Genomic DNA, 40,544 nt, shown 5'->3' on the forward strand with positions numbered 1-40,544 from the left:
CTCCGGTCCGTCGGGACGGCCGGCCGAAGCGCCGCTGGTCCTCGGACGGGTCCTGCCGCAGGCGGCCCCGACCGGTGCGCCGGCCCCGGTCGGGGCGGCGGGCGCCGGGTCCGCGACGCCGGCGCCCGCGTTCACCCCCGCGCCCGGTGTCGCCCTGCTGCGGCGGAACCGGCTGCGGGCCGCGCTGGCCCTGGCCGAGGGTTCGGCCGAGCGGACGGGCGGCCTGCTGGAGGCCGCCGCCGCACCGCGCGACCGCTACCACCTGGCCGCCGTCGCCCTGCTGACGGGCCGCCCGGTCCAGACGATCGCCCTGCTCGCGCCGCTCGAACCCGACCCGGCCGGCGACCCGGGCGTCGCCCGGCTCCGGGCGCTGCTCGCCGAACGGGCCGGCAACTGGTCCGGTGCGCTGGAGTGGCACCGGCACTTCCTCTCGGCGCCGGCCGCCCCCGGCGCCCGGTCCGAGCCGGACACCCGGTCCGGCCCCGCCGTCCCCGCGGCCCGGTCCGCTGCCGTCTCCGGGACCGTACCCGGCCTCCGGTCCGCGTCCGCCACGGATCCCGACCCCGCGGGCCCGCCGTCCGGCACCTGCACCACCTGCGAAGCCCCCGCGACCGCGACCTGCGGCGGCTGCGGCCGGGAGGGCTGCGCCGCACACCTGCACCGGCCCGGCTCCGCCGCCTCGCCGCGGTGCGTCCACTGCGCGGCCCCCGCGCTGCGCGCGGTGCTGGACTGCGCCCGCCGGGCCGGACTCCCCGAACAGGCCGAGGACGTGCTCGCGGACTGGGCCGAGGCGCTCGGCGACAGCCCCGCCGCCGCACCCGTCCGGTTCGACCTCGCGTTGCTGCGCGCCGAACTCGGCCTGCTGGACGCCGCCCTGGCCCAGCTCCCGGACACGGCCGGCCGGGAGCGCGCGGCCGTGCTGGTCCGCCGGGCGGCGGCCGCGCTGGAGGCGGGGGAGGCGGGCCGGGCCGCCGCGGACCTGCGCCGGGCGCTGGAGCCGGTACCGGACCACCCGCAGGCCGCCGCCGCCCTCGGCCTGCTGGCCGAGCACGAGGCCCGGCAGCACGCGGTGGACGGCCGGCACCGGGAGGCCTGGGAGGGCTACCGGGCGCTGCTGCTCAAGGATCCCGCCCACCCCCGGCTGCTCCACGCGCTGGGCCTGGCCGGCTACCGGCTCGCCGCGCCCGGCGCCGTGTCCGCGTCGGTGTTCGCGTCCGGGGCCGGGTCCACCGCCGAGGGGGCGGGGAGCTCGGCCCCCGGCGGCGCCGCCCCGCTCGCCGACGAGCAGCTCTGGGCCTGGACCGTCGGCTGCCTGACCGCGGCCCTGCACCTGCCCGACCTCTGGGCGGAGGCCGCCCGGGTCACCGGCCGCCCGGCCGAGGAGCAGCGCGTCGCCGCCGCCCGGACCGCACTCCTCGACCGGCTCCGTACGGACCTGCGCGAGCTGGACGTGACCCGCGGCCGAAGCGGCGACGAGCTGGACGCCTGGACCGTGCGCCTCGGTATGGAGACGCACTGCGCCGCCGCCTTCGCGGGGGAGGACGCGCGGATCACCCTGCCGGACCGCCCGCTCCGGCGCCTCGTGATCGGCCCCCTGCTCCACCGGGAACTCTGCGACGAGCCCGGGATCCCCTTGTGGGAGCGGCAGTTCAACCGCGCGGTGCGGGCCTGGCGGGGTGAGGAGAACCACCCGCTCGGCCAGTCGCTCGGCCTGTTCGACGAGCTCGGCCCGCAGCGCTACCTGCTGCTCCAGGGACGCCAGTCCGCCGCCGTCAGCGCCCTGGACGCGATAGCCGGCGGCGATCGCGGCGAAGCCTGGCGCGACCTGCTGACCGAGGCACTGGTCGGCCAGGCCCGGGAGCACCACCGGCACCAGGAGTGGCGCGAGGCGCTGGACTGCCTGGCCCGGGTCCGGACCGTCCCGGGCGTCGAACTCCCCTCGGACGTCGCCGACATCGCCGCCGAGTCCGGCGTGCGCGCGGCCCGCGCCCTGCTCAAGGCCAGCGACGACGACCAGGAAGGGGCGGCGAAGCTGCTGGAACAGGCGCTGGAGCTGGCTCCGGACCACCCCGAGGTGCGCGGCGACCTCGGCGCGACCTACGCCCAGTGGGCCCGCAAGATCAACAACGAGAACAAGGACTACTTCCGCGCCCTGGCACTGCTCCGCAAGGGCATGGCCCTCGCCCCCGAGGACCCGACGGCCCGGCACTTCCTGGAGGCCGTGCTCGGCAACCGGGCCGGCGCCCTGACCGAGGCCGACGCCCCGGAGGCCGACCTGCTGGAGGCGGCCGAGCTCTGGAAGGAGCTGCACGCGCTCAACCCGGACGCCGACCACCTGCTCGGCTACGTCTTCGTGATGCGCCACCTGGCCCGTCACGCCGCGATGGCCGACAGGGCCGCCCTCGCCGTCAGCCGGATGACCGCGGCCCTGGAGGCGGATCCGGAGTGGACGGGTGAGACCGGGCACGAGTCGCGCCGCAGGGTCTCGGTGATGCTGGCCAACCACATGCTCGACGACATGACCGGCCGCCCGTTCTCCGAGCGCGCCGCGATCCTCCGCAAGGCGCGGTCGTTCGACGACTCCGTCGACATCCGCCAGCTGATGGTCGGGGTCTGGCGCAGCGAGGCGGCCGACCTGTTCGAGGCCACGCGCTACCTGGAGTCCACCAGACTGCTGGAGCAGGCGCTGGAGTTCTCCCCCTCGCAGGAGGAGACGGCGAAGCTCCACCGGGAGCTCGGCGTCGTGTACGGCAGCTACGCCGTCGCCCGGGCCAACCTGCGGGAGTTCCGGCAGGCCCGGGAGCTGGTCAAGACGGCCGTCCAGTACTGCCCCGACGACCGGGAGCTGAAGAAGCTCCAGAAGAAGATCAGCTCGCTCTACTGAGGCCACCACCCCCGCCGTCCGGTGGCCGGGGCCGCCCGGTCACCCGGGGCCCCGGCCGCCGGGGCGACCGGTCGGCGCGGCCCGGCCGTCAGACGCGGCCCGGCCGTCCGCCCGGAGGAGAGAAGGAGAGACGACCCTCGCCATGCCACTGCACGAACCGTCACCGTACGAGGTCCTGGGCGTCCCGCTCTCGGCCGGCGTGCGCGAGATCAACCTCGCCGTAGGGCCCGCCATGCGGGCCGGCCGCTTCAGCCGTCAGCAGATCCAGGAGGCCGCGGCGCAGCTCCGCAACCCGGACCGGCGGCTGGAACTCGACCTCCAACAACCGCTGCCGCCCGAGCCGGTGGACCAGGCGGCCGGCCTGCTGGCACCCGCGCTGAACGAACCCCTGCTGGTGATCGACCGGCCGCCGCTGCCGCCCGTCTCCTCGCTGCTCGTGCTGCACGGGGCCGAGCTGGCCGCGGACTTCGCCGAGCCCGCCCCGGCCGGGGTCGACCCCGAGCCCGCCGTCCCCGCCCGCTTCGCCGCCGACCTGTCGGTGCTGCCGCAGATCGAGATCCCGGAGTGAACCACGTGACGACGCCCGAGCCGCGCAAGCCGCTGGAGGTCCCGCAGCGGGCCCTGGAGGTCGACCTGCCCCAGGCCTTCGGCCAACTGCTCTTCCGGGCCTCGATGCTGCAGCGCCGCCGGGCCGAGGAGGCCCAGGCGGCCAAGGCCGCCCAGCGGGAGCTGATCGCAGCCCTGGTCGAGGTGGACGACGCGCTGGCGTCGCTGGGGCTGGACCGTGAACTGGTGCTCCTGGGCCGGGGCGGCGGCATCGAGGCCACCCGCCGCCGGCTGCTGGGCAAGCTCGCCAAGGCCGGGGTGCGGCCGATGCGGCTGGACGGGCTCGCGGCGGACCCGGCGCTGACCGAGATCGTGGGCAGCGAGCCGAGGCGCGGTGTGGAGCCGGAGACGGTGGTGGAGACCGTCGTCACCGGCTTCTTCTGGGGGGACGAGGTGCTGCGCCGGGCCCAGGTCGTGGTGGCCGCGCACGTGCCCGCGCCGGCGGAGCACGTGCCGTGGGAGCCGGGGCCGGGCTCCGGGCAGGGGCCCGCGGCCGGTACCGGGGCCGGTACCGGCGTCGATGCGGACGACGACACCGTGTACGTGCCGCAGCCTGCCGCCGGGACCGCCGGTGCCGACCCGCTCGCCGACCCGCGCGTCGCCGGACCCGCCGGACCCGCCGCCGCAACCGGCGCCGCCGCGGTCGAACCGCCGGCCGCCGAACGGACGTCTCCCGAACCGCCGGCCGCCCCCGAGCAGGCGAGGCGGACCAGGACCGGGAGCACCAGAGGCGGTCCGGCGGCCAACCGGCGCAAGCGGAAGAAGCGTTAGGAACACGAGGGGCAAGAGGGGAACGACATGTACCGCACACTCGGTATCGACTTGGGCACCACCAACTCCGTGGTGGCCCACCTGCGCCGCGGCGAGCCGGAGATCGTCTTCAACCGGCAGAACCAGGAGGCCACACCCTCCGTCGTCGGCCGCGGCCGCAAGGGGGAACTGCTGGTCGGTTCCACCGCCCGCAGCCGCCTCGCCCTCGACGGCGAGAACGTGATCCGTTCGGTCAAGCGCTTCATGGGGCGGAAGTTCAAGGACCCCCAGGTCCAGGCCGCCCTCGGCGAGCTGGACTACCGGGTCACCGCGGGCGCCGACGGCGACGTCAACGTCTGGTTCGACGGCCGTTCCTACACCCCGATCGAGATCTCCGCGATCATCCTGCACCGGCTCAAGGAGGACGCCGAGCAGCGGTTCGGCGAGCCCTTCCACCGGGCCGTCATCACCGTCCCCGCCTACTTCGGCGAGCGCCAGGTCGCGGCCACCCAGGAGGCGGGCCGGATGGCCGGCCTGCACGTGCTGCGGGTCATCAACGAACCCACGGCCGCCGCCCTCGCCTACGGGATCACGGCCGAGGCCGGGGTCGACGGCCGGACCGTCCTCGTCTACGACCTCGGCGGCGGCACCTTCGACATCTCGATCCTGCTGCTGGTGCCCGGCTCGGTGTCGGTCCTCGGCATCGAGGGCGACAACCTGCTCGGCGGCGACGACTTCGACCGCGCCATAACCACCGCGCTGCTGGAGGACATCAGGGCCGAGTACGGCTCCGACTACCAGCCCGACCTGCGGGACCGGCCCAAGATCGCGTCCACGGCGGAGACCGTCAAGATCGAACTGTCCCACCAGGAAGCCTCGGAGGTCATCCTGCCGGGCCTCGGCGCCGGTCAGCTGGTGCTGGAGACGGAGTTCGAACGGGCCCGCTTCGAGGAGCTGATCGAAGCCCAGATCGAGCGCACCATCGAACTGACCCACAAGGCCATCATGCAGGCCAACCTCACCGTCGGGGACATCGACGAGGTGCTGCTGGTCGGCGGCTCCACCTCGATCCCGCTGGTGGCGCGCCGGCTGGGCGAGGTGTTCGGGCCCCGACGGGTCCGCCGCGGCGTCAACCCGATGCAGTGCGTGGCGCTCGGCGCGGCCGTACAGTCCGCGCTGGTCGGCGAGGTGGAGTGCCCGGAGTGCCGGGCCCCCGCGGACCTGGCCGCCTCGGCCTGCTCCAACTGCGCGACCTCGCTGCTGGGCGGCGACCGGGTCTCCTGCCCCGGCTGCCACGTCCCGGTGGACACCGCGGCCTCCGAGTGCCCCAAGTGCGGTCAGGCAATGGCGGGTTCGGCCGGCGGTGCGGCCCCGCAGCCGTCCCGGGCCGCCACCGTCGTCCGGAGCGACAACTGCCCCCGCTGCGGCACCCCGGCGGCCCCCGGCGTCACCTCCTGCGAACTCTGCGGGGAGGCGCTGAACTCCGCCGCCCCGGGGAACACCCGGGTGGGCCCGTCCGTCGCCGAGGACATGGGCCTGCGCTGCGCCTCCTGCGGCATCGTCAACCCGCCAGGCGTCGAGGTGTGTACGGGCTGCGGCGAGCTGATGCAGGTCACCAACCCCTTCGACATCACCCCGAAGAACCTCGGCATCGAGCTCAACGACGGCCGTCTCGCCGTCATCATCCCCAAGAACACCAGCTACCCGACGAGTTCGCCGGTCAGCCGGCAGTTCGTGGTCTCCGGCAGCGGGCGCCAGCGGCTGGAGGTCGCCGTCTACGAGGGCGAGCACGAGACCGCCCAGCGGAACGAGCTGATCGGGCACCTGACCCTGCGCCTGCCGGCCGGACTCGGTGGCCGTACCCCGATCGACGTCTCCTTCGGCCTCGACCGGGACCGCACCATCACCCTCTCGGTACGCATCCAGGGCGGCGGCGAGAAGACGGTCAAGCTGGAACGCGTCACCCTCGACCCGGAGTTGAAGGTCCAGGTGGAGGAGCAGCAGCGGCAGATCGAGAGCTTCACCGACCGCTGGGGCACCGAGCTCACCGAGGCCGAGATGCGCGACGCGCAGCGGCTGATGGACACCCTCGACGACCTGGCCGCCGGCCAGAGCCGTGGCCAGTCGGTGGACGAGGCCCTGGAGCGGGCCCAGCGCCAGCTCAAGGCCCAGCGCTGGGTGCGCGGTTCGGAGGCGTACCTGAGCCTGTTCCTGCACTACTGCGAGAAGCACCTCGATCCGAGCGACCTGGACCGGCTCCGTTCGGTGGCCGCGGAGCTGCGGTTGCGCCGTGAGGCGGCCGACTGGGAGGGCGCGATGGCCGCCGCCGCCCGCGCGGACGAGCTGTGCGACTCGCTCGGGCACACCTTCCGGATGCTCACCATGTGCAACGTCTACGTCAACCAGAACCTGGTCTCGCCGGCCCTGGCCCAGCGGATCATGGCGGAGCTGCGCGGCCTGGACTCGGCGGTCGAGTCGGCCAACATGGAGGCGGCGAACCGGCACACCTCGGCCCTGCTGCAGCTGTACGCGGAGGCGCAGCGCGAGATGGGCAGCGAGCCGACGGCCGAGTCGCTCGGCCCGGTCCGCCCGGAGGAGGCGGGGCCGCGATGAGCGAGGCATCCGTGGACGGGGAGCGTGCGGGCGGGGAGCGCGCGGGCGAGGAGCGTGCGGGCGGGGAGCCGGTGGGTGACGCGTGGCCGGGTGAGGGCCCGCCCGGCGACGGGCCGGCGGACACGGTCGCGCCGATCGAGGTGCCCTGCCCGCAGTGCGCCGTCCCCGCCGATCCGGAGACCCTGCGCTGCCCCTCCTGCCGGGAGGACCTGGCGGCCCTGGTGAGGCTGCGCTACGCCGGGCGGATCGACTACAACGAGGCGCTGGAGCTGGCCCGGTCCGGCGACGGCCCCTCCGCGCTGGTGCTGCTGCGGCGGGCGCTGGCGGTGGAGCCGGACCTGCACCCGGCCCGCGAGTTGTTCACGGCCGTCTCGGCCCGGCTCGCGGCGGCCCGCCGTCCGGCGGACTGACGCTCCGGCAGCCCGCTTCCGAGTCCGTCCGGCCCGTGGCCCACCCCCTCGCGGAGGGGGTGGGCCACGGGCATTTCGGCCGCCGTCCCGGTCCTGTTGCGGGTTCGCGGGAATTCGGGAATCAATTCCGAGTGGCGCCGGGGCGTTGTTTTCCGTGTTTCGTGAATTCCCTTTCGGGGCGGCCGCAAGTGTGGTTAACCTGCTTGCAGGTCGAGTTTCTCGCAACGAATTCGGCGTTGCGCATGACAGAAACCGTTCGAGGGGGTTCCGTGACCGCGAATATCTCCGTCCCGTCGTCGATCATCAAGCGACTGCTCAACACCGGCGTGGGCGAGGCCGTGTCCGCCTACTGCGACAACAAGGCCTGCCGGCAGGTGACCGACCAGGTCAGGATCAGCAACGCCAGGGCCTTCGGGGCCAAGCCCGGCACCTTCAGCGAGGTCGTCAACCGGATCGGCGCCGACTGGAATCCCATTTTCAACCTCATCGCCGGCCAGCCGACGATCTGCCGGAAGTGCGGTTCGGTGAACTGGGACTGACCCGTGAAAAGAAGCCGCGGCGGTCCGCCCCTCCGGGACCGGAGGAGGGGCGGACCGCCGCGGCGTTCGGCGGGGCGCGGCCGCGTCACCGAGGTGGTGTCACCGGGGTTCGCGCCACCGGGGCCGGGCCGCCGGGGTGGTGCTACCGCGCACGGGCCGCGGAGGCCGCCTTGCGCTGGTGGATCAGCAGGCCGACGAAGCCGGCCATGAACCCGCTGATCAGGCCGGACACGGCGTGGTTGACGGCGTTCGCCGTCTCGTCGTCCGGGGTGCCGACGATCAGGTAGTTGGCGGCCGCGCTCATCACCGCTCCGATCACGCCGCCGATGACACCGCTGACCAGGGAGGTCCGCACGACACCCGGTGTTCCGGCGTCGCGAATGTCGGTGTTGGTGGTGCTGGGCGCGGTCATGTCGGCCTCCTGGCACGGTCGCTGGGTACGGGCCCGTGGTGTCGGGCGCATGTGGGCCACAGTCTGTCAGGAACCTCCGTGAGCGGAACCCCCTGTTCCACCCGGTGAGAACGGAGGTGCCCGGCCGTGATCAGGCCGGCCGGGCCGGCGTGGCGTCGGCCGGAGCGGTCGCGCCGGCGGCGGTTCCGGTCCCGGCGGCCCGCCCGGCCGCGGTCCGGTCCCGGCGCGGCGGCAGCAGGTGACGGGCCAGGGCGAGGGCCGCGAGTACCGCGACGAGCGTGCACACGCCCGGCCAGCCCGCCCGGTCGTGCGCACGCAGCCCGAGCCAGGACCCGGCGCTGCCGCCCAGGTAGGCGCAGCTCATGTAGGCGGTGTTGAGCCTGCCCCGGGCGTCGGGATCGAGCGCGTACACCCGGGTCTTGTTGGCCACCATGCCCGACTGCATCGCCACGTCCAGCACCAGCGTGCCGACCACCAGGGCCGTCATGCCCGCCGCGCCGCCCCACCCGCCCGCGGCGAGCACCCCGGCGGAGGCGAGGGTCCCGACCAGGCAGACCAGGTTCACCGGGTCCGGCCCCCGACGGTCCGCCAGACGCCCGGCGAGCGGGGTGCAGACCATGGTCGCCGCACCGACCAGGGCGAGCAGGCCCACCGCCTGGGCGCCGAGCCCGTACGCCGGGCCGGTGAGCAGCAGCGGCAGGCACGTCCAGGCGGCCGAGAACCCCGCGAAGACCGTGGCCTGGTAGAAGCACGAGCGGCGCAGCTCCGGTTCGGTGCGCAGCAGGCGCAGCGGTTCGGCCAGCAGCGCGGGGTACGGCCGGTGCGAGGCCGGTGGGGCGGCTCCGGCCGGCAGGACGCGGGCCAGGACGGCGGCGAGGAGCAGGACCACGGTGCCGGCCGCCAAGTACGGGGCGCGCCAGCCCAGCCACTCGCCGAGCGTCCCGCCGAAGGTGCGGGCCAGCAGCATGCCGCCGATCGACCCGCTCATCAGGGTGCCGACGACCGACCCGCGCCGGTCGGCGGGCACCAGTCCGGCCGCCATCGGCGAGATGATCTGCGCGGCCACCGTGGTGACGCCGATGACGCCGCTCAGGGCGACGAGTGCGGGGAGGACCGGGGCGCAGCCGGCGGCGAGCAGGGCGATGCCGGTGAGGCCGAGCAGGGTGACGAGGAGCGACCGGTTCGGGAGCCGGTCGCCGAGCGGGACCAGCAGGAAGATCCCGGCCGTGTAGCCGATCTGGGTGGCGGTCACCACGAGGGCGGCGGCGTCGGTCGGCTCGCCCAGGCCGTCGGCGACCAACGGGGTGATCGCCTGCGGGAAGTAGAGGGTGCCCACGCCGACGGCGCAGGTCAGCGACAGGAGCAGGAGAAGCCGGCGGCTCACCTCAAACCACCGCCCCGAGCGGGGCGTTGAGGCGCTGCGTCCGGGTTGCCAGGTGTGTCATACCCGAAGTGCACGGCATCCCCGGGCCGCCGCCAACCGATGTAGCGTGGGGCTTAATGATCAGCTTCGGATTGGGCGTCGAGGATCTCGCGGACACCCGTTTCGCGCTCTCGCCCCTGCACGAGACCGTGCTCAGCCTCCGGGTCCTGCGCGAGCCGGGGCTCTCCGCGCTGCACCTGCCGTGGCGGCGGGCCGTCCTCGGCCGCCTCGGCGCGCTCGACACCCGTCTGCTGCTCTCCCTGGTCGCCGTGCGGCGCACCGTGCCGGACTTCCTGACGCCGCGCCCGGTGGTCTTCGCCCCGGCCTTCGAGGACGAGCTGGCCGCCGTCCGCCGGACCGCCCCCGAGGTGGTCCGCCGCGACCTGCTGGCCACCCACGCCCCGGACCCGCTGCCCGCGGCCCTGCTCGCGGCCGCCGGTGACGCCGCCGACGAGCCGGTCGTCCGCCTCCGCGACGACATCTGCGAACTCCTCGGCCGGTACTGGGAGATCGCCGTCCGGCCGGTGTGGCCGCAGATGCGGCTGGTGCTGGAGGCCGACATGACCTACCGCGCGCGCAGGCTCGCCCTCGGCGGGGCCAGGCTGCTCTTCGCCGACATGCACCCGAACCTGCGGTGGCACGAAGGGGTCCTGCACATCGCCGACATGATCAGCCACCACCACGTCGCCGCGTCCGGCCGTGGTCTGCTCCTCGTGCCGTCCGTCTTCGCCCACAAGCCGGCGCCCCCGGTCGGTCCGGACGAGGCGCCGACGCTCGCCTACCCGAGCCGGGGCGTGGCGACGCTCTGGCTCCGGCCGCCGGCCCCGGACTCCGCCGCGCTGGTGGCGCTCCTCGGCGCGCCCAAGGCCCGGCTGCTCGGCCTCCTGGACGAGCCCCTGCCCACCGTCGAGATCGCGCGCCGCCTCCGGGTCACCCCGAGCGCCGTCTCCCAGCACCTTCGCGTCCTGCACGCCACTGGCCTGCTGACCCGTGCCCGCGACGGCCGCCAGGTGCTCTACCGCCGCAGCGTGCTGGGCGACGGGTTGACCGGCGCGGCAGGCGAGGCGGATGTGGTGGATGAGGCGCGGACGGGTGCGGCGGGTGCGGCGGGGGTGGCCGAGTCGTGGAACGGGAAGACGGGGCCGGAAGCGTGAGGCGTTCTTGCCGCGGTCTGGCAGGATCACGGCATCGTGCGAGTACGAAGGTGGGAAGACATGATCGGTCTGGTGCTGCTGGGGGTTCTGGTGGTGGTCGTCGGCGGGTGCGCGTGCGTGGTGTGGGCGGAGCGCGGCGGGCCTCGCTGGGCGCGCCGGGTGGCCGCCGTGACGCTCGGCGCCGGCGAGTTGGTGCGCCGGTCCGGGCGGAACCGGCGGCGGGGCGGGAGGGGGATCACGGCCGACCGGGGCGGTGACGGGGGCGACGGGGAGTGACCCGGCCGCCGGGCCGGGCGCAGGCGTCGGGCCCGGAGCGGCCCCTCGCCCCGCGCGAGGCTCACGGCGAGGCTACGGCCCGCTCCAGCAGGCCCCGGAGGGGCGCCCTGTTCCTGCGGCCGGGGGGTGCCCGCCGCAGGCAGGCACCCCCCGGCCCGTGCCTCAGGGGCGGTGGAACACGACCTCCGGGTCGGCCGCGGTCGGGCCGTCCAGCCGGGGCGACGCGAGGCCGCGCAGGTGCAGGTCGAAGAACGCGCCGACGTAGCCCCGGGTGATCTGGTGCGAGCGGGTGCCCGAGAGCGGGGTCTCCGGGTGCGGGTAGCCGGCCGAGTCGCCGAGCACCGGCCAGTCGGTGAAGGCGGGATGGCCCGCCCCGGTGACGGTCAGCCAGCGCTTCCAGCCGTCCAGCCGGGGCCAGGTGTCCTCCCAGGACGTGTCGGGGAAGTCCGGCGGCAGCAGGGCGGGGTCACCGGCGAGCATCAGGAAGGGGCGACCGCCGAGGCCCGCCTCGGGGACCGGGGTGAAGAACGTCCCGTCCATGTTCACGCCCGCGTCCACCCGCGGGTCCGTGGCCATGGTGGCCGAGGCCGCCGCGCCGCCGATGGAGTGACCGGCCATGCCGATGTGCCGGGCGTCGATCAGCCGGGAGTACCGCCACGCCGGGTGCGGGCCGGTCAGCCGGTCCAGGACGAAGGAGGCGTCGCGGGCCCGGCCGTCGGACACCCGGTGCAGCGAGCCGTCGGGGAACACCTGCTCGCACGCCTTGCAGGTGAGTACCCGTCCGCCCGGGAAGACGGTGCCGTCCGACTCGTACGCGTGGTCGACCGCGGCCACCACGTAGCCGCGGCTCGCGAGGTCCTCGGCCAGGCTGGTCAGCGCGGCGCGGGGCATGGTGAAACCGGGGGAGAGCACGACCAGCGGGTAGCGGTGGGCGGAGATCCGGGGCACCGCGTCGGTGCGGGCGTGGGTGCGGGTCGCGGCCACGCGCTCGGGGGTGGTGTACTCGCCGAGCTGTCCCCGGTCGGTGAGCAGGGCCCTGGCCTCGGCGACGGCCATGTAGGGGGCGGGGGATCCGGTGCGGGCGACCGCCGGGTAGTAGAGCGACAGCATCAGCTCCCGGTCCTCGGTGGGCACCCAGGGGTCCTTGCGGCTCCGGTCGACCAGGTGGAGGGTGTCCCGTCCGACGGCGAGGTCGCCGGTGGGGCGCGGGAGTTCGAGCCGGGCCGGGCTTCCGGCCGGGCTCTCCGACGGGCCGGTGGCGGCGGTGGCCGGGGCCGCGACGACACGGGGGGCGGCCAGGATCAGGCCGACGGTGACGGCCGCTAACGTGCGGATGATCTTCTTCATGGATCGCATCCTAGAGAACATAGGCAAGGCTTACCTAAATTTTCCGGAAGGCGACACGGGGGAGGGGTGCGCACCCGCCCCGTCCGGGCGCACACCCCTCGGCCCTGCGTGCCGATCCGACGTGAACTGCCGGACGGGCGTGGCTACTTGACCGGACCGTCGGTCCCGTCCCGCTCGTCGTCGGTGAGGGTGCGGAGGTCGGTGTTGGCGCCGCAGAGGATGACGCAGACCTTCTCGCCGTCCTCGGGCCGGTAGGCGGCGGTGCCGGTGCCGGCGGCCGGGTCGGAGGCGGCGGGCAGGGCCGCGAGCGCGGTGGCGGCGGCGTGCTCGACCGCGAGGCGGTGGTCGTCCCACAGGGCCCGGCGGGCCCGGACGATCCCGCGGTCCGGCACGAGCACCGGGCGGACGTCGCCCCGGCGGGCGGCCCGCACGGCCAGGGAGGTGGCGCGGCGGGCGCCGAGCGAGTCGGAGGCGACCGAGTCGACGGTGACGTCCACCGGCCCGCCGGCCGCGATCGCGGCGTCCAGCGCGCGGCAGTTCTCCGGCTCGACCGCCACGGTGCGGACGCCGTGCTGCCGGGCGGCGGTCGCCACCCCGGCGAACAGCCCGCCGCCGCCGACCGCGACCACCACCGTGTCCAGGTCCGGGATCCGCTGCTTGATCTCCTCCATCAGCGTGCCCGCCCCGGCAGCGATCAGCGGGTGGTCGTAGGCGTGGCTGGCGAGCGCACCCGAGGCGGCGGCGAACTCCTCGCAGGCCGCCAGCGCCTCGGCGTACTCCGTACCGACGAGCCGGACGTCGGCCTCGTACGAGCGGAGCCGGGTGACCTTCACGCGCGGCGCGTTGGCGGGCAGGAAGACGGTGGCCCGCACGCCCTGGCGGAGGGCGGACCAGGCGCAGGCCAGGCCGGCGTTGCCGCCGGAGGCGATGGTGACCCCCGCGTCGGGGAGGGTGCCGGCCTCGCGGTGGGCCCGGAGGAAGTTCTGCGCGCCCCGCGCCTTGAACGAGCCGGTGTGCTGGAGGTGCTCCAGCGCCAGCCACACCCCGTCCGGCCCCGGGGCTATCGCGACCGGGCGCACGTGCCCCGCGATCCGGTCGGCGGCGGACTTGATGTCGTCGTACGAAAGGTCGTGCACGTCGCTGCTCCTGTGGGGAAACGGTCGGCCGGTGGCGGGGGGATCGGGTCCAGCCTCGCAGCCGCCGCGGCGTCGGGGAAATCCTTTGCCGGTGCCGGTGCCGGTGCCGGTGTCCTGTCCCGCCGGGCCCTGTCGTCCCCCGGGGGCTACCGCGCGGCGGTGGCCGTGTCCGCGAGGCGCTGGAGGCGGAGGGTGGCCGCGCCCCAGATCCACGCGGCGGAGAGCGGGACCGTCAGGACCGTGAGGCCGACCGCCCCGCGGATGCGCCCGTCGATGACGCGGGCGCAGCGCTCGCGGGAGTAGGTGCGCGGGGAGTCGTCGACGAGCGCCGGCGACCCGCAGCCGGTCGAGCTGCTACTGCCCGCCGCGACCGGAAGGAAGGCGAGGCCGATCGCCCAGATCCACCCGACGACCGCCAGTACCCCGAGGAGGTTCACGCCCCAGCGGTGGCGGCGGTGGGCGTTTCGCCACGCCCGCTCGTCGTGGTCCTGGAGAAGCTCCGCTACCGCCATGGCCTCCCCTGTCCCCGGTGTGGTGGAAGGGAAGAGCATTCCACAGGCCGTGATCGCGGCGGCAGTCGGGCGGGCCCTGAAGGGCCGCGCCCCCGGGCGGTTCGGCCGGTGGCCCGGCCGGTGTCGTGCCGGACGACCTCACCGAGCTCCGCCGCGCCGATGACCACGTCGCCCGGGTCGACCCGCTGCACCGGTTCGCCCGCGGGGGCCGCGTCGGCGGACGGGCGTGGCAGCGGTGGTGGGGCGGCCGGGGGTCAGACGGTCACGGCACTGCCGCGGCTGCCGCCGCCGCTTCGGCGGGTGTCGGCGCGGAGGAGGGCGGCGGAGCGGGCCAGCCGGATCACGGCGATGCCGGGCAGGCAGGCGCCGGCCAGGCAGGCGGCGAGGACGGCGAGCGGGCCCAGGCCGATCGGAGACATCGAGAGGGCGCCTGCGACCAGGGGCGTGACGAGGACCGGTGAGAGCAGCAGCAGGGTCGCCTGCCTCTTCTCCCGGCGGTCCCACTGGGGGGACCGCCAGATCCTGACCAGGGCGGTGACGGCGGCGGCCGTCGCGAGGACGGGCCCGACGGCCGGGACGACCAGCAGCGGCAGCGAGAGGAGGACGAGGCCCAGCGTGAGGTGGGTGCGGCCGGCGCTCTCCGGCTCGGGCCGCCCCTGACCCTCCTCGGCGAGGGCGGCGCCGGCCACCTCCTGCGGGCGGCCCAGCCGGTCGAGGACCTGCCGCACCGCACCGTCGTCGACGGGGCCGCGGCCGTGGCCGTGCTCGGCGAGCGCGACCTCGACGTGCTCGCGCAGGTCGGCCAGGAGTTCGCGGCGGCGCTCGGCGGGCAACGCGGTGGTGCGGCGGGTGATCTCGTCGAGGTAGGCCAGGACCAGCGGGTGCTCCATCGGGGTGTTCATGACTGCTCTCCCGGGGTGAGGACGTGGTCGACGGCCGTGCGGAAGTCGGGCCACAGGGTGGCGAACTCCTCCAGCGCGCTCCGGCCGGCGGGGGTGAGGGTGTAGTAGCGGCGCGACGGGCCGGTGGCCGAGTCGCGGAGGAAGGTGTCGGCCAGGCCGGTGCGGCGCAGCCGGGACAGCAGGGGGTAGATCGTGCCCTGGCTGGTCGCCAGCATCGGGAACCGGCCGAGCTCCTGGAGCAGCTCGACGCCGTAGCGCGGGCCGTCCCGGAGCAGGGCCAGCACGCAGTACTCCAGCACTCCCTTGCGCAGCTGGGTGGCCACCGACCCGTCGGCTGCGCCGGCCCCGTCAGGGTCTGTCATACCAGGTACCATGCACAGCAAGATAGCAGGCGAAACAAGGAACAGCAGGTGGGTGACGCGGTCCCGGGGGATGGAGGGGCCCGGCGGAGGGGCCGGGGCGGGTTCGGTCCGGGGCCGGGGGAGACGTGCGACGGCCCCGGACCCGCCCGTGGCGGGCGTGGTCCGGGGCCGTCGGGGGAGGGTCCGCCCGCCGGGTCAGAAGGCGAAGACGGCGCCGGTGGTGTGGGCCAGGGTGCAACGGTTGCCGTAGGTGCGCCGGAAGGAGAGCGGCCGGCCCCGGTACGTGCCGGAGGCGGTGACGGTGTACGGGTCGTACTCGGCGGTGCAGATGCGGGGGGCGACGTCGAGGCGGTCGAGATCGCCGTCGACCGCGTCGACGAGGCGGCACGCCGTGACCGGGTCCGGGTGGGTGGTGGCGCTGCCGGGCGGGCACTCCAGGGTGGCGAGGCGCGGGGTGCCGGCGACGGGGGTCGCGCCGTGGGTGACGGTCAGGCGGAGGCTGGTGACGGCTTCGACATCGGCTGCGGCGGTGGCTCCGGTGTCGGCTTCGGCGGCGGTCGCGGTCGTCGTCGCGGTCACGGCGGCAGCGGTGAGGCCTACGGACAGCAGGACGGCCGCGACGGCGGCGGAGGCGGAGGCTCGGGTCTTCACACCCCGGGAAACGAGCGTGTGCGGACGTTGGTAACCCCTGGCCCGGCGTGCGTGGTCCGCGATCCGGCGCGCAGTCCCGTGCGCAGCCCCGGGGTGCGCCCTCGGCGTGGGGCCCGTGGCAGGACCGGCCGCAGGGGCGGGAGTTCAGGGTCGGCCGGGTGGACCCCGGCGCAGGACCGGGGGCCGGATCGGATCAGGTCCGGACCGGGTCAGCGGCGGACCATCCGGACGCCGGAGACCTCCAGCAGGCCGTCCAGTTCGACCTTCCCGACGGTCTGGTCGGGGCTCACCACGAGCCCGTCGCGACGGACGATGTCGAGGAGGCGTTCCGCCAGCGGCAGCACCATGTGCCGCCCCCAGCAGCGCTCGTTGGCGTGCCCGAACGGGAGGTACCCGGGGTGGCTCTCGGGGTCGAGCTCGGCCCACCGCTGCGGGCGGAACTCGTCGGGGGCGTCCCAGAGTCGGGGGTCGCGGTGACTCAGCAGCGGGAGCATCAGGATGTCGTCCCGCACCCCGATCCGGTCGTCCAGGGCGTGGAACTCGGGGGAGGCCACCCGGAGAATGTTCCAGGAGGGGGGCAGCAGCCGCAGCGTCTCCCACAGGATGTCCCGGTTCGGTACGTCGTCGTCGAACGGGGAACCCAGCCAGACCGCGTTCGTGACGAGTGCCGCCACGGTGAAACAGATCGGAGCGGCGACCCGCCGGTACAAATACATGGCGTAGCGCCGGTCGGCGTACGAATCGGCCTCCATCACCCGGGCCGCCAGATGGGAGAGCGGGATTTCCGTCCCGGGCCTTCCGAGCATGGCGGTGCCCGCCGCGACGGCCATCCAGGTCAGTTTGGGCGTGAGTTCCAGCTTTCGGTCCACGAGGATTCTGAAACGCAGGCTCTCCCGACCGAAGACGAGGTCCCGGAGGTGGACGTGGGGGGCGTGCGGCCACCTCCCCGTGAGGTCGTCCGTCTCGTCCAGGGGCTTCTTCAGCGCGGCCCGGACGTCGGACGACACGGCCTGCATGAGGGCCGACGCGTCCGTCCGGCCGATCTGCCTCCCCAGGACGGGCTTGAAGGTGGGCCGCTCCTCGGGGTTGGCCGGCCTGGCGCGGAGCAGGCCGTCCAACAGGTCGGCGCCGGCGACCCCGACGGTGTCGCGCTCCAGGCGGAAGAGGTCCGCCCCGCGGTGCGTGCGGAGGAGTTCTTCGATCCGCGGTGCGAAGACGGTGACCCGGGCGTTTCTTCCCGTGCTGGACAGGGACATCGGTTGCACTCCAGGGGTGAGCGGCCGGCTCGTGAACGGATCGTGCCCGGCGGGTTCGAGTCCGCCGGGCACGAATCAGGAAGGGGAGCCGGACGGTCAGATCCAGCGGTACCAGGCGTAGGCCTTCAGGCTCTTCTCCGGCATGGCCTTCCTCACGAAATGCACGAGCTTCATGGAAAATCCCTTCGACAGCCGGCGAACCGGGCGATTCATGGAACGGCGCTCGACGGGTCGCGGTGGAAAGCCCTGCGGATCCCGTGGAATCCGAGGTCCGCTTCCCGTCGCCCAGAAGTGAATCTTCGTCGGGATTTAGCGTCAAGTGGTCGGTTCCATCTGCCGATTACCGCGAGGCTGCATGTTTGAAGTCCGCCGGGATCTGGTTGGTGGTGGAAAAGGGGGAGATGGTCCGATTCGGGCGGATTCTGCCGATGGGGGTGGTTGTTGCGACGTGAGGTGCACGCGACAGCGCTGGTCGGAGACGCTGCGCCCGCGGCCCGCGGAAACGTGAACGGGGCATTGCGGCAGCATGTCGCCGACCCGGCGCCAGGATGGCCCGCTGCCCGACCGAACGTTAGGTATGCCCCTTTGGGCAGTACGCGATCAAGTGGCGCGGGCCGGTGCGGCGGGGAGATCGCGTCGTCGGCCGGGGCGGCCCGTGTCGTTGGCCGGGCGGGGCCGGGACACCCGGTTTCATGGTCGGAACGCCGAAGCCTCCCTGGGTGCGCCGTGACACGGTGGCTCAGGCCCGATGTCCCGGAGAACCCCATGAGGATCCACCTGACCAGCGTCTTCGTCGACGACCAGGACAAGGCCCTGCGCTTCTACACGGACGCGCTGGGCTTCGTGAAGAAGACCGAGGTCCCCGTGGGTGCGGACCGCTGGCTGACCGTCGTCTCGCCGGAGGACCCGGACGGGACCGAACTGCTGCTGGAGCCCGACGGCCACCCCGCCGTGAAGCCGTACAAGACCGCGCTGGTGAGGGACGGCATCCCGGCCGCCTCGTTCGCGGTCGAGGACGTGCCCGCGGAGTTCGAGCGCCTGCGCGCGCTCGGGGTGCGGTTCACCCAGGAGCCGCAGGAGATGGGGCCGGTCACCGTCGCGGTCCTCGACGACACCTGCGGCAACCTGATCCAGATCACCCAGCACGCGTAGGGACTCGGCCGGCACGGGAGGTCGGCGGGTCCGACTTCCCGTGCGCACGGGAGCGCGTGGCGCGTTCCGGGGGTTCCCGCCGGGTGCGCGTCGGTCCGGACTATGCTGCGGACGGACGTGTACGGAGGGGGAGTTGATGCGGTCCGAGGGCGGGGAGGATCCGGGGCTTCTGCCCGATCCGGAGGGGCTCGACGAGGAGGGGGCCTGGTCGGAGTCCGCGGAGGACGTGCCCCGTCCGGCCTCCGGGCGGGTGGGGCCGCTGTCGTGCCTGGCGTTCGTGGTGGCCGTCGTCGCGATGGTGGCGGGAGGCGTCGTCTGGGCGCTCCAGGACCAGTTGTTTCACCCGTTCGGGGACACCCGGGCGTGCAAGGGCAGTGACACCATGCTGCCGCCGGTCATCTCGGCCGGGGGAACGGCGCTCCCCGCCGCCCCGGCCCGCGTCGTCGCCTCCTTCGGCGTCGGTTGAGTCGGCGCGGGTTGGGTCGCGGCAGGTTGGGTCGGGGCAGGGGCCGGTGCCGCCGGAGGCCCTGCCGGGGTGGGCAGGGCCTCCGGCCGTCGGTCAGGCGGTGAAGTCGGGGGAGCCGCTCGTGATGGCCTTGGCGAAGGCGGCCCACTCGGCCTGGTCGAAGGCGAGGTGGGGGCGGTCGGGGTTCTTGTCGTCGCCGAGCCAGACATCGCCGTTGGGGAAACGGGCGATGATCACGCAGGAGCCGTTGTCGTCGCCGGAGAACGGGGACTTTGTCCAAACGGCGTCGGCGGGGTTGTGGTCGTACGGGTCGTGCTTCTCGCTCACGTGATCTCTTCCAGCCTGCGCTCAAGTGCGGCGATGGTCTCCTCCGGTGACAGCGCACACGCCTTGACGCGGGCAAAGGCCCGTTCGGCACGGCGTACGTCGCGTCCCGTTCTACGCGGGAGCGTACCGCCGACGGCTTCGATGAATACGAAGCCGTTTTCGAGGTCGTCGGGGAATCTCATGAGTACGAGTCCCGAAGTCAGGATCCCCTGGCGTCCGGCGCTCAGAGGGACCATCCGGATCGTGACGTTCGGACGCTGCGCAACCTCGACGGTGTGGCGGATCTGCGCGATGAGCGTGTCTCGGTCGCCTGCGACCAGGAGCGTGACCTCCCCGAAGTAGGTCTCCAGATCGAGCGGATTCTCGTCGGCCAGGCGGCGTTGCCGCATCATTCGCACTTCGGCCGCGGTCTCGATCTGCTCGTCATTGGGTGCGCTGAGGCCGGCGGCGATCATCTCCCGCGCGTAGCTTTCAGTCTGGACAAGCCCTGGAAAGGCGGACGGGAAGTACTCCAGCATGTGCGAGGCGTCGGCTTCGAGTGCCAGGTACTCGGCGAAGGCTGCCGTGATGGAGTTCGCGAAGTCGAGGTTGCGCCACCACTGTTTGGGCGGGCCGCTGCCGAGGAGGTTCTCGTAGTACTCGCGGTCCGCTCCACCGACTCCGTAGTAGTCAAGGAGTGTGGCGAGGTCCTGGGGACCGACAGGCTGGTCGGCTCGCTCCATCTTGCTGAGCCTGGCGGCGCTCCAGCCCTTCAGTCCGCGCGTCACCTCCAGGAGCTTCTTGTTCTGATCCAGTCGTAGGGCTCGCAGTTCGTCGCCGAGTCTGATCTGCCGGATCGCGGAGAGGTCGGTGGTCAAGTGGGTCCCTCCCTTCGGATGTTGATGAACAGTCTTGCTCTGTTCCGCGGCGGCACTCAAGCGCCCTCAAGATCCACCTATTTTCTTCGGCTTTCTGTTGTGTTTTCTAATCAAGGAGACCCGCACTCAACGTGACTGTAGGAGAATGCTTCTGACCGAGCGTCCGGCGATCGAAGGTCCGTCGGCTCGCCGTCGACTTCGGTGTCGTGATCAGGCGGGGGGTCGGCAAGCGGGTGCGGGTGCGGGTCCTGCTCGACGAGGGAGTCAATCCTCTTCCCGAGATCAGGAGTTGACCCCATGTCCAGAAGCGGCGACCGGCCTGCCCCGGTCGAGGTCGCCGCCGCGGGGCTCGGGTCCCTCGCCCTCTCCCTCGTCGATCCGCCCTCCGCCGGCCTCATCCGGTGGATGACGTTCGCCACTGCCGTGAACCGGGAGACCCGTTGGTCCGACGACTTCCTCGACACCCGCCGCCACGACAGGGAGTGACACCCGCCCCATGCACCCCGCTGCCATCGCTTTCCAGGACCCCGGCCGCCTCCACGCGCGCTGCGAGATCGCCGGCGTCCGGCGCCTCACCTTCCAGCCCGGGTACGAGAGCTCCGTCGTCCTCCCCGACGGCGCCTGGGAACCGCTTCCGGCCGGCTACCCCGAGCGGTTCGCGCCCGGCCTCCTCACCCGGGACGGCGGGCTGGTCGAACTCTTCCGACTCCCCGACTCGGTCGTCGACATCCGCACCCTCGCCACCCTGGTGTACGGGCTGGGCGACCCCTTCCCCGTCACCCTCGGTGAGACCTGCGACGCCCCCGGCCTGCCCGTCACCCACGTCAGCCCCGACTCCGGCCTCCGTCCCGGCCTCCACGTCGACAACCACCAGAGCCTCGCGTACGCCGACCGCGAGACCGCCCGTCGACGCCTCTGCGTCAACCTCGGCCCCGGCAGCCGGTACGTCCTCCTCGCCGACACCGACATCAAGTCCGTCTGCCGCACCGTCCACGACCGCTACGAGAGCCACCGCCCCGCCACCTCCGACCTGGGCCTCTACGTCACCCTCCGCCGCCCCCTGCGGGTCCTGCGCCTGCGCATCGACCCGGGTGAGGGCTGGTTCGCGCCCACCGCCGTCCTCCCGTACGACGAGTCGACCGAGGGCCAGACGCAGCACTCCGTGACCGCGTCCTGGCTCGGTCACTGGGAACGAGGGGTCTTCGGTCCGCTGATCTGACCGGTTCGACCGGGTGTGTCACGCTGGGGGGTGGGGCGGGGCTGGAGCACGACCGAGGTCGGGAGGCTCGCGATGGCCGAGATCAGGGTGAACGGGGTGTCGCTGTACTACGAGACCCGGGGAGCCGGGCCCGGCCTGGTCCTGGTCCACGGGTCGTGGACCGACGCCGACAGCTGGGCGCGCGTCCTGCCCGGTCTCGCCGAGCAGACGACCGTCGTCGCCTACGACCGGCGCGGGCACAGCCGCAGCGAGGACCTCCTCACCCAGGGCTCCGTCTACGAGGACGCCGCCGACCTGGCCGGCCTGATCCGGGGCCTCGGGCTCGCGCCCGCGTACGTCTGCGGCGACTCCTACGGTTCGCTCGTCGCCCTCCGCCTGGCCGCCGCCCGGCCGGACCTGTTGCGCGGCGTGGCCGTACACGAACCGCCCGCCACCGGGGTGCTGCTCGCCGACCCCGAGCTTCGTCCGATCGGGGTGGCCTTCGCGGAGCGGATCAGCGCCGTCCGGGAGCTGCTGGAGCAGGCGGAGTCGGCCGCGGCGGCCGAGCTGTACGTGGACACCATCGCCCTCGGCCCGGGGGCGTGGGAGCAGCTGCCCGCGCCGGTCCGGCACACGTACATCCGCAACGCGCCCACGTACCTGGACGAGCTTCGCGACCCCGACGCGCTCGACCTCGACCTCACGGCGCTGAACCGCTTCACCGAACCCGTGCTGCTCACCCAGAGCGACGACAGCCAGCCGATGTACGGCGAGGTGCTGGACCTGATCGATCTCTCGCTGCCCAAGCCGGAACGCCACCTCTACCACGGCGCCGGTCACGCTCCGCATCTGTCGCAACCCGAGGAATGGGTGCGGGTCATGCTGCCGCGCGTCTTGGGGTGAGGCGCACGGTGGGGGCGTGCGGGGCGGGGTTCACGCCCCAGGGGCGTCGTTGGCAGGTCGTGGGGCGTCGGCTCACGCGGGCGGGGAGCGCCGGGCGGCGCGGTCGGCATCCTCGGTCGCGAAGCGTTCCTGCGCCGCGAGGACGGCGTCGCCGTGGACGGCGGACCAGGCGCCCAGCGCCCGGATCGGCTCGATCAGGGCCGCACCGGCCGCCGTCAGGGTGTAGTCGACCCGGGGCGGGCTCTCGGCGTAGCGCCGGCGCTCGACCAGCCCGTTGTACTCCAGCCGCCGCAACGCGTCGTTCAGCACCTTCGGGCTGATCCCGCCGATCCGGGCGAGCATCGCGCGCGGGCGCATCGGACCCTGCTCGCCGAGGACGTAGACCACCACGCTGTCCCAGCGGTTGGCGATCACCTCGAAGGCGATCCGGGCCCGGCAGTCGGCCGCGAACACGTCTCCACCGAGGTCGTCCGGTCCGTCAGGCCCGGCCGCCCCGGCCACTCCGACGGTCCCGACCGGTCCGTGCGGGCTGCGCAGGTTCTCGGCATCTCCCATACGCACATCCTGCCGGTCCATTGCCTACCGGATGGTGCGTATCGGCCCGCCTAGGGTCCGGGGTGCGGCAGTCGGCCGCCATCGGGACAGTGGTGGGGAGCACGGTATGCGGATCGGCATTCTCGGAACGGGCGCCATGGCGGCGGGCCTCGGCGGAGCCTGGGTGCGGGCCGGACACGAGGTCGTGGTGGGCGGGCGCAACCCCGGCGCGGCAGCGAGGACGGCCGCCCGAATCCGGGCCGTCGGCAGCGGCGGCCCGGCGGACGCGGCACGGTTCGGCGAGGCGGTGCTGGTCGCCCTGCCCGCCGAGGTCGCGGCCGGGGTGGTGGCGGGGCTTGCGGGGGACCTGGCCGGCCGGACCGTCCTCGACTGCACCGTGCCCATGGCCCCCGGCCCGGGCGGCCCGGTCCTGACCACGGCCGGCGGTGGCGACTCCATGGCGGTCCGGCTCGCGGCTGCGGCGCCCGGCGCCCGGGTGGCCAAGGTGTTCGGCATCTGCCACGAGAGCATCTGGACCATGCCGCGCCCGGCCTTCGAGGGCGTGTCGCTCACCGTGCCCTTCTGCGCGGACGCGCCGGCCGCGGCCGAACTGGTCACCGAGCTCGTCGCGTCGATGGGCTGTACGGCCGTCCGCTGCGGGGGACTGGAGCGGGCGGCACTGCTGGAGGCGGCGGCGGTGTTCGCGATCGGCGTGTGGTGGGACGGCGGCGAGGCCCGACACGCCTTCCCGGCACCGCCGTTGGCGCCCGGCGCGGTGGACGACGAGCAGGTCTGATCCGGGACGTCGGGGACGGGGCCGGCCCGTGCAGGGCTCACCGCTTCGGGGAGGTGAGCCCTGCACGGGCAGCTCGATCCGGCCCGTCTGCCCGGCCGGCCGCCGACACGGCACCGCCGACGGCACGGCACCGCCGACGGCACGGCACCGCCGACGGCACGGCACCGCCGACGGCACGGCACCGCCGGCTCCACGACCTGGGGCAGGGCCCGGAGCACGGTCTACAGCACGACCTCCGCGAGCTTGCCGGTGGCCACGTCGAAGACGAAGCCGCGCACCGCGTCCGTCTTCGGGACGAACGGGCTGCTCGTGATCCGCGCGATCGACTGCCGCACGTCGGTCTCCAGGTCGGCGAAGGCCTCCGCGGCCCACGGCGGCTTGACGCCCGTCTCCTCGCGGATCGACTCCCGGAAGGCGTCGTCCCCGAAGGTCAGCATGCCGCAGTCGGTGTGGTGGATGAGGATGATCTCCTCGGTGCCGAGGAGTCGTTGGCTGATGGCCAGCGAGCGGATCGCGTCGTCGGTCGCGACGCCTCCGGCGTTGCGGATCACGTGCGAGTCGCCCTCGTTCAGGCCGAGGACGCCGTAGACGTTCAGCCGGGCGTCCATGCAGGCGAGCACGGCGGTCCGGCGGGCCGGGGGCAGCGGCAGCGGGCCCTCGAAGCCGGAGGCGTAGGCGCTGTTGTTGTGGAGGTATTGCTCGGTGGCGGAGTTGAACGCGGTCATGGGTGTCCCTTGAGGGAAGGATGCGAACGGGGAAGGGGAGGGCACCACGGGGCGGAGGCGTACGGGCCTCGACGCCCGGACCGTGCGGCCGGAGGAGGCGGGCGCGGTCAGCGGCCGGCGGGACAGCCCGCGCCGGCGATGTAGCCGTAGTCCACATGACGACGGCGGACAAGCTCGGTCATACGGCGACGGTAGTGCGCCGCACGGGCGCGGCGCCACGGCAATGCCCAAACCCCACCCGAACGAGGGGAGTTCGCGGCCCGGCCGCGGATCGCCGACCGGCGTGGGCGCCGTGACCGCGTCGACGTTCGGTGACCGTCCGTCAGTTCCGCCCGTGGTCTCACGCGGACTCGTGCTGCGTTCACGCGGCCTCACGGGGCCCTGCGGGGCCGCACGGGGCCGCGCCGTGCCCCTCCCTCACCGACCCTGACACGGCACGGTCGGTGAGGGAGGGGCCCCGGAGCGGAGAGAGCCCGGCGTGGCCGGCCGCGTCCGCACAACCCGGGCGACACGGGAGGGCGGAACCGGCAGGATGAACGGATGAACGAGGTCATCATCAGCGACGAGGACCGTCGCCTTCTCGGGCTCTGGACCGCCGACTGCGCCGAACGGGCGTTGGCGCTGTTCGAGGCCAAGGCCCCGGCCGACACCCGTCCGCGCGAGGCGATCGAGGGCGCCCGCACCTTCGCCCGCGAAGGGAAGCGGACGGCGCTCCTGCGCGCCCAGGCCCACGCGGCGCTCGCTGCCGCACGCGAGGTCGACGACCCCGCCGCCGCGGCCGCCGCCCGGGCCGCGGGCTACGCGGCGGCGTCCCCCTACATCCACCCGCTGGCGACCCCGCACCAGGTGAAGCACGCCTTGGAGCCCGCCACGCACGCGGCCCTCGCGTGCGAACTCGCGGCGGCCGACGGCGGCGTCACCACGGACGCCGCCACCGACGTCGGTGACGCGGAGATCCGTTGGGCGATCGAACACGCCCCGCCGGCCGTCCGCGAGCTGGTGGGCCGGTTCCCGGAGTGCACCCCCGGCCGTACCCGCCCGGCCGTACTCCGCCGCCGCCTCGACGAGGCCCTGCGCACCTGACCGCGAGGTGCGGTGCCGCCGCCGGGCCGCCCGGACTCCCCGTCGGGAGCTTCGTCCAGGACCCCGGTCCGGCGATCGGCCGGGGGGACCGGCCGGGAGGTGTTGCGGTCCGGGTGGCGCCGTGGCAGCGTGCGGCGGATGGACGACGAACAGCACGGGACGGCCCTGGCACAGGCGGTGCGGCTGCGCGAGGAGGGGACCCGGCAGGCGTGCGAGCAACTGATCGCCCTGTCGGACCACCACCCGGAGGACGCCGCGATCGCGTACCAGGCGGCATGGGCGCACGACGCCCTCGGCCTGGAGGCGGAGGCCGTCCCCTGCTACGAACGGGCGTTGGGCGCTGCGGGTCTGTCGGAGAGCGAGCGTCACGGGGCACTGCTGGGGCTCGGCAGTACCTACCGGGTGCTGGGCCGCTACGAGTCGTCGCTTCGGACGCTCCGCCGCGGTCTGGAGGAGTTCCCCGGGGACGCCGCGCTCCGGACCTTCCTGGCGATGGCGCTGTACAACGTCGGCGAATCGCGGGAGGCGGTGCGGACCCTGCTCCAGGTGACGGGGGAGACCAGCGCGGACCCGGGCGTACGGAAGTACCGTCGGGCGGTCGGGTACTACGCCGACCACCTGGACGAGACCCAGTAGGAGCGGCGGGGCCCCGGACGGCACTGGCCGGCATCACCAGCATCGGCCTCGGCGCGATCCTCGCGGCGCGCACCGGTCGTGACACGTTCAGCGACGGCGACGGCGTCTACCGGCCGAGCACGCTGCTCAAGATCACCGAGAGCGGGGACGGCTACCTCGGCGTCATCGGCCTCGCGGTCGACCCCGACCACGACGGCACGTCGGCCCCGGCGATCGTCGGCGTTGCCGGCCCGCTGCCGCTGCCGCCGTCGCTGCCGCCGTCGCCGTGGCTCCGGCCTTCCGGCCGCAGACCGGGGGGGCCGGGTGCCGGGGGCCGTCAGGCGGTGCCGAGGGAGGTGCGGACGGCGTCGACGAGGTGGCCGGCGCGGGCGTCGCCGTAGCCGATCATGCGGTTGGAGAGGTACGCGAAGCCGATGCCGAACTCGTCGTCGCCGAAGGCGAACTGGCCGCCCGACCCCTCGTTGCCGAAGCTGCGGGCGCCGAGCATCGGGCGGGACGCGGACGAGTCGAGGACCACGCCGGAGCCCCAGCGGGAGCCCGTGTCGAAGCCCAGGAAACTCTCCCCGGAGGAGAGTTCGCGCAGGGCGTCGCTCACCGTGTCGGGGGAGAGGAGACGGCCCGCCCGGCCGTCGATCCCGGTGACGGCCCCCGCGTACAGGCCCGCCAGCCCGGTGGCAGAGGCGACGGCCCCGGCCCCGGGCAGTTCGAGCCGGTGCACGGCAGGGTCGTTCCAGCCGTGCGGCTCGTCCAGACCGGGGAAGACCAGCGCGCCGTTCATCGTCACGATGCGGGTCAGCAGGTGCTCCGGTCCGGGCATCGGCGGACGGCCCTCGGCCTCGGCCAGCCGGGCCAGGCGCGGCAGCCCGTCCTCCGGCAGACCGAGCCAGGCGTCCAGCCCGCCGAGCGGTTCGGCGACCGCCTCGCGGAAGAACCGGCTCGGGGCGAGGCCGGTGATCCGGCGGATCACCTCGCCGACCGCGAAGCCGAACACGTGGCCGTGGTACTCGTAGGTGGTGCCGGGCTCCCAGAGCGGCCGCTGGTCCTCGATCGCACGGACGACGGGCGTCCAGGCCGCGATCTCGTCGAACGAGAGCACCGCGTCCAGCACCGGGATCCCGGCCCGGTGGCTCAGCACCGCGCGGGTGGTGATCGCCTCCTTGCCGTGGCGCGCGAACTCGGGCCAGTAGCGGGCGATCGGTGCGTCGAGGTCGAGCAGTCCCCGCTGGGCGAGCAGGTGGGCACCGACCGAGACCAGGCCCTTGGCACAGGAGAAGACCGGGACGACGGTGTCCGCCTGCCAGGCCCGCCCGGTGCGTTCGTCCGCCACACCGCCCCAGAGCTCGACCACCTTCCGGCCGTCCGCGTAGACGGTGACGGCGGATCCGAGCTCGGGGAAGTCGGCGTAGTTGCGGGCGAAGGCGTCGGCGACGGCGCCGAACCGCTCGTCGGCCCAGCCGTGGTGACGCTGCACGGTGTCGGTCCTGTTCGTGAGTGGGCGCGGAGACGGGGGCGCGGAGGGCGGGGCGGAGGGTCTGCGGTGATCAGGATCCTCGACACGTCACCGTACGCGGCAGTGGTCGCGGGCGGAAACGATTTGACGACGCGGACCCGGGGAGGAGCTTCGGTGCCGCTAGGGTGACCTCCGTGACAGGGGTGAACGGGGCACTGGTCGGGGGTCGCTACCAGCTGCGGGAGTTGATCGGCCAGGGCGGCATGGGGCGGGTCTGGCGCGGCTGGGACACCACCCTGGGACGTGACGTCGCCGTGAAGGAGGTGCTGCTCCCGCAGGGCGTCACCGAGGCCGAACGCGAGCAACTGGTCCAGCGCGTGCTGCGCGAGGCGCGGGCCGCCGCGCGGCTCAACCACCCCGGGATCATCACCGTGCACGACGTCGTCGAGCACGAGGGCGCACCGGTGATCGTGATGGAGTTCGTCACCGGTGTCTCGCTGGCCGCCGCGATCTCGCGGGACGGCGCGCTGCCGTTGTCGCGGGTCGCGCTGATCGGCGTGGCGATGGTCAAGGCGCTCCAGCAGGCCCACGCGGCCGGCATCGTCCACCGAGACCTCAAGCCGGACAACGTCCTGCTGATGGGCGACCGCGTCATCCTCACCGACTTCGGCATCGCGCACATGGCGGACGCCACCACGGCGCTCACCCGTACCGGCGCGGTGATCGGCACGCCGGCCTACATGGCCCCCGAGCAGTTGGAGGGGAGGCCGCCGGCGCCCGCCAACGACCTGTGGTCGCTCGGCACGACGCTGTACGCGGCGGTCGAGGGCGAGACGCCGTTCAGCGGGGACACGTTCGGGGCGCTGTGCGTGGCCGTGGTGACCAAGGAGCCGCGCCCGCCGCTGCGGGCGGGCGGGCTGACGCCGTTGCTGGGCGCGCTGCTCGCCAAGGACCCGGCGCAGCGGCCGACGGCGGAGCAGGCGCTCGCCGCGCTGGAGTCGGTCGTACGGGCCGGTGCGGGGCTGGTGACGGGGCCGGTCCGGCCGGTGGAGCCGACGCCGACGGCCCTGGGCGGGTCGCCGTCGCCGCCGTCGTCCGGCGCGTCGTCAGGGGCGCCGGCGGGCGGGTGGCAGGCCCGGGCGGCGGGCGGGGCGTGGGTCCCGGCGCAGCCGTCCGCCGTACCGGCGGTGACGGCGGGCCCGCCGGCGCAGCCGTTCGACGGTGCCGTCGGCGCGCCGACCGGAGCGTTCGGTGGTTACGGAGGCGGCTACGGGGGTGGCTACGGGGGTGGCTACGGCGGCGGTGCGGGTGGTTCCGGCGGTGGTCACGGCGGCGGGCCGGGTGGTTACGGTGGCTACGGCGTGCCCGGTGGCTACGGCGGCCCGAACCAGGGCTACGGGACGCCCGTCCCGGGCTACGGCGCGCCCGCCGAGGGCTACTCCGCGCCGGCCCCGGGCCACGGCACACCTGTTCCCGTCACCGCCCCCACCGCGACCCCGGCGCCCGCCGCCGCCGACCGTCCGGTGCCGCATCCGGCGTCGGCGATGCTGGTGCGCTTCATCGGCTGCATGGCGCTGATCTGGATCGTCGGGTCGACCCTGCCGTGGAACTACCTGGACCTGGTGGACCGGGACTTCATGCCGGTCGCCCTCGGCGTCACGGCCGCGCTGGCCCTCGTGCACGCGGTCCCGCGTCCGCGCTGGCACCCGATGGCCGTCTGGGCGGTGGCCGTCGTCGCCGACGTGGGGCTCTGGTGGCTGACCGGGTCGCTGCTGGAGTACTGGTTCGGCTACTGGGAGACCGGTTTCGGTTCCCTCCCGTGGCAGATCGCCGTCAACATGCTGATCCTCGGCACCGGTGCCTGGCTGCTCTGGCTGGTGGTCCCGGGAAGCCGTCAGCAGGCCGCCCGCAGCCGGAGCTGACGCCCTGCCGGCCCGCACCCTGCCCGCCCGCACCCTGCCGGAGCTGACGCCCCGGCAGGGTGCGGGCGGGCCGCTGCGCGCGGCTACTCCTCCGGTGGTGCGAGGACGGCCGTGATCACCCGGTTCAGCGCCCGGTCGAAGGTTGCGTCCAGGTCGCTCGCGGGCGGCCCGGTGGTGGCGAACGCGGCGGCCAGGTGCGGGTATTCGCCGCTCCCGGCGGCGCGGGCGAGGTAGCCGACGAGGTCGGTCTGCCACTGGGCGCCGGCCGCTGCCGTCCGCTCGTACTGCGCGTACTGGCAGATGAACCCGTTGAGCAGCGCCAGGGCCTCCATGCGTGTGCCGCCGTCCAGGCCGCTGGGCTCGGTGACGGCGAGGAAGTGGTCGGTGTAGCGCAGTGCGTTCGGGCCCAGGCCCGGGCGGGCGATCACCAGGGCGGGAAGCCAGGGGTGCCGGCGCAGCGCGGCGAGCTGCTCGTGCCCGAGCCTGTGGAGGTCGGCGCGGCAGTCGCCGGTCGGGGTGAGGGTGCTGTAGTCGTACTCGCCGACGGCGGCGTCGAGCATCAGGTCCAGCAGGTGTTCCTTCTTCGGCACGTAGTTGTAGAGCGACATCGTGCCCGCTCCGAGCGCGGCGGCCACCCGGCGCATGGAGACGGCGTCCAGGCCCTCGGCGTCCGCGACGACGATCGCGGCGGCGGCGATCGACGCGCGGCTGTGGGCGGGCCGGGGGCCGCGTCCGGTGCGCTCGGGGCGCAGCCAGATCAGCTCGGGTGCCTCGGCGGGCAGGGGGGCGGGTGTTCTGCCGCCGGGGCTCTCGGGTCGGCTCGCGGGTCGTTCGCCGGTCCGGTGTCCGGACGGCGGATTGCTGGTCGGCACTGATTGATCACCTCGGTTCCCCATTCTAGATACGTACGGCGTACGTAGTACGATGCGCTCACGCTCGCTTCTGCGTACGCTGTACCTAGTGAGAGGGAAGAGCCATGTCCGACACCAGTCGGTCCACCACCGCCGTCGAGATGATCGGCGTCGAGAAACGGTTCGGCGCCACCCGCGCCCTGCGCGGCCTCGACCTGGTCGTCCCCGCGGGCACGGTCTGCGGCCTGCTCGGCCCCAACGGCGCCGGCAAGACCACCGCCGTCCGCGTCCTCGCCACCCTCGTCGCCCCGGACCGGGGCGCCGCCCTCGTCGCCGGCCACGACGTGGTCCGCGAGCCCGAGGCCGTCCGCCGCAGCATCGGCCTGGCCGGCCAGCACGCGGCCGTCGACGAGGGCATCACCGGCCGCGACAACCTGCGCCTCCTCGGCCGGCTGCACCACCTCGGTGCCCGCGCCGCCCGGGCCCGCGCCGACCGGCTGCTCGACGACTTCGGCCTCACCGGGGCCGCCGACCGGCTCGTCCGCACCTACTCCGGCGGCATGCGGCGCCGGCTCGACCTCGTCGCCAGCCTGGTCACGGCGCCGCCCCTGCTCTTCCTCGACGAACCCACCACCGGCCTCGATCCGCGCAGCCGGCAGCAGATCTGGTCCTTCGTGCGGGAGTTGGCGGACGGCGGGACCACCGTGCTGCTCACCACCCAGTACCTGGAGGAGGCCGACCGGCTCGCCGACACCGTCGTGGTCGTCGACCACGGCGCCGCCATCGCCACCGGGCCGCCCCGGCGGCTCAAGGCGGCGATCGGCAGCCGGATCTCGGTCACCCTCGCCGACCCCGACCGGCTCGGCCGGGCCGCCGTGGTCCTGGCGGCGCTCGCCGAGACGGGTGACGTGCGGGTCGACCACGTCGAACGGACGGTCGAGGCCGTCTCGCGGCCGGGTGTGGAGGTGCTGCTGCCCGGGCTCGTACGGGAGCTGGACGCGGCGGGGGTGGTGGCGCTGGACGTCGCGCTGCGCCCGCCGTCGCTCGACGACGTGTTCCTCGCGCTCACCGGGGGCTCCGGAGGCGCCGCCGGTGCCTCCGGAGCGGCGGTCGAGGGCGCCGCCGGGGCCGAGGGGAGGGCCGCCTGATGGCCGCCGCGACGACGCCCCCCGCCCGGCCCGCCGCACCCGCGCCGGTGATCCCGCCCGCCGCGGTCCGGCTGGTGTCCGACACCTGGTCGTCGATGCTCCGCGTCCTGCTCAACTACCGCCACTCGCCCGGACTGCTGGCCGTCTCGCTCGCCGTTCCGGTGGTCATGGTGGTGGTGTTCGGCTACGTGTTCGGCAGCGCCGTCCGGCTCCCGGACTCCTCGTCCGGCGGCGGCGGCAGTGGCGCCGGCGCCGGGAGCTACCGGGAGTTCCTGATACCCGGCCTGTTCGCCCTGGTGGCGGTCAACGGCATCATGCCCACCATGATCGGCGCCGCCCGTGACGTCGGCCGCGGCGTGACCGACCGGCTCCGCTCGATGCCGGTCTCGCGCACCGGCCTGCTGCTCGGCCAGGCCCTCGCCGACCTGCTGATCAGCGCGCTCGTCCTCGCGCTCCTGGCCGCCGTCGGACTCGCCGTCGGCTGGCGGATGCGCGGCGGACCGGCCGACGCCGCAACGGCGTTCGGGCTGCTGCTGCTCTTCCGCTTCACGATGACCTGGCTCGGCCAGCTGCTCGGCCTGGCCGTGGGGAAGGAGGAGGCGGCCGGACAACTCGCGGTCGCGGTCTTCCCGTTGGCGATGGTGACCAACGCCTTCGTGCCGACCGGCGGGATGCCCGGCTGGCTGCGGACCGTCGCCGACTGGAACCCGATGAGCGCGGTGGTCCAGGCCGGCCGCGAGCTCTTCGGCAACCCGTCCGCGCCGGGCTCCGCCTGGCCGATGCAGCACGCCGGTCTCGCCGCCGTGCTCTGGTGCGGTGCCCTGCTGGCGCTCTGCGGTCCGCTCGCCGTAAGGAAGTTCGCCAACCACGGCCGGTGATCGACCGGGTGTGCGAAACCTGCGGTACCCGGGTGTCACGATACGGAATGTGCTGGACACCACAGCCGGTGCGTCGGAGGGTTGGGCCCCATGGAGTACACCCACCTCGGCCGCACCGGCCTGACCGTCTCGCGACTCTGCCTGGGCACCATGAACTTCGGCCCGCACACCGAGGAGCCCGACGCCCATCTGATCATGGACAACGCCCACGAGCGGGGCATCAACTTCTTCGACACCGCCAACGGCTACGGCCGTGACGCCGAAGGCAACCACAAGGGCCGCACCGAGGAGATCATCGGTCGCTGGTTCGCCCAGGGGGGCGGGCGACGGGAACGGACCGTGCTCGCCACCAAGGCCTATGCCCCGATGGGTGACTGGCCGAACGAGGGCAGACTCTCCGCCCTGGCGATCCGCCGCGCCGTCGAGGCCAGCCTGCGCCGGCTCAACACGGACCACATCGACCTCTTCCAGATGCACCACATCGACCGGGACACCCCGTGGGAGGAGATCTGGCAGGCGATGGAGGTCCTGGTCGCCCAGGGCAAGATCATCTACGTCGGTTCCAGCAACTTCGGCGGCTGGCACATCGCCCAGGCCCAGGAGGCCGCCCGCGCCCGGCACTTCCTCGGCCTGGTCAGCGAGCAGTCCCTCTACAACCTGCTCGACCGCACCATCGAGCTGGAGGTCGTCCCCGCCCTCCAGCACTACGGCCTCGGGCTCCTCCCCTGGTCCCCGCTCCGCAGCGGCGTCCTCAGCGGCGCCCTGCGCAAGGAGCGCGAGGGCGGCCTGGTCCGCGGTGCCCTCCAGCACGCCGGCGAGATCCTCGACGCCAACCGCGACCGCATCCAGGCCTACGAGGACCTCGCGGACGAGATCGGGGAGCACCCCGCCGACCTCGCCCTCGCCTGGCTCCTCAGCCGCCCCGCCGTCACCGCCCCCATCGTCGGCCCCCGCACCCTGACCCACCTCGACGCCGCCGTCCACGCCCTCGACGTCAAGCTCGACGACGACCTCCTCGCCCGGCTCGACGACCTCTTCCCCGGCCACAAGCCGGCCCCGGAGGACTACGCCTGGTAGGCCCGTCGGCTGCGTCCGGCTGCCGCGTCCGTCGGCTGCGTCCGTCGGTCGTCGGTCGTCGGTCGTGAGTCGTCGGCCGTTCGGGCGCGCGCAGCGGACCGCACGGTGCCACCCCGCAGGCCGCAGGTGCCCGCGGGGTGGCCCGGTCGCGCCCAGGAGGGCCGGCGGCACGGCCGGTGCGCCGTGGCGCGGCGCGGGTGCCTCAGGTGCGGACCTCGGGCGCGTGGCCGGTCCGCCAGGTGTATTCCATCTGGCGGGCGGTCCGAAGGGCGAGCTGCCGGCCGAAGAGCCGGCCCACGATGTGCAGGGCGGCGTCGATGCCCGCGCTGATCCCCGCGGAGGTGACGATGTCGCCGTCGTCGACCCACCGGACGTCGGTGCGCACGTCGATGCGCGGCCGGCGCCGGGCCAGCTCCTCCTGGTCCTCCCAGTGGGTCGCGGCCGGTCGGCCGTCCAGTGCCCCGGTGGCGGCCAGCAGGAAGGCCCCGGTGCAGATGCTGAACGTCAGCGCGGACGTCCGCCGGCGCCGGTCCAGCCAGTCGACGACGTCCGGGTCCGCCTCGACGGCCGTGGTGACGCCGCCGGGGATCACCAGGACGTCGAAGGGCGGATCGTCCCGGAGAGTGTGGTCCGCCACGATCGTCAGCCCGCCGCGGGCGCGGACCCGGCGGTCGGCCGCCGCGACCGTCACCACGCGCAGCAGCGGTTCGTCGTCGGCCGTCCGGGCCAGCCGGCCGGCGGTGCTGAAGACCTCGAAGGGGCCTCCCGCGTCGAGGACCTCGACCTCGTCGAACACGAGCATGCCGAAGGTGAGCGGAGCAGGGGCGTCAGGTTGCATGCCCCAAGGCTCGGGCCCCGTGGAGGCGCCCGACGAGTGCCGGAAACGGCACGCACCGCTAGGATCCCGTCGTGCGCCACCACCGGATCGCCTGCCTCGCCTTCGACGGGATGGCACCGTTCGAGCTCGCCACGGTCGCCGAGGTGTTCGCGGTCTCCAGGCCGGAGCTGGACGTGGACCGGTGGTACCGGTTCGAGGTCTGCGCCGAGGTGCCCGGGCCGCACCGCGTCGTGGGCGGCTTCGACATCGTGGTGCACCACGGCCTGGACCGCCTCCGCCACGCCGACACCGTCATCGTCCCCGGGGTCCCGGACGTGCGGCGCGACGTCTCCCCGGTGGTCCTGGAGGCGCTGCGGGGCGCGCACGCGCGCGGCGCGCGCATGGTCTCCATCTGCGGCGGCGCGTTCGCCCTGGCCGCCGCGGGCCTGCTGGACGGCGGTAAGGCGACCACGCACTGGCGGCACGCCGCCCTGCTCCAGGAACGCCATCCGGAGGTGACGGTCGACGCGTCGGTGCTCTACATCGACAACGGATCGGTGGTCACCGCCGCCGGCACCGCCGCGGGCATCGACGCCTGTCTTCACCTCGTCCGCAGGGACCACGGCCCCGACATCGCCGCACGCGTTGCCCGCCGCATGGTCGTGGCCTCGCACCGCGAGGGCGGGCAGGCGCAGTTCGCGGAGCGTCCGGTGAGCCCGGCGCCGTCCGACGACCCGATCGGCAGCGCCATGCGGTACGTGCTGGACAACCTCCACCGGCGTCTCACCGCCGGTGAACTGGCCGGTGTCGCGCACCTGTCGGTACGGCAGTTCGAACGGCGCTTCGCCGCCGTGGCCGGCCTGCCCCCGGGGCGCTGGATCACCCAGCAGCGGGTCCGGGCCGGTGCGGAGCTGCTGGAGTCCACGGACCGCCCGATCGACGCGGTGGCCGGCCGCGTGGGCCTGACCGTCGCGGGCTTCCGCCACCACTTCCGGGAGACGATGAGCGTCAGCCCCTCGACCTACCGGCGCCAGTTCCGGCGCTGAGCGGTGTCCGCTCCGTCTCCGGTGGCCGGTTGGACCTCCTGGTGGGTAGCTGGTAGCACTGCGGACATGACGGAGAGGCCCGCGGGGCGGGGGACTTACCACCACGGGGCGCTGCCCGAGACGCTGGTCGGGGTGGCGTTCGACCTGCTGGACGAGCAGGGGCAGGACAAGATCAGCATGCGGGAGGTGGCGCGCCGGGCCGGGGTGTCGGCGGGGGCGCCGTTCCGTCACTTCGCCGACCGGCAGGCGCTGTTGACGGCGGTCGCGGACCGGGTGCTGGCGGACTTCGAACGGTGGCAGTGGGCGGAGGTGGAGGGCAGCGAGGGGGCGGCGCTGCGGGCGGTCGGGCTGGGCTTCGTCCGGTACGCGATCCGGTACCCGCACCGGTTCGAGCTGGTGCGGTCGCGGGTGTTCGCGGCGTCCAGGCACCCGGAGCTGCGGGAGCGGCTGTCCGGGATCGACCAGGCGTACACCGAGGTCATCGTCGCGGACCAGGAGGCCGGGCGGCTGCGGCCGGGTGATCCGGCCCTGGTGGGGCTGGCGGGGCAGGCGCTCGTCTACGGGCTGGCGCAGATGATCGCGGACGGGTACCTGCCGGCGGAGAAGGCCGAGGAGCTGGCCGCGCAGGTGCTGGACACCTTCGGCCAGGGAGTCGCCAACCTGCCCTGAACGCAGGGTTGTTGTGCTTGCGCGGAGGGTTGACCGGGTTGGTGCGCGCTGATGTAATCACTGCTCACATGAGGGCCGACGACTGCGCCGACGGCGCGGGGAACCGGGGGCAGACGTGTTCGCGAAGCCGACGCCGGGCTACACCACCTCCGCTGCGACCGGGGACACCGTGGTCCTCCTCATCGGCATGCGGATCAACCGGTTCTGGGCCGTCCACCACTGGGGCCCCGTGATGCTGGCGATGTTCCGGATGCTCTACGAACTCGCCGGGGACCCGGGCCGCGGGCTGCGCGGCCGCATCCTGCTGACCGCCTCGCCGCGCACGTACTACGTCGTCCAGTACTGGGAGTCGAAGGAGAGCCTGTACCGGTACGCGGCCGCGCCGGACGCCTTCCACCACCGGGCCTGGGGGATCGTCAACCGCAAGCTGAAGGCGGGCCGGGTGCGGGGGCACGTCGGGCTCTGGCACGAGACGTACGTCGTGCCGGAGGGGTCGTACGAGTCGATCTACTTCGACATGCCGCCCTTCGGGCTGGCGGGTGCCACCGGGGTGCTGCCGCTGGAGAACCGGGGTCGGCGGGCCAAGGACAGGTTCGCCTTCCGCTCGGCGCCCGAGGGGGCGCGGACGGCGCCCGGGGGCGCGGCGGGGGCGGAACCGGCGGCGGGCTGCCCGGTGGCGGAGACGCCTGTGGGGGCGTCGGTCCCGGCGGTGGCGTCGGCCCCGGCGGGTTCGGAGGCGTCGATGGTGGCGAGCCCGGTGGCGGAGGCGCCTGTGGGGGCCGGTGCGGCGGAGAAGGCGGCTCCGGGCGACGGAACCCCGCGGTAGCGGCAGTCCGTCCGGTGGCCGCCGCGGCGCCCACCGGACGGACCCGGGGGTCAGGCGGTGGCGGCCGGGAGCCCGATCGGGTTGATCGGGGGCAGTGCGGTGCGACAGAGCGTCGAGATCGGCTTGAGCGCCGCGACGAGCCGGTCGAGTTCGGCGCGCGGGTTGTTCTCCCACACCCGGGCGGCGGCCAGGTCGGTGGCCGCCTCCAGCGCCTGGTGCCGGATCCGGCCGCACTCGGTGATGGTGCCGCGTTCGGTGATCCAGCCCCGTTCGATCAGCCGGGCGGAGGCCGCGTCCCACTCCTCGTCCGTCCAGCCGCGCAGTGGCTGGAGCACCTCGCGCCGCACGTCCAGGGCGCAGCGCACCACCAGGGCCTCGCAGCCGTCCAGTCCGGCGGAGACCAGCGCGGCGACGTGCCCGTCGCCCCGGTGCTCGCGCATCACCGTGGCCGCCTGCCAGAGCCGCCCGTACAGACCGGCCGGGCGGGGGAGGGCGGCGTTGGCGGCGGCCAGGACGCGCCCGGCGCAGTCGAGCCGGGAGACGGCGGTCTCCAGCAGGTCGGCCACCAGCTCCACCTGGGCCGGCTTCACGTGCTCCAGCAGCCGGGCCAGGGCCGCCGAGGCGCCCTCGGCGCGGGCGGCGAGGGCGGTGTCCGGATCGGCCAGCTTCCAGATCGCGGGGAGGGCGCGCTCGATCGGCGCGGGCGCGAAGTTGAAGAACGCGGCGATCACCGGCGGCGCGTCGACCTCGCCCAGCGGGGCGGCACGGCCGCCGAAGTAGCCGCGCGCGACGCCGTGGAGCCCGGCCGCCTCGAACGCGGCGCGGCCCTCCGGCGTGAAGTAGGTGACGGCGTGTACGGGCTCGAAGAGCCACCACAGGGCACGGGCGGGGTGGACCAGATCGGCCAACGGAAGACCTTCCTCGGAGGGCGCGCAGGGAGCGCGGGGGAAACGGGGAGGTACAGGGAGGTGCGGGCGGTACTGGTGGTGCCGGCGTGACCGGTGGTTCTGGCGCTACCGGGCGGTGCGGGGTGGAGCAGGTGGTACACGGAGGGGTCGGCGGGGACGCGGCGGGGTGGTACCGGTGCAGGTGTCGCACCGTACGGGGGTTGTCGTACAAGGCTGATGACCACGGCGGCGGTCACGATAACCCCCTCGGGGGTGTGATGAGGGTCACGGGGAGGTCTCGTTGGTGACGCCCCTGCGACGGAGCGCGAGATGATGGGGCGAGGCACCCGGTCCGGGTGCCCGAACCCTCGCAGGACGACCCTCGCACGACGGCCCTCGCACGAAGGCAAGAAGAGGTAGGTACCAGCCCCCATGGCGCAGATCAACCCCAGCATCCTGTCAGCGGACTTCGCCCGGCTCGCCGAGGAGGCCGAGGCCGTCAGGGGCTCGGACTGGCTGCACGTCGACGTGATGGACAACCACTTCGTGCCCAACCTGACGCTGGGCGTGCCGATCGTCGAGTCGCTCGCCCGGGCCACCGACATCTCGCTCGACTGCCACCTGATGATCGAGGACCCGGACCGCTGGGCCCCGCAGTACGTCGAGGCCGGCGCCGGTTCGGTCACCTTCCACGTCGAGGCCGCCGCCGCGCCGATCCGGCTCGCCCGCGAGATCCGGGCCAAGGGTGCCCGCGCCTCGATGGCGCTCAAGCCGGGCACGCCGATCGAGCCGTACGAGGATCTGCTGCCCGAGCTGGACATGCTGCTGATCATGACCGTCGAGCCGGGCTTCGGCGGCCAGGCGTTCCTGGACATCATGCTGCCCAAGATCCGCCGCACCCGGGAGCTGATCGCCAAGCACGGACTGGAGCTGTGGCTCCAGGTGGACGGCGGCGTGGCCGCGAGCACCATCGAGCGCTGCGCCGAGGCCGGCGCGGACGTCTTCGTGGCCGGCTCGGCGGTGTACGGCGCGGAGGACCCGGCGGGGGCGGTCGCCAAGCTGCGGGCGCTGGCGGACGGGGCGACGGCGGACGCCTGGTGGGCCTGCGGGCACTGAGCGGGTGCTGCGCGGTCGCTGACCTGTCGTTGCGCGGTCGCTGAGCGGGGCGCCCGACGGTGCCCGGGCGCCGGGTGCCGGGCCGTCCGGTGCCCGGCGGTCCGGCGCTCTGCCTCCGGTGCTCTGCCCTCCGGTGCTCTGCCGTCCGGCCGGGGCCCGACCTGCCGGGTTCCGACCGTTCTCCACCACTTCTCCTTCGCCTCTCGACGGCTTGCGACCGGTTCGGTGCGAATGGGCGCGGCCGCTCGACGTACAGTGCTGGCTGACTGTCGGAGGGGAGAATCGTGGACCTGGACCACCAGGGGAGTGGACGAACCGGAACGAGCGCCATGGCCGCCGTGCCGCCGCCGCCGTCCTCGCCGCCCACCGTCGGCGCCGACGCACCGCCCCCGGGAGCCGGAGACCCGCCGGCGGGTGCGCCGGGGTCGGCGACCGGGTTCGAGGCGTCGGGCGGCCCGGGGCTGCCGGGCAGCACCCGGACGCTCGGGAGGCGCGGGTTGCTGAGGGCGGGACTGGGGCTCGGCGGCCTCGCCGTCGTCGGCACCGGCGCGACCCTGGTGTTCTCCGGCGGCGAGGCCGACCCGGTACCCGGAGCGGGCCCGACCGGCGCCCCAGGAGCCTCGGACTCGCCCGGCGCCGGAGCCGCACCGACCTCCGCAACCACCTCCGGCAGGCCCGGCACGCCCTCGGCGCCGGCGGTCGTCCCCTCGCTCCGCAACGAGGAGCAGCGCTCGGCGGCCCGGAACGGCGCCACCGTGAAGATGATCACGATCGTGCCGCAGGGCCCCACCGTCCCGCCCGCCGCCGAGCTGCCGGTCTGCATCGCCCTGCACGGGCGCGGCGCCACCGCCCAGGCGTGGACCGAGCTCGGCCTGCCACAGATACTGGTCGCCGCCATCGCGGCCGGCGTCCCCCCGTTCGCCGTGGTCGCCCTCGACGGCGGCGACGCGACGTACTGGCGGCGCACGCCGTCCGGCGACGACCCGCAGCGGATGCTCCTCGACGAGCTCCCCGGGTGGCTCGCCGCCCGCGGGCTGCGCGTACCCGGCGCCGCGATGGGCATCTCGATGGGCGGCTTCGGCTCGCTGCGCTACGCCCGCAACCGGGGCGCGGGCTTCGGCCCGGTGGCCGCGCTCAGCCCCGCGCTGTTCCGCACCTGGAGCGACGCCCGGGCCGTCGGGGTCTTCAGGGACGAGGCCGACTGGCGCGAGCACGAGCCGCTGCTCCACCAGGACCAGCCGCACGGCCGTCCGATCGGCGTCTGGTGCGGCACCGAGGACCCGTTCTGCGACGCCGCCCGCAAGCTGGTCGGCGACACCGTCCAGGCGCGCTTCACCACGGGGGCGCACGACGCCGCGTACTGGCGCCGGATACTCCCCGACGTGGTCTCCTTCGTCGGCCACGCCCTGACGAACCGCCCCGCCGGCTGACGGGCCGCGCACGCCGCCCGGACCGCCCGGGTGGAGGATCACCCGGCCCTGGTGGAGGATCGTTCCCGACGACCCCGAGACCGGGCCGGACGGCCGACCGGACGACCCCTCGTCCGGCCTCCCCGGCCCGCCCTTCCCCGACGGTGGTGGATCCGACGTGAGCAACCTCGACCTCAGGCCCGCCCCGACCAGCTGCGGCGGTGAGGCCGGCACCGGCCCGGTGAAGGAACTCCTGCCCGCCCGTAGCGTCCAGCTGGGCGAGAGCACCGTGGTGCGCCGGCTGCTGCCCAGCCTCGGGCGACGGATGGTCGGTGCGTGGTGCTTCGTCGACCACTACGGGCCGGACGACATCGCCGACGAGCCCGGCATGCAGGTGCCGCCGCACCCGCACATGGGCCTGCAGACCGTCAGCTGGCTCCACCAGGGCGAGGTCCTGCACCGCGACAGCCTCGGCAGCCTGGCCACCGTCCGCCCCCGCGAACTCGGCCTGATGACCTCCGGCCGCGCCATCTCCCAC

42 protein-coding genes and 2 pseudogenes are annotated in these 40,544 nt (G+C 74.3%); 26 read left to right on the forward strand and 18 right to left on the reverse strand.

The window, feature by feature from the left end:
• The 6 genes and pseudogenes from ABZY91_RS28165 to ABZY91_RS28190 all read left to right on the forward strand — a co-directional run.
• Positions 1 to 2,884, forward strand: a pseudogene (locus ABZY91_RS28165) (hypothetical protein); the annotation flags it as partial.
• A gap of 142 nt (positions 2,885 to 3,026) precedes the next feature.
• Positions 3,027 to 3,452, forward strand: a complete 426-nt coding sequence (locus ABZY91_RS28170; protein ID WP_329877350.1) for a hypothetical protein — start codon at positions 3,027 to 3,029, stop codon at positions 3,450 to 3,452.
• A 5-nt stretch (positions 3,453 to 3,457) separates the two neighbouring features.
• On the forward strand, positions 3,458 to 4,261 hold the full coding sequence (gene grpE / locus ABZY91_RS28175; RefSeq protein ID WP_355405760.1) for a nucleotide exchange factor GrpE: 804 nt from the start codon (positions 3,458 to 3,460) through the stop codon (positions 4,259 to 4,261).
• A 27-nt stretch (positions 4,262 to 4,288) separates the two neighbouring features.
• A complete protein-coding gene (locus tag ABZY91_RS28180; protein ID WP_355405761.1) occupies positions 4,289 to 6,853 on the forward strand; it encodes an Hsp70 family protein in 2,565 nt (854 codons plus the stop codon).
• A complete protein-coding gene (locus tag ABZY91_RS28185) occupies positions 6,850 to 7,263 on the forward strand; it encodes a hypothetical protein (RefSeq protein WP_355405762.1) in 414 nt (137 codons plus the stop codon). Before ABZY91_RS28180 ends, ABZY91_RS28185 begins: the two co-directional genes overlap by 4 nt.
• Before the next feature lie 269 nt (positions 7,264 to 7,532).
• Positions 7,533 to 7,802 (forward strand): hypothetical protein, encoded by a 270-nt coding sequence (locus ABZY91_RS28190; protein ID WP_329877358.1) that lies wholly within the window; start codon positions 7,533 to 7,535, stop codon positions 7,800 to 7,802.
• A 142-nt stretch (positions 7,803 to 7,944) separates the two neighbouring features.
• Here the strand turns inward: ABZY91_RS28190 and ABZY91_RS28195 are convergent, their stop codons facing one another.
• A complete protein-coding gene (locus ABZY91_RS28195) occupies positions 7,945 to 8,214 on the reverse strand; it encodes a hypothetical protein (protein ID WP_329877360.1) in 270 nt (89 codons plus the stop codon).
• Positions 8,215 to 8,344: 130 nt separating this feature from the next.
• Entirely contained in the window at positions 8,345 to 9,598 is a 1,254-nt protein-coding gene (locus ABZY91_RS28200; protein ID WP_355405763.1) for an MFS transporter, read from the reverse strand.
• A 116-nt stretch (positions 9,599 to 9,714) separates the two neighbouring features.
• Between ABZY91_RS28200 and ABZY91_RS28205 the strand changes: the two genes are divergently transcribed.
• Both ABZY91_RS28205 and ABZY91_RS28210 read left to right on the forward strand, forming a co-directional pair.
• Positions 9,715 to 10,791, forward strand: a complete 1,077-nt coding sequence (locus tag ABZY91_RS28205; RefSeq protein ID WP_355405764.1) for a helix-turn-helix domain-containing protein — start codon at positions 9,715 to 9,717, stop codon at positions 10,789 to 10,791.
• Between the two features lie 60 nt (positions 10,792 to 10,851).
• A complete protein-coding gene (locus tag ABZY91_RS28210) occupies positions 10,852 to 11,067 on the forward strand; it encodes a hypothetical protein (RefSeq protein WP_355405765.1) in 216 nt (71 codons plus the stop codon).
• 162 nt (positions 11,068 to 11,229) lie between these two features.
• Here ABZY91_RS28210 and ABZY91_RS28215 read toward each other — a convergent pair whose 3' ends face one another.
• The 8 genes from ABZY91_RS28215 to ABZY91_RS28250 all read right to left on the reverse strand — a co-directional run bounded on the left by ABZY91_RS28215 (position 11,230) and on the right by ABZY91_RS28250 (position 17,446).
• Complete coding sequence (locus tag ABZY91_RS28215) at positions 11,230 to 12,414, reverse strand: alpha/beta hydrolase (protein ID WP_355405766.1); 1,185 nt, start codon at positions 12,412 to 12,414, stop codon at positions 11,230 to 11,232.
• Positions 12,415 to 12,557: 143 nt separating this feature from the next.
• Positions 12,558 to 13,550, reverse strand: coding sequence for a threonine/serine dehydratase (locus ABZY91_RS28220; RefSeq protein ID WP_355405767.1), 993 nt, complete (start codon positions 13,548 to 13,550; stop codon positions 12,558 to 12,560).
• A gap of 146 nt (positions 13,551 to 13,696) precedes the next feature.
• Positions 13,697 to 14,062, reverse strand: a complete 366-nt coding sequence (locus ABZY91_RS28225; RefSeq protein ID WP_355405768.1) for a hypothetical protein — start codon at positions 14,060 to 14,062, stop codon at positions 13,697 to 13,699.
• Positions 14,063 to 14,316: 254 nt separating this feature from the next.
• Complete coding sequence (locus tag ABZY91_RS28230) at positions 14,317 to 14,964, reverse strand: hypothetical protein (RefSeq protein WP_355405769.1); 648 nt, start codon at positions 14,962 to 14,964, stop codon at positions 14,317 to 14,319.
• Positions 14,961 to 15,326 (reverse strand): PadR family transcriptional regulator, encoded by a 366-nt coding sequence (locus ABZY91_RS28235; RefSeq protein WP_329877377.1) that lies wholly within the window; start codon positions 15,324 to 15,326, stop codon positions 14,961 to 14,963. The genes ABZY91_RS28230 and ABZY91_RS28235 overlap by 4 nt, the downstream gene beginning before the upstream one ends.
• Positions 15,327 to 15,521: 195 nt before the next feature.
• Positions 15,522 to 15,977: an SSI family serine proteinase inhibitor gene (locus ABZY91_RS28240; protein WP_355405770.1), complete on the reverse strand. Its 456-nt coding sequence runs from the start codon at positions 15,975 to 15,977 to the stop codon at positions 15,522 to 15,524.
• A gap of 209 nt (positions 15,978 to 16,186) precedes the next feature.
• The gene (locus ABZY91_RS28245) at positions 16,187 to 17,233 is read right to left on the reverse strand and encodes a cytochrome P450 (protein ID WP_355405771.1); all 1,047 of its coding nucleotides are present in this window, start codon (positions 17,231 to 17,233) and stop codon (positions 16,187 to 16,189) included.
• 96 nt (positions 17,234 to 17,329) lie between these two features.
• Positions 17,330 to 17,446 (reverse strand): tryptorubin family RiPP precursor, encoded by a 117-nt coding sequence (locus ABZY91_RS28250; RefSeq protein ID WP_355405772.1) that lies wholly within the window; start codon positions 17,444 to 17,446, stop codon positions 17,330 to 17,332.
• Positions 17,447 to 17,998: 552 nt separating this feature from the next.
• On the opposite strand from ABZY91_RS28250, the gene ABZY91_RS28255 reads away from it, so the two are divergent.
• Together ABZY91_RS28255 and ABZY91_RS28260 are read left to right on the forward strand one after the other, a co-directional pair.
• Positions 17,999 to 18,385 (forward strand): VOC family protein, encoded by a 387-nt coding sequence (locus ABZY91_RS28255; protein WP_355405773.1) that lies wholly within the window; start codon positions 17,999 to 18,001, stop codon positions 18,383 to 18,385.
• Between the two features lie 136 nt (positions 18,386 to 18,521).
• A complete protein-coding gene (locus tag ABZY91_RS28260) occupies positions 18,522 to 18,851 on the forward strand; it encodes a hypothetical protein (RefSeq protein WP_355405774.1) in 330 nt (109 codons plus the stop codon).
• A 93-nt stretch (positions 18,852 to 18,944) separates the two neighbouring features.
• Here the strand turns inward: ABZY91_RS28260 and ABZY91_RS28265 are convergent, their stop codons facing one another.
• Together ABZY91_RS28265 and ABZY91_RS28270 are read right to left on the reverse strand one after the other, a co-directional pair.
• Entirely contained in the window at positions 18,945 to 19,178 is a 234-nt protein-coding gene (locus ABZY91_RS28265) for a DUF397 domain-containing protein (protein WP_329947978.1), read from the reverse strand.
• Positions 19,175 to 20,035: a helix-turn-helix transcriptional regulator gene (locus tag ABZY91_RS28270; RefSeq protein ID WP_355405775.1), complete on the reverse strand. Its 861-nt coding sequence runs from the start codon at positions 20,033 to 20,035 to the stop codon at positions 19,175 to 19,177. The genes ABZY91_RS28265 and ABZY91_RS28270 overlap by 4 nt, the downstream gene beginning before the upstream one ends.
• A gap of 297 nt (positions 20,036 to 20,332) precedes the next feature.
• On the opposite strand from ABZY91_RS28270, the gene ABZY91_RS28275 reads away from it, so the two are divergent.
• The 3 genes from ABZY91_RS28275 (at position 20,333) to ABZY91_RS28285 (ending at position 22,136) form a co-directional block, all read left to right on the forward strand.
• Positions 20,333 to 20,521 carry a hypothetical protein gene (locus ABZY91_RS28275; protein ID WP_355405776.1) on the forward strand — a complete coding sequence of 63 codons (189 nt, stop codon included), beginning with the start codon at positions 20,333 to 20,335 and terminating at the stop codon, positions 20,519 to 20,521.
• Positions 20,522 to 20,531: 10 nt separating this feature from the next.
• Positions 20,532 to 21,254, forward strand: coding sequence for a hypothetical protein (locus ABZY91_RS28280; protein ID WP_355405777.1), 723 nt, complete (start codon positions 20,532 to 20,534; stop codon positions 21,252 to 21,254).
• 72 nt (positions 21,255 to 21,326) lie between these two features.
• Entirely contained in the window at positions 21,327 to 22,136 is an 810-nt protein-coding gene (locus tag ABZY91_RS28285; RefSeq protein ID WP_329877394.1) for an alpha/beta hydrolase, read from the forward strand.
• A 72-nt stretch (positions 22,137 to 22,208) separates the two neighbouring features.
• On the opposite strand, the gene ABZY91_RS28290 is transcribed toward ABZY91_RS28285, so the two are convergent.
• On the reverse strand, positions 22,209 to 22,691 hold the full coding sequence (locus ABZY91_RS28290) for a helix-turn-helix domain-containing protein (RefSeq protein WP_355405778.1): 483 nt from the start codon (positions 22,689 to 22,691) through the stop codon (positions 22,209 to 22,211).
• Between the two features lie 106 nt (positions 22,692 to 22,797).
• On the opposite strand from ABZY91_RS28290, the gene ABZY91_RS28295 reads away from it, so the two are divergent.
• A complete protein-coding gene (locus tag ABZY91_RS28295) occupies positions 22,798 to 23,466 on the forward strand; it encodes an NAD(P)-binding domain-containing protein (protein ID WP_355405779.1) in 669 nt (222 codons plus the stop codon).
• A gap of 221 nt (positions 23,467 to 23,687) precedes the next feature.
• Here the strand turns inward: ABZY91_RS28295 and ABZY91_RS28300 are convergent, their stop codons facing one another.
• On the reverse strand, positions 23,688 to 24,191 hold the full coding sequence (locus ABZY91_RS28300; RefSeq protein WP_355405780.1) for a carbonic anhydrase: 504 nt from the start codon (positions 24,189 to 24,191) through the stop codon (positions 23,688 to 23,690).
• 540 nt (positions 24,192 to 24,731) lie between these two features.
• Between ABZY91_RS28300 and ABZY91_RS28305 the strand changes: the two genes are divergently transcribed.
• Both ABZY91_RS28305 and ABZY91_RS28310 read left to right on the forward strand, forming a co-directional pair.
• A complete protein-coding gene (locus ABZY91_RS28305; RefSeq protein ID WP_355405781.1) occupies positions 24,732 to 25,274 on the forward strand; it encodes a putative immunity protein in 543 nt (180 codons plus the stop codon).
• A 138-nt stretch (positions 25,275 to 25,412) separates the two neighbouring features.
• Positions 25,413 to 25,910, forward strand: a complete 498-nt coding sequence (locus tag ABZY91_RS28310; RefSeq protein ID WP_355405782.1) for a tetratricopeptide repeat protein — start codon at positions 25,413 to 25,415, stop codon at positions 25,908 to 25,910.
• A 316-nt stretch (positions 25,911 to 26,226) separates the two neighbouring features.
• Here ABZY91_RS28310 and ABZY91_RS28315 read toward each other — a convergent pair whose 3' ends face one another.
• Positions 26,227 to 27,381, reverse strand: coding sequence for a serine hydrolase domain-containing protein (locus tag ABZY91_RS28315; RefSeq protein WP_355405783.1), 1,155 nt, complete (start codon positions 27,379 to 27,381; stop codon positions 26,227 to 26,229).
• 173 nt (positions 27,382 to 27,554) lie between these two features.
• Between ABZY91_RS28315 and ABZY91_RS28320 the strand changes: the two genes are divergently transcribed.
• Entirely contained in the window at positions 27,555 to 29,282 is a 1,728-nt protein-coding gene (locus ABZY91_RS28320) for a serine/threonine-protein kinase (protein ID WP_355405784.1), read from the forward strand.
• 83 nt (positions 29,283 to 29,365) lie between these two features.
• Here the strand turns inward: ABZY91_RS28320 and ABZY91_RS28325 are convergent, their stop codons facing one another.
• A complete protein-coding gene (locus tag ABZY91_RS28325; RefSeq protein ID WP_329877410.1) occupies positions 29,366 to 30,154 on the reverse strand; it encodes a TetR/AcrR family transcriptional regulator C-terminal domain-containing protein in 789 nt (262 codons plus the stop codon).
• 104 nt (positions 30,155 to 30,258) lie between these two features.
• On the opposite strand from ABZY91_RS28325, the gene ABZY91_RS28330 reads away from it, so the two are divergent.
• The 3 genes from ABZY91_RS28330 (at position 30,259) to ABZY91_RS28340 (ending at position 33,236) form a co-directional block, all read left to right on the forward strand.
• Positions 30,259 to 31,281 (forward strand): ATP-binding cassette domain-containing protein, encoded by a 1,023-nt coding sequence (locus ABZY91_RS28330; RefSeq protein WP_355405785.1) that lies wholly within the window; start codon positions 30,259 to 30,261, stop codon positions 31,279 to 31,281.
• Positions 31,281 to 32,159, forward strand: a complete 879-nt coding sequence (locus ABZY91_RS28335; RefSeq protein ID WP_355405786.1) for an ABC transporter permease — start codon at positions 31,281 to 31,283, stop codon at positions 32,157 to 32,159. The genes ABZY91_RS28330 and ABZY91_RS28335 overlap by 1 nt, the downstream gene beginning before the upstream one ends.
• Positions 32,160 to 32,249: 90 nt before the next feature.
• On the forward strand, positions 32,250 to 33,236 hold the full coding sequence (locus ABZY91_RS28340; RefSeq protein ID WP_329947989.1) for an aldo/keto reductase: 987 nt from the start codon (positions 32,250 to 32,252) through the stop codon (positions 33,234 to 33,236).
• A 202-nt stretch (positions 33,237 to 33,438) separates the two neighbouring features.
• Here the strand turns inward: ABZY91_RS28340 and ABZY91_RS28345 are convergent, their stop codons facing one another.
• Entirely contained in the window at positions 33,439 to 34,074 is a 636-nt protein-coding gene (locus tag ABZY91_RS28345) for a DJ-1/PfpI family protein (RefSeq protein ID WP_355405787.1), read from the reverse strand.
• A gap of 71 nt (positions 34,075 to 34,145) precedes the next feature.
• On the opposite strand from ABZY91_RS28345, the gene ABZY91_RS28350 reads away from it, so the two are divergent.
• From ABZY91_RS28350 to ABZY91_RS28360, 3 genes and pseudogenes are all read left to right on the forward strand, one after another.
• Positions 34,146 to 35,099, forward strand: coding sequence for a helix-turn-helix domain-containing protein (locus ABZY91_RS28350; RefSeq protein WP_355405788.1), 954 nt, complete (start codon positions 34,146 to 34,148; stop codon positions 35,097 to 35,099).
• Positions 35,100 to 35,165: 66 nt separating this feature from the next.
• Positions 35,166 to 35,768: a TetR/AcrR family transcriptional regulator gene (locus ABZY91_RS28355; protein WP_355405789.1), complete on the forward strand. Its 603-nt coding sequence runs from the start codon at positions 35,166 to 35,168 to the stop codon at positions 35,766 to 35,768.
• 115 nt (positions 35,769 to 35,883) lie between these two features.
• Positions 35,884 to 36,375: pseudogene (locus tag ABZY91_RS28360) on the forward strand (DUF4188 domain-containing protein); the annotation flags it as partial.
• 269 nt (positions 36,376 to 36,644) lie between these two features.
• On the opposite strand, the gene ABZY91_RS28365 reads toward ABZY91_RS28360, so the two are convergent.
• Positions 36,645 to 37,502: a hypothetical protein gene (locus ABZY91_RS28365; protein WP_329877424.1), complete on the reverse strand. Its 858-nt coding sequence runs from the start codon at positions 37,500 to 37,502 to the stop codon at positions 36,645 to 36,647.
• Between the two features lie 411 nt (positions 37,503 to 37,913).
• Here ABZY91_RS28365 and rpe point away from each other — a divergent pair, with 411 nt between their 5' ends.
• The 3 genes from rpe to ABZY91_RS28380 form a co-directional block, all read left to right on the forward strand.
• Entirely contained in the window at positions 37,914 to 38,597 is a 684-nt protein-coding gene (rpe, locus tag ABZY91_RS28370) for a ribulose-phosphate 3-epimerase (RefSeq protein WP_355405790.1), read from the forward strand.
• A 284-nt stretch (positions 38,598 to 38,881) separates the two neighbouring features.
• Entirely contained in the window at positions 38,882 to 40,027 is a 1,146-nt protein-coding gene (locus ABZY91_RS28375) for an alpha/beta hydrolase-fold protein (protein ID WP_355405791.1), read from the forward strand.
• 157 nt (positions 40,028 to 40,184) lie between these two features.
• Positions 40,185 to 40,544: pirin family protein (locus ABZY91_RS28380; RefSeq protein WP_355405792.1), on the forward strand; the 360-nt coding region annotated here is incomplete at its 3' end.

It is taken from the genome of Kitasatospora sp. NPDC002965, from assembly GCF_040611255.1.
GTDB lineage: Bacteria > Actinomycetota > Actinomycetes > Streptomycetales > Streptomycetaceae > Kitasatospora.

What these genes read in the sequence shown, in the direction of transcription:
- ABZY91_RS28235 (WP_329877377.1), bottom strand. Translation starts at nt 15,326, where the DNA reads ATGACAGACCCTGACGGGGCCGGCGCAGCCGACGGGTCGGTGGCCACC.
- ABZY91_RS28285 (WP_329877394.1), top strand. Translation starts at nt 21,327, where the DNA reads ATGGCCGAGATCAGGGTGAACGGGGTGTCGCTGTACTACGAGACCCGG.
- ABZY91_RS28280 (WP_355405777.1), top strand. Translation starts at nt 20,532, where the DNA reads ATGCACCCCGCTGCCATCGCTTTCCAGGACCCCGGCCGCCTCCACGCG.
- ABZY91_RS28185 (WP_355405762.1), top strand. Translation starts at nt 6,850, where the DNA reads ATGAGCGAGGCATCCGTGGACGGGGAGCGTGCGGGCGGGGAGCGCGCG.
- ABZY91_RS28330 (WP_355405785.1), top strand. Translation starts at nt 30,259, where the DNA reads ATGTCCGACACCAGTCGGTCCACCACCGCCGTCGAGATGATCGGCGTC.
- ABZY91_RS28205 (WP_355405764.1), top strand. Translation starts at nt 9,715, where the DNA reads ATGATCAGCTTCGGATTGGGCGTCGAGGATCTCGCGGACACCCGTTTC.
- ABZY91_RS28355 (WP_355405789.1), top strand. Translation starts at nt 35,166, where the DNA reads ATGACGGAGAGGCCCGCGGGGCGGGGGACTTACCACCACGGGGCGCTG.
- ABZY91_RS28225 (WP_355405768.1), bottom strand. Translation starts at nt 14,062, where the DNA reads ATGGCGGTAGCGGAGCTTCTCCAGGACCACGACGAGCGGGCGTGGCGA.
- ABZY91_RS28290 (WP_355405778.1), bottom strand. Translation starts at nt 22,691, where the DNA reads ATGGGAGATGCCGAGAACCTGCGCAGCCCGCACGGACCGGTCGGGACC.
- ABZY91_RS28275 (WP_355405776.1), top strand. Translation starts at nt 20,333, where the DNA reads ATGTCCAGAAGCGGCGACCGGCCTGCCCCGGTCGAGGTCGCCGCCGCG.
- ABZY91_RS28255 (WP_355405773.1), top strand. Translation starts at nt 17,999, where the DNA reads ATGAGGATCCACCTGACCAGCGTCTTCGTCGACGACCAGGACAAGGCC.
- ABZY91_RS28335 (WP_355405786.1), top strand. Translation starts at nt 31,281, where the DNA reads ATGGCCGCCGCGACGACGCCCCCCGCCCGGCCCGCCGCACCCGCGCCG.
- ABZY91_RS28210 (WP_355405765.1), top strand. Translation starts at nt 10,852, where the DNA reads ATGATCGGTCTGGTGCTGCTGGGGGTTCTGGTGGTGGTCGTCGGCGGG.
- ABZY91_RS28215 (WP_355405766.1), bottom strand. Translation starts at nt 12,414, where the DNA reads ATGAAGAAGATCATCCGCACGTTAGCGGCCGTCACCGTCGGCCTGATC.
- ABZY91_RS28170 (WP_329877350.1), top strand. Translation starts at nt 3,027, where the DNA reads ATGCCACTGCACGAACCGTCACCGTACGAGGTCCTGGGCGTCCCGCTC.
- rpe (WP_355405790.1), top strand. Translation starts at nt 37,914, where the DNA reads ATGGCGCAGATCAACCCCAGCATCCTGTCAGCGGACTTCGCCCGGCTC.
- ABZY91_RS28295 (WP_355405779.1), top strand. Translation starts at nt 22,798, where the DNA reads ATGCGGATCGGCATTCTCGGAACGGGCGCCATGGCGGCGGGCCTCGGC.
- ABZY91_RS28300 (WP_355405780.1), bottom strand. Translation starts at nt 24,191, where the DNA reads ATGACCGCGTTCAACTCCGCCACCGAGCAATACCTCCACAACAACAGC.
- ABZY91_RS28245 (WP_355405771.1), bottom strand. Translation starts at nt 17,233, where the DNA reads ATGTCCCTGTCCAGCACGGGAAGAAACGCCCGGGTCACCGTCTTCGCA.
- ABZY91_RS28230 (WP_355405769.1), bottom strand. Translation starts at nt 14,964, where the DNA reads ATGAACACCCCGATGGAGCACCCGCTGGTCCTGGCCTACCTCGACGAG.
- ABZY91_RS28345 (WP_355405787.1), bottom strand. Translation starts at nt 34,074, where the DNA reads ATGCAACCTGACGCCCCTGCTCCGCTCACCTTCGGCATGCTCGTGTTC.
- ABZY91_RS28195 (WP_329877360.1), bottom strand. Translation starts at nt 8,214, where the DNA reads ATGACCGCGCCCAGCACCACCAACACCGACATTCGCGACGCCGGAACA.
- ABZY91_RS28180 (WP_355405761.1), top strand. Translation starts at nt 4,289, where the DNA reads ATGTACCGCACACTCGGTATCGACTTGGGCACCACCAACTCCGTGGTG.
- ABZY91_RS28260 (WP_355405774.1), top strand. Translation starts at nt 18,522, where the DNA reads ATGCGGTCCGAGGGCGGGGAGGATCCGGGGCTTCTGCCCGATCCGGAG.
- ABZY91_RS28310 (WP_355405782.1), top strand. Translation starts at nt 25,413, where the DNA reads ATGGACGACGAACAGCACGGGACGGCCCTGGCACAGGCGGTGCGGCTG.
- ABZY91_RS28340 (WP_329947989.1), top strand. Translation starts at nt 32,250, where the DNA reads ATGGAGTACACCCACCTCGGCCGCACCGGCCTGACCGTCTCGCGACTC.
- ABZY91_RS28250 (WP_355405772.1), bottom strand. Translation starts at nt 17,446, where the DNA reads ATGAATCGCCCGGTTCGCCGGCTGTCGAAGGGATTTTCCATGAAGCTC.
- ABZY91_RS28305 (WP_355405781.1), top strand. Translation starts at nt 24,732, where the DNA reads ATGAACGAGGTCATCATCAGCGACGAGGACCGTCGCCTTCTCGGGCTC.